Raw genomic sequence first — 47,491 nt, forward strand, 5'->3', positions numbered from 1 at the left:
TATTATACTAGAAAGTACCCAAAAGTACCATATATCAATATTGACAAATTTGACATCGGGCAACAAAAAAGCCCCGTTCATCGGGGCGATCAGAATCTGGATAACCTATTCATCTGTCAAAGACCCGGTACCGCGCGTATGCGTCTCTGATCTTCATGGGTAAAGTATAATCTCCCCAACTCCCCCGGCGTGTTTTGCGAAACGCACTTCGCAAAACACGCCAAGAGCAACGAAGAAAGCTGGACTCGCCGTGCCGACTGGCCCCTCCAACATATCGAGTGTCCCCAACGCAACCAGCGCGTCCGAACCCGCCGTGCTGCCAAGCCCGGGGGCCGCCATGGCATCTCACGAAACAGGCGCCACGTCACCTGCCGCGGCATCCCACGAATCGGACGTCGCATCGCTCACCGAGCCAGCCCATGAAGCAGGCGCCGCACCTTCCACCGCGGCATCCCACGAAACAGGCGCCGCGTCACCCGCCGAGACAGCCCACGCAGCCAGCGGCATGCGTCCGGGTGTGTCTGCGTTCACCCTCAAGGTAGCTGCCATCATCGGCATGACCTGCAACCACGTGGCAAACGTGTTCTCGGGCGCTTTCGCAGGATGTGATCCATGGGGCGCCCCCGCGCTCCTCGTCCTCTATGCGCTCGGCGGCATGACCTTCCCCGTCATGGCGTTCCTCGTGTCAGAAGGGTACGCGCACACCTCGAACGTACGACGCTATGCCAAGCGGCTCCTCGTGTTCGCCCTCGTATCGCAGGTCCCCTTCTCCCTGCTGTGGGGCCTTGTGGGAAACGTGATGTTCACGCTCCTCGCCGGCCTGGGCATCCTCTATGCACGCGACCACTGCAAAAGCACCGGCGCGTTCGCCACATGCTTCTGCCTCGCGCTCGGCATCAGCTCCTTCTGCGATTGGCCCGTGATCGGGCCTCTCATGATCTTCCTCTTCCACGAGCTCAGAGGCCAAGGGGCACGCGGCGTCATGCTGACCACGCTCGTCCCCCTCGCCTCGACGGGCGTCCCTGCCCTCGCGAACATCCTGACGGGCGGCTCGTTTCCCTCCTATTCGCTTGCAGGCACGACGGCCCTGTTCACCTCCTGGTGCGAGCTCGGCTACGCCTGCGTCGGGTTCCTCTTCGCCGCAGCCTTCATCACCCGCTACCGGGGCCGCCGCGGCCGACCCCTCAAGTGGTTCTTCTACGCCTACTACCCTGCGCACCTCTTGGTGATAGCCGCGGCAGCCTACCTGATCCTGTAGCCATCCCCAGCAAGGCGAACTCCCCGCTGCAACGACAGGGCGCCCCGTTTCGTGACCGAAGGCATTTGCGAACCTGCAGCGCGGACCTGGCGTACATCCACTTTGCTGGATCACCTCGCGGCGCGCAGGGCGCAACCCCATCCAGACCATCCAGACGGGCAGATAATTTCAAAAAAGTTAGAATTACTTCTTGCAGCGCACGCCAAGTCAGGTGTATGATATCCAAGCACTTTTTCAAGGGCCCGTAGCTCAGTTGGTTAGAGCGCACGCCTGATAAGCGTGAGGTCGCTGGTTCAAATCCATTCGGGCCCACCATTTTTGCGATAAACGCTCCACCGTGAGCCGAGTTAGCCGGTGGAGCGTTTATTAATGTCTGGGTGCTTTTCGCAGAATGTTTCACGTGAAACATCGGGAAGCGGCGCTTGGCGACACGGGGCATTAGCTCAGCTGGGAGAGCGCGGGCTTTGCAAGCCTGAGGTCAGGGGTTCGATCCCCCTATGCTCCACCAAGTCCAATACGGCCGTCGACGCAGGTTGGCGGCCGTTTTCGTTAACCTCGCAGGGATCGAACCCCGCGAGGGCAGAATGCGCCGGTGGCGCATTCTGGTCCGAGCACCGAAGGTGCGAGGAGGTTGCGGACTTGCGCAGCAAGTGCGCGTCGATCCCTCTATGCTCCACCATACAGAGTTCACCCGTACCCTTCGGGGTGCGGGTGTTTTCATTTTCGAACACAGCGCGCGCTTTCATCGGAACCTCAACCCCCACCGGGGGTGCTTCGAGCTGCGTCGGCAGAAGCGCAAGCAGAAGCACGGGAGCAGGCGATCGCGCCGCGCATACCAGAAGTCTCATCAGCACAGGCGGGCCGAAAGCCACGCCGCCCGTCAACCAGCTTTGGCGGACACGAGCTCGCCCTCGTGCGGAAGTAGCAGGTCGTAGAGGTTCACGTGCAGACCGCGGTAGTCGGGGCAAGCCCGCTCAAGCACGGCCACGCAGCTGCCCACGTCGAACCGCGCGATCCAGCGCGCCTCCGCGAGGAGCTGCGCCAGCCACGCCTCAAGGTAGTCGACGCCCATGAGGCCGGGATCGACCGGCTCGCTCAGCTGGTAATCGATGTCGCAGGGAACCTCATCCGCGGCGAAGTAGACGTCGTAGCGCTTCTTCACCTCGCCGAGGCTCGCCAGCGTGTCGCGAAGGGCCACGTTGCGAATGGGCGGCATGACCGCCACGACCTCGCGCCAGAGGGCGAGTACGTCGTCGATCCGCCTGTTGAGCGCGTCAATGCCGTCATGCCAGAGCGCGATCGGGTCGTCGACGTCGAGCACCCGTGCGGCCTCCTTGGGAGTCGCACGCGCGATGCCTAGCGAGTAGGCCACCGACGCCGCGAGCTCGTTCGCCTCGCAGGCGGACACGCTGGAGGAGCCGCCCGCGCAGTACAGTCTGGCGACGTGCGCCACCAGGCGAGCGAAGTTGTCCGAAGCCCGTGCGAAATCGGGGGTGTCGTCGCGCACGCTAATCGTCCCAGTCATCGGCCCACCCCTCGCCGTCCCAGCCGTCCGACTGCTCATCATAGTCCCACTCGGCGGGGTCGAAGACGTATGCGCGTCCCTCGTCGTCGATGATGCGGTATTCACCAAGGCTCTCCGCCTCGGCGGTGCGCACGTATTCCTCCGAGTAGCGCATGACTTCCTCTGCCGGAAGCGCGGCGACCTCGGCCGCGTCGCCCCACGCGTCCAGGCAGCCGCGTAGGGCCTCGGCTATCTCAGCGTCGGGAACGTCTGCCGGCAGCTCGTCCCGAATGGCGTAGAACGCGTCTTGGAGCTCTGCCAAATCGCGCGCGACACGCTCCTGCGAGAGACACGGCGACGTCGCCACGGCCTCCGCCACGGCTGCGATCGCAGGCGTCCCGAACTCCACCCGCCCGGCTTCCGCCAGCGCCTCTTCCCTGCGCTCTGCGAGCATCCGGACGTCCTCGCGGGAGACGGAGAGCCCTCCTGCGGCCAGCCGTTCGTTCACCTCTGCCAACGTCGAGCTCATCGAGTTTGCCCGCGCCCTTGAGAGCACTGAAAGCCATGGGTTTGCGTCCATGCGCCCCACCCCTTCCATAATCGCGGTCAATGCTTAATACCGCGAAGAGGCGCGAAGTTCAAGGCTGCAAATCTCGACGCGAACGTGGTAATGTGTCGGCTGGTGACCAACCTGCGGGCGGCCAATCTGCCGGCAGCTCGCCGGCAGCTCGCCTGCCGGCCAGCCCGACAGCCAGCCCGCCGACGCATCTCCCCTTCTAGAACTTCTCCGCAAGCGAGGCGGCCTGGCTGCAGCCGTCGGTCTTGTCGACGTCGCCCTCGTTCAGCACGCCCGGAACCAGCACCTTGCCGACCACGTTCCACTTCAGCAGAGCGGCGATGCGGTCGAAGGGCAGGCTCAGGCCGTCCATCACGGCCGGGTCCTCCTCTTCGCAACAGGCGATGAGCGCGACGTCCTTGCCGCCTATCGGCTTCTGGCCGATGGCGAAGGAGTAGAGCTTGTCGATCGCGTTCTTGATCTGCCCCGGGAAGGAGTACCAGTAGGTCGGGGAGGCGAACACGATGGCATCGGCCTCAAGCAGATCAGGGGCGATCGTGTTGAAGTCGTCATCGTAGGTGCAGGGCTTCCCGCTCTTGTAGCAGGTTTCGCAGGCATGGCATCCGCCTATGTTCGAAAGCGCGGCGTTGAACTCGACGACCGCGTTGCCCTTCGCTTCGCTCGCCTCCGCGAACGCCTTGATCATGCGCGCGGTGTTGCCGTTCTTGCGCGGGCTTCCGTTGATGACGACGATCTTCTTTCCCATGGTTTCTCCTTCACTGCGGGGAACGTTCGATGTATCGTATGAAACCACAATCTTTTCCCTCATCAAGTACGAACTTCAATGAAAGGTACTATCTTGGAAGAAAGCGAATTCGCCAAGGAAGAACTCCCCTGCATAGGAGAGGCGCGCTTCGAGGAGACGGGGTACAGCTACACGCTGTCGCTCATATCCGGCAAGCACAAGATGGTGATCCTCTACTGCCTCATGGAGTATCAGCCGGTGCGCTTCAACGAGATGAAGCGCTACCTCGGAAGAATCTCGGACAAGACGCTCTCGCAGAACCTCAAGGAGCTTGAAGCTGACGACCTCGTCCATCGCGAAGCCTACCCGCAGATACCGCCGAAAGTCGAGTACTCTTTGACCGAGCGCGGAGAGTCGCTGATGAAGGTGCTCGACCAGCTCTGCGTGTGGGGAGCCGAGAACCGCGTTTAGCGGCTGCAGAGTGCCTGGAGCTCGCCCGCGCGCAGCGCGGGATGTTTGGGCCGCGCAGGGCATAGGGGCCGGCCATCCCTCAGTCCGGCCGCCGTCTGGATTCGTCGAGCGCCGAGGTTGGCCGCCGTTTCCCCATCAGCTAAGCTTAGCGAAACACGCTCAGGTCAGCAGGAGGATTCCATGGTTCCACTTCACGTGCTCACGCTCATCGTCACGGGCCCCGCGCAGCCTTCGGTGCTCGTGCTCGAGCCCGTGGAGGACTCGCCTGCGGGGAAGTCGCGCATCGTGCCCATTTGGATCGGCGTGACCGAGGCGTCCCAGCTCGGCGTGGCCATCGAGCACGTGAGGCTCCCCCGGCCCATGACGCACGATCTCTTCCTCGACGCCATGACCAACCTCGACGCGCGCGTCGACCACGTGGTGATCAACCAGGTGAAGGGGCAGACCTTCTACGCGCAGCTCGTCCTGCGCCAAGGTGCGCGGCTGATCGAGCTCGACGCGCGTCCCACCGACGCGCTCGCGCTCGCGCTGCGCCAGGAGGCGCCGTTCTACATTGAGGAGGACGTGCTGGAGAAGGCGTCGTTCCCCTACCTCTTCAAGGACAACAAGGACGAGGAGAGCGAGCTGCAGGAGTTTCGCACCTTCTTGGAGGGAATCGCCCCGGACGATTTCGCAAGTTAGGATTCGCAAGACACGCCGAAAGGGACTGCGAAGAAAAGAAGCGGGGGGAATGTTTCACGTGAAACATTCCCCCCGCTCTACGTATGTACGCCGGTGACTCACGGCTCGCAGCGCCGCAGCCCGCCGCCGACCCGCCAGAGATCAGTCAGCGCCTGCTTTCGCAGCACACGCTGCCAATCTGCTAGCGCGGCTCACGCCACTAGCACGCTACCGACCGCCAGCGCCAGCGCTCGCCGCGCCGCCGCCCGCAGCCCGCAACGCCGCAGCTCTACTCGGCGTCGATGTCGTCTTCGCTGACTTCGCCGTGCTCGATCAGGCCCATCTGCGCGCCATCCTCGCCGGCGCCGTCCTTGGCAACCCTCTTCTTGCCGCCCGTCGAGGAGATGGCCACGGCCGTCACGCGGTCCTTGCCCTGGATCTTCATCACGCACACGCCCTGCGTCGAGCGTCCCAGCTCGGAGATGCCCTTGACCGGGGTGCGCACGACCACGCCCTCCTCGGAGATGATCATGATCTCGTCGTCGGGCCCGACGATCTTCATCACCGACAGCAGGCCCTTCTTCTGCGTCATGGTGATGGTGTACACGCCTTGCCCGCCGCGATGGTGCTCGGGGTACTCCTCGATCGGCGTGCGCTTGCCGAAGCCCTTCTCGGTGATGACGAACAGGTCCGTGCCGGGCTTGGCGATCTCCATGCCCAGGACATGCGCGTCAGCTGGCACGTTCATGCCGCGGACGCCCATGGTGTCGCGGCCCATGGCGCGCACCTCGTCCTCTTTCCACAGGATGGCCTTGCCGGCGCTCGACACCATGATGACCTTCTCGCCTTCCGCCACGCGGTGCACGGCGATCAGCTCGTCGTCGTCCTTCAGGTTGATGGCGATCAACCCGTCGCGGCGCGTGCGGTCGTACTGGTTCATGGAGGTCTTCTTCACCATGCCCTGCGCCGTGGCGAACATGAGGTACTCGTTCTCAGGGAAGTCCTTGGTGGCGATGACCGCCGAGATCGTCTCGCCCTTCGCCAGCGGCAGCAGGTTCACGATCGCCGTGCCGCGCGCGTGACGCGACGCCTCGGGAATGTCGTACACCTTGAGGCGGTACACCTTGCCCGCCGTGGAGAAGAACAGCATGTAGGAATGCGTCGACGCCACGAACAGGTGCTCCACGAAGTCGGAGTCCTTGAGGTTCACCGCCTGCATGCCCTTGCCGCCGCGCTTCTGCTGGCGGTACGTGCTCACCGGGAGGCGCTTGATGTAGCCTGCCTTCGTCATGGTGACGACCATGGACTCGTCGGCGATCAGGTCCTCCACCTCGATGTCCTTCGCCTCGCCCGTGATCTTGGTGCGACGCGGGGTGGCGTACTTGCGCTTGATCTCGAGCAGCTCGTCGCGGATGATCCCGCGCACGAGCGCCTCGTCCTGCAGCACGCGCTTGTAGTACGCGATCTTCTCGCGCAGATCGGCCAGCTCCTGCTCGATCTTGGTGCGCTCGAGGCCGGTGAGGCGGCGCAGGCGCATCTCGAGGATGGCGTCGGTCTGGCGCTTCGTGAGGCCGAAGCGCTCGGTCAGGCGCGCCGCGGCCTCCTTGTCGGTCTCGGACGAGCGGATGATGTGGATGACCTCGTCGATGTTGTCGAGCGCGATGATGTAGCCTTCGAGGATGTGGGCGCGCTCCTCGGCCTTCGCCAGCTCGTAGCGCGTGCGGCGCACGATGACGTCCTTCTGGTGCTCGATGTAGTAGAACAGGATCTCCTTGAGCGAGAGGACGCGCGGCGCGCCGTCGACGAGCGCCAGCATGTTGCAGCCGAAGCCCACCTGCAGCTGCGTGTGCTTGTACAGCTTGTTGAGCACCACCTGCGGAATGGCGTTGGCCTTCAGGTCGATGATGATGTCGATGCCGCGGCGGTCGGCGGCGTCGTGGATGTTCGAGATCTCGGGCAGCTTCTTGTCGCGCACGAGCTCGCCGAGCTTCTCAAGCAGGCGCTTGCGGTTGACCTGGTACGGGATCTCCTTCACCACGATGGACGAGCGCCCGTTCTTCTTCTCCTCGATGGTGCACTTCGCGCGCACCGTGAGGCCGCCGTGGCCCGTCTCGTACGCGTCGAGGATGCCCTTCTTGCCCATGATCAGGCCGCCCGTGGGGAAGTCGGGGCCGGGGAGCACCTGCATGAGCTCCTCGGTGGTCACGTCCGGGTTCTCCAGCATCAGGCACGTGGCGTCGATCGTCTCGCCGAGGTTGTGCGGCGGGATGTTGGTGGCCATGCCCACGGCGATGCCGTTCGAGCCGTTGACCAGCAGGTTCGGGAAGCGCGCGGGCAGCACCTTCGGCTCTTGGAGGCTCTCGTCGTAGTTCGGCATGAAGTCGACGGTCTCCTTGTCGAGGTCGCGCAGAAGCTCCATGGCGGGCTTGTCGAGGCGCGCCTCGGTGTAGCGCATGGCCGCCGCGGAGTCGCCGTCGATGGAGCCGAAGTTGCCGTGGCCGTCGATCAGGGGCAGGCGCATGGAGAACGGCTGGGCCAGGCGCACCATGGTGTCGTACACCGCCACGTCGCCGTGGGGGTGGTACTTGCCGATGACGTCGCCGACCGTGCGCGCCGACTTCATGTGCGGCTTGCTCGGCAGGTAGCCCGACTCGTTCATGGCGTACAGGATGCGGCGGTGGACCGGCTTGAGGCCGTCGCGCACGTCAGGCAGCGCGCGGGCCACGATGACGCTCATGGAGTACTCGAGGAAGGACGCCTGCATCTCCTTGCCCAGGTAGGCCGAGCGGACGATGGTTCCCTCGCCGCCGTTCGCGCCCTCGATGACGGCGCCGTGGGGGTTCGGCATGTCCACGAGCATCGACTTCGCGCGCTCCTCCTCGGAGACGAAGCCCTCAGCTGGCAGACTGTCGCGGGATGCGCCGTCGTTCGGCAGGCTGTCGCTTGACAGGGCGTCGCGGGACAGGGTGTCGCTTGACAGGTTATCACTTGACAGGGCGGCGTCCGGCTGATCTCCGCTTGACAGGTTGTCATTCGATAGACCGTCGCGAGACAGGCCCTCGTTTTCTTCAGTCATATGTCTCCTTTCGGACATATTTCACACTCAAATGCGTTTTGCAAAACGCGTTTCGCAAAATCGCCCGGATGGCGCCGCCTCGTCACCTGCGGCTCGCACGCGGCGGCCGCAGCACTTGCGGCGCCTACGGCATTCGCAGCGTTCGCGGTGATGCGGCGCTTTCGACACGGCGCGCGCTCGCAGTCGTTGCATGCCAGGCGCATCCGCTAGCAACGCCGCCAGGGCAGCCGTCATCGGCTCCCGCCGGCAGCTGCCAACCCGCGCGGCTCCTAGATGTCGAGGAACCGCACGTCGCGGGCGTGCTTCTGGATGAACTCCTTGCGCGGCTCGACCTGGTCGCCCATGAGCTCGCTCACCACGCGCTCAGCTTCGGCGGCGTCGTCGATGTTCACCTGCAGAAGCGTGCGGCTCTGCGGCTCCATGGTGGTCTCCCACAGCTGCTCGGGGTCCATCTCGCCGAGGCCCTTGTAGCGCTGCACGTCGTACTTCTCGGCGCCACCCATCTCGGCGAGCACCTCGGACAGCGCGCTCTCGTCGTAGATGTAGCGCTCGATCTTGGTAGTGCGCGAGTTCTTCTTCTTCACGCCGAAGATCGGGGGCTGGGCGATGTAGATGTAGCCGAGGTTGATGAGCTCGGGCATGTAGCGGTAGAAGAACGTGAGCAGCAGGATGCGGATGTGCGCGCCGTCGACGTCGGCATCAGTCATGATGATGATGCGGTGGTAGCGCGCCTTCTCGGCGTCGAAGTCGTCGCCGATGTTCGTGCCGATGGCCGTGATCAGCGACGAGATCGTGTCAGAGGAGAGCGAGCGGTGCAGGCCCGCGCGCTCCACGTTGAGGATCTTGCCGCGCAGGGGCAGGATGGCCTGCGTCTTGCGGTCGCGCGCCTGCTTCGCGGAGCCGCCTGCGGAGTCGCCCTCGACGATGAAGATCTCGGACTGGGAGGCGTCCTTCGAGGAGCAGTCGGCCAGCTTGCCGGGCAGCGCGAACGAGTCGAGCACGTTCTTGCGGCGCGTCATCTCACGCGCCTTGCGGGCGGCCTCGCGCGCCTTGAGCGCCTGGGTGGCCTTGCCCACGATGCGCTTCGCGGGCGTGGGGTTCTCCTCGAGGTACTCGGCCAGGCCGCGCGTCACGGCGTTTTGCACGAGCGGGCGGATCTCGGTGTTGCCGAGCTTCGTCTTAGTCTGGCCCTCGAACTGCGGGTCGTGCAGCTTCACTGAGATGATGGCCGCGAGGCCCTCGCGCGCGTCCTCGCCCGACAGGTTCGCGTCCTTCTCCTTGAGCAGGCCCTTGTTGCGCGCGTACTCGTTGATGGTGCGCGTGATGGCCTGCTTGAAGCCGTCGAGGTGCGTGCCGCCCTCGTGCGTGTTGATGTTGTTGGCGAACGCCATGACCGAGTTGCTCGAGTACGAGGTCGACCACTGGAGCGCCACCTCGACGGTGCCGTCCTCGTTCTCCGCCTCGAAGTAGACGGGCTTGTTGAGCGTCTCGCGGCCCTCGTTCAGGTACTTGACGAAGTCGACGATGCCGCCCTGCGCCTGGAAGACCTCAGTGCGGGGGTTGCCCTCGGCGTCGGTGACGCGCTCGTCGTGCAAGATGATCTTGAGGCCCTTGTTCAGGAAGGCCATCTCGCGGAAGCGGTTGGCCAGGGTGTCGTAGTCGTAGACGGTGGTCTCGGTGAAGATCTCGGGGTCGGGCCAGAAGGTGGTCTTGGTGCCCGTTCCCTTCGCGGGGCCGAGCTTCTTCAGCTTCTCGACCGTCTTGCCGTGGTCGAACGCGATCTTGTACTCGCTGCCGTCGCGCTTGACGAACACCTCCACGCGCGTGGACAGGGCGTTCACCACCGAGACGCCCACGCCGTGCAGGCCGCCCGACACCTTGTAGCCCTCGCCGCCGAACTTTCCGCCGGCGTGCAGGATGGTCAGGACCACCTCGACGGTGGGGATCTTCTCCTTCGGATGCTTGTCTACGGGAATGCCGCGGCCGTTGTCGGCGACGGTGATTGAGTTGTCAGCGTGGATCCACACTTCGATCTTGTCGCAGTAGCCCGCGAGCGCCTCGTCGACTGAGTTGTCCACGACCTCGTACACCAGATGATGCAGGCCGCGCGGGCCCGTCGAGCCGATGTACATGCCGGGGCGCTTGCGAACTGCCTCCAAGCCCTCGAGGACTTGGATGTCGGAACCGTCGTAATGATCTGGTTTTGCTGCCAATTGACACGCTCCTTTTGTCGCAAAACATGAAAGACGCGCCCATAGGAGGGCGCTCTGCCGTGCAATTTTACCATATCAGAATCAAAGAAGAGCGTGCCGCACTCTCAAACGACGTGATTTCAGGCGTTCTCAGGTGGTGTTTTTACTTTTTCTGAAAATTATGGCGTTTTCTTGCAAACCAGCCGTCAGCTTACACGCCACGTGCCTTCGCAGCCTTTTCGCCTTTCTCCTGGCAGAGCGACGCCTCCATGGCACACTCGAAGCGCTCGCGCAGACGCGGGTCCTCGATGCTCGCGGCGGCGCGGCTGACGCGGGCGCGCTCATGCTCCGTCAGCGGAAGGGGATGCGCCGCTGGCGCGGGCGCGGTGGCGGATGCGTCCTGCTCGCGCGGGACGTACGGGTGGCGGTTCCTCATGTTGAAGCGCGAGGGGAAGGTCTTGAACACCTCAATTTCCTCGCCATAGCGCTCCTTGAGCAGCAGCATGATGAGGTGCTGGCGGCTGTGCACGTCGCTGCGGAAGCTGCCGTCGTCCATGTAGATCAGAAGAGCCCGGACCGTCTTGCCCGCCTCCGGCACGCCAACCGGCTCCTTCTTGATGTACACCGCGTTCACATGCTCGAGCACGTAGCGCGCGTTCTCCTTGTAGATGTGCTCGATAGCCTCCTTGAACATCGCCTGCACTTGCGCCGCGCGGCGTGCGATGCGCGCGGCCTGGTCAGTTGAGGAGAGGGCGCCTGTCACCGCAGACAATTCGCTGCCGAGCCTTCTCATGCCGTCACGCCCTTCTCCTGCGCAGATGCCTCCCGTGCATCAGCTTGCTGCGCCAAGGAACCGAATGTTTCACGTGAAACATTCGAAGGCTCATGCGCCCCGAAGGGTTCGCGCGTTCCCCCTTCGTGTAGCTGCGAAGAGGACTGTTCCACCACATCAGTTTGACGTGCGAGAATACCAGCAACAGCGGATTGGGATCCTTCGCTCAGCATATCTTCCTCAGGCGTCGATGCGTCGAATGTTTCACGTGAAACATTCTCTTCCGGCTGCTTCCCTTCCTCGCGTGCCTGCGTGAAGCCTCTGCGCGCCTGCTTGAGCGGCAGCTCCACCACGTCAGCTGCGGCGAGCATGTCCGCGTCGAAGTACGCGAGGTTGGCGGTGGTGATGAAAGTCTGCACGTCACGTGAGATGTAGCCGACAAGCGCCTCGCGGCGGGCGCCGTCGAGCTCGCTCATCACGTCGTCGAGCAGCAGCACCGGCTTGACGCCGAGCACCTCCTCGATCACCGCCGCCTCGGCGAGCTTGTAGGCGAGCACCACCGTGCGCTGCTGGCCTTGGCTGCCGAAATGAGTGGCGTTGCTGCCGTCGATCATGAAGGTGATGGTGTCGGCATGCGGGCCCACGAGCGCGCGGCGGCGGCGCAGTTCCTCGTCGCGGCAGGCCGCCAGCGCATGCTCGAGGCGGGTGCGCGCATCGTCGCGCGTGAGATGGAGGGGCTCCTGGAGGGATTCCGGCTCATGAGCCACATCAGCGGACACGCCCAGCTCAGCAGCTGCGCCCAAGGCCGCGCCGTCCTCCTCCCAGTCATCCCACGACGGCACGTAGCACGCGCCAAAACGCTCCCGCCCGCCGGCGATCTGCTCGTAGCGCTCCCTCGTGTACGGGATCAGCCGCTCGAAGAGCGCCGCGCGGTAGCAGGTCAGCTGCGCGCCGCAGGTCACGAGCATCTCGTTGATGCTGTCGATGAGCGCTGGCGACGCCTCATCCTTCAGCAGGCGGTTCTTGTGGCGGATGACCTTCTCGTAGTCCTTCTGGATCAGGTAGTAGTTCGCGTTGAGCTGCGATCCCAGCGCGTCAAGCGCGGCGCGGCGCGCGCTCATCGACCCTTTGACGAGCCCCAGGTCGTCAGGCGTGAACGTCACCGAGGGCACGAGCCCCTTGAGGTCGGCAGGGCGCTTCGCCTTGCCGTTGAGCCGGTAGCGCTTCGCATGCCCCTCAGCTGCAAGCGCCACGTCGAGCAGGCGGTTCCCATCGGTCAGCGCAGCGCGGAGGTGCGCTGATTCTTCCCCACGCCGCACGAGCTGGTCGATGGTGGCATGGCGAAACGACGAGAGCGCCGTGAGCAGCTGCACCCCTTCGACGATGTTGGTCTTCCCCACCGCGTTCGGACCGACGAGCACGGTGAGCATGCCCAGCTCGCCGAGGTGCAGCTCCTCATACGACCTGAAATTCCGAAACGTTATGTCCGTGATGCGCAGCGTCACCGCGCGCCTCCCGCCATGCGGGCGCGTGAGCTCGGCATGTCCTTACGAGATGCGCACGGGCATGACCAGGTACAGGTAGTTCTCCGGCGGCAACGCGCGGAAGATGCCCGGCTTGACCGCCGACTGGGCCTCGAGGTACACCTCGTCACCTGACACGGCAGAAAGCCCCTCGAGCACATAGGAGTAGTTGAAGGCGATCTCCACGTCCTCACCCTCAATCTCGCACGGGAGAGTTTCCTGCGCGGAGCCCACGTCCTGCGAAGCCGCGGAGATCTGGGTGGTCTGCGAGGCGCCGTTGAGATCGAAGCGCACCGGCGAGGTGGACGACCCGAGCAGCGACGCGCGCTTGACGCCCGCGACGAGGCGGTCCACCTCAAGCGTGGCGCGGGTGGCGTAGGTGTCAGGGAGGAGCTGCTTGTAGTTGGGGAAGTTGCCTTCGATGCGGCGGTTGATGAAAACCGTGTCCTCGCAGGTCACGACGATCTGGTTGTCAGCAAGCGCGATGGAGACCGGTGAGGAGGTCTTGGGCAGCGACGCGATCTCGGAGAGGAAGCTGCCGGCGATCACCGCCTGGAACTCATCGGCCGTGGCGTCGGGCAGCGCGGCTTCGGTGACGGCGAGGCGGTACGAGTCGGTGGCCACCATGCGCAGCTGCCCAGCCTCGAGCGTGATCAGCACTCCTGTGAGGATGGCGCGGCTCTCATCCTTCGACACCACGCGCGACACCCGCTTGACCATGGAGGAGAACTGCGCGAAGGGCACCTCGATGCGCTGGTGTGTGTCGACGGAGGGGAATCCCGGGAAGTCCTCGTAGTTGAGCACCTTGATGGAGAACGACGAAGTGTCGCAGGTGATGTACGCCTGGTCGTCGCGCGCCTCCACGTGAACGGCGGCGTCGGCGAGGTTCTTCACGATCTCGGAGAAGAGCTTGCCCGGAACGACCGTCTTGCCCTCCTCCTCCACGAGCGCCGCGACGGAGTATTGGATGGAGAGCTCGAGGTCAGTCGCCTGCATCACGAGCTTGTCATCATGGGCGTCAAACAGGATGCCTGAGAGAACCGGCAGGGTCGAGCGCGTTGAGACGCCCTTCAGCACGATGGATATGGCGTTCTGCAGCTCAGACTTGTTTATGCTGAATTTCATGTGACGAACCTCTCAGTAAGAACCCGCCGACGGAGACGAGCAGCACAGGGCGGACGACAGGTGGATGTGTTCTCGGGATATTATAGCGTCACCAAGGCGCTCCTCGGGCTTCTTTCAGCCACACGGCGCTGAAAGCCGTCCTTGTTTTCCACAATTCTTTCCCTCCCCCTTGTGGAAAATGTGGATAACTTATCTCAAGCAACGTCAAACCAAGGGAATCAAGCAGAAAACCCCTCATCAGCAGCGACACGGGCTTAAAGAACGCGGTTGATTACTTTTTCGGCATTTAACGGGACTTTACGCTAAAAATAGCCTTTGATCAGGTATTTTACATTATTCTTTACAAAAGCGAACATAAGGACGCCTTAAAGGAGCGGCTTTTTCACCAGTAATCCCGAACATGACGAAAAAAAGTGAGTTCAAGCAGGCGAAACCTAAAGAGCCGAAAAGTCAAGGGAAATCTCAACACTTTTTAACATCAGATGCCGATTTTCCGCGCCGTAGTTTTCATGGCTTTCAGCGTTTTCCACTTTCTCTGAATTAAATGTCAATAACTTTGAAAACCCCTTGTCGAACAGCTTTCAGTATTCACATTTTGTTGAAAAATGTTGAAAACTTCTTTTTCGGCCTGATAAAACCGCAGGTAAGTAGATTTCAACGCCTGAAAAAAGCTACAATGTCGGTGAATAACCCTGAACTTCCATGAAAACGTACTAAAAATGGAGCAAGCCGTGGATCAGATCCCGCCGAAGAACGACATACCCGAGGTCCCCGACGAGCCGGCAGGCGCGACCTACGACTACGCCTACGTGTCGGCCACCGCGCGCATCGCGCTCTATGACGACCTGCGCAGCGCGCCGCGCGTCACCGAGATCCCCCCCGCCGAGACGGGCGCCTACATCGAGAACCTCGCGTCGAAGGTGTACGAGCAGGCGCGGGCGGCGGGAGGCGCCATCCCCTACACGGTGATTCGCGAGGTGTCGGAGAACTTCATCCACGCGCGCTTCAAGGAGATCATCGTGTCCATCCTCGACAGGGGAAGCACCATTCGCTTCGCTGACCAGGGGCCGGGCATCAACCATAAGGACAAGGCGCAGCTGCCGGGCTTCTCGTCGGCCGTCGAGCCCATGAAGAAGTACATTCGCGGCGTGGGCTCGGGCCTGCCGATCGTCAAGGAGTACCTCGAGTTCTCTCACGGCACCATCAGCATCGAGGACAACATGGGCGCGGGCTCCGTCGTGACCATCAGCATGAACCCCGCCGCGCAAGCGGGAACGCCCGAGGATGCGACGAAGCAGGCGCAGGCACCGGGAGCCGTTCGGAAGGCGGCGCTGGCAGGAGCCGGCGGCACGGCGGGGACGCCTTCACAAGCGCAGGCGATGCCCCAGGCTGCGGGACAGCCCCCGATGATCGCGCAGCCCGCGTACCAGCCGCAAGGCACGGGAATGCCCGGTGCGGGACTCCCGCTCGCGGGAATGCCAGCCGCAGGCATGGGAGCCCAGAACGCAGGGGCGCCCTACCCGTATGCCGACGCCGCCTACGCGGGCGCAACCGCAGGCGTCCCCGCGGCGCAGTTTCCCCAGCCGTTCGCGACGATGCCTCAAGCTGCCGGCATGCCGGGAGCGTACCAGCAGGTCAATCCCGCGTTTGCCTCGCAGATGGCAGCGCATGAGGCGACCCGCATCCAGATGGCCCTCGCTCCCCTCTCGCCGCGCGAGCGCGACTTCCTTCCCTTCTTCCTCTACGAGGGTCCGCTCGGCGTCACCGAGATCGCGCAGCTCACCGACACGCCCGTGTCGAGCACGCACGTCGCGCTGCGCAAGCTCGAGGAAGCCGGGCTCGTCGAGCGGACCGCCGCGAAGAAGCGCACCCTCACGCCGCTCGGCCGCGACGTCGCGCAGGCGCTCTAGTCGAATTCGCAAGCAAGGGATGGAGAACATGGACAGCAGCAGGATCAACGAAAACTGGAGCGAGGTCTGCACGCGCGTCAAGGGGTACGACGGCATCGACCCGTCCCAGATCAACGCCTTCTTCTCGCGCCTCGAGCCGCAGGCCATGAGCGAGGGGTTCCTCATGCTCACCGCCGACAACGACTTCATCAAGACCTGGATCGAGCGTCATTACGTCGAGGTCATCAAGCGCGCGCTCTCCGAGATGTACCAGGTTCCCTTCACCGTGGTCATCGAGGTGGACACTACCGCAGCCGCCAAACCCGCCGTGCAGGCGCCGGCGCAGGCTGCCACGACGCCGATGCCAGCGCAGCCCGCCGCAGCCGCCGGCGCCCAAGCCGCCTTCTCCCCCGCTCAGCCCTCACCGGCTGACGCGCTGACCCGGCCCGACGCGGGCTTCCAAACACCAGCCAGCGCCCCCTTCCCCCCTGCCGCAGCGGTCGCCACCCCCACGCGCACCGCTTCGACACACGCGGCAGAAGCGCGACAGACCGCACCTACTGCCTCGGTGCGCGCAGCAGCCGCGCAGGCGCCCTATCCCGACCACTACATCGACCAGCGAGCGGCACAGCAGAAAGCCGCCACGCGCCGCAACGGCTGCGAAGGGCCCACCTCCACGCTCACCTTCGAGAACTTCGTCATCGGGGACTCGAACCGCATGGCCTACTCGATGGCCGTCGGCGTCGCCGAGATGCCGGGCAAGACGCCCCTGAACCCCCTGTTCATCTACGGAAAGAGCGGGCTGGGGAAGACACATCTCATGCGCGCCATCCAGAACTACATCTGCGAGACGCAGCCCTACCTGCGCACCGTCTACGTCGACTCAGCCGAGCTTCTGTCCGACTACATGGAGGCCAGCGCCGCGCACGACAAGGAGAAGTCGAGCTACAAGAACTTCAAGACGCACTATGAGGAGGCTGACGTGCTCCTCATCGACGACATCCAGTACCTGCAGGGCAAGAAGCAGACGCTCGACATCGTCTTCCAGATATTCAACAAGCTCACCACGCAGGGACGTCAGATCGTGCTCTCCGCCGACCGCGCGCCCAAGAACATCGACATCGACGAGCGCTACCACTCGCGCTTCAACCAGGGCGGCACCATCGACATCCAGCCGCCTGAGATCGAGACGAAGCTCGGCATCGTCAAGAGCTTCATCAAGGAATACGCCGACAACGAGGGCCTCGACCACTTCACCATCCCCGAGGACATCCAGATGTACATCGCGGAGAACTCGAGCTCCAACATCCGCGAGCTCAAGAGCGCCGTGACCAAGGTCATCTACCAGATCACCTTCTTCAACCAGCCCGACCTCACCGTGGAGGGCGTGCGCGCGCTGCTCGAGAACCACTTCTCAGGCGGGACGTCGAAGAACCTCACCGTGGAGGACATCCAGCGGGAGGTCGAGGGCTTCTTCAAGGTCAAGCACAGCGACCTCATCGGGCCCAAGCGGGCGCGCAACATCGTTTACCCGCGCCAGATCGCCATCTACCTGTGCCGGCAGCTGCTCGACCTTCCCTTCAACGACATCGGGAAGAAGTTCAACCGCGACCATTCGACCGCCATGCACTCGGTCACCACCGTCGAGGAGCTGATGCGCGGCAGCCGGGAGGTGCAGGAGGAGATCGAGACGCTCAAGCAGATCATTCGCGAGCTCTAGGGCATGTGCTCTCCCCTGCGCCTGGGGGGGGAGCGCGGAAGGGATGGCGGCTGACGGAGCGAGGTGGATCAAAGCGGGAAAGCTGACTGAAAAGCGCCTCCTTATTCCACTGCGCCGGGGCAAAAGCAGCGGCGCTCAGAGTCACGGTTGATTCAGGGTACAGGCGATCAACCGTGATTCTTCGGAACTTACCTTGTCTGAGCAGGCCCTTCGCCCGTTTTCAACTTTTCCACCGTCCTTATTGTTACAACTGACCTTATATATCTTATAGATCTAAGAAAAGAAGAGGTGGGTCGGGTTGGAAGCCAACCTACACGAATGCTGCGAGAGCCGCAAGTTGGCGAACGAGCAAGGAATCAGATCTCTCAGCAGCTTCCGGAGTAGCTTTGGCGCGGCAGATTTGGTAGAATTGCTCGCACTGTATCGTTGACATGCTTCTTCGATGTTATATACTTTCAAAGTTACTCTTTGAACACGAAAGGGACCAGAAATGAAACGCACCTATCAACCGAACAACCGCAAGCGCGCCAAGTGCCACGGCTTCCGTGCTCGCATGTCCACCAAGGGCGGCCGCGCCGTTCTCTCCGCTCGTCGCGCCAAGGGACGCAAGCGCCTCTGCGTCTAGCGGGAGCACTCGTTGGATACGATAAAGTCCAGCGCTGAAATTTCCGGCCTCTTCGCTTCTGGGCGTCGCGTGAAGGGCTCCTACCTCACGCTCATCATCAGGAGCTGTGCTGTCGGAAACAAAACCGAGGGGGTTGAGCAACACGGCCGCAATGGTCGTGTTGCTTTTATTGCCGGCAAGAAGCTCGGGAACGCCGTCTGGAGGAACGCAGCCAAGCGCCGCATGCGCGCGATGTGTCGCGACCTCGGCGGCCCTTGGGTTGGATACGATGTAATATTTCTCGCGAAATCCTCCATTACGGGAGCTTCTTATAGTAAAGTGCTAAAGGCATGTGACAAGATGCTCGGGAACTCCCCTCTCGGGAATGGGAGCGCCTCTGATGGGTAAGGCGTGGGTTGCAGCGAAGCGGCTTCCGTCCATGATTGCCGTCTGGCTGATCATGTTCTACCGCGCCGCCATCTCTCCGCTGTTCCCCTCCTGCTGTCGTTTTGTTCCAACATGCTCTGAATACGGACTTGTTGCCTTCAGGCGCTATGGTTTCAGGAAGGGCTTCGTCCTGACGGCCAAGCGCTTGATTAAATGTCATCCTGGCGGGCCTCACGGCTACGACCCGGTGCCTTGACGCGCTGCGGACATGATCCGCCGGGATACAGAAGGGAAAGAATATGTGGGAAGTCTTTAAGAACTGGATCTTCGACGTCATCCAGTTCTTCTACAGCTTCTGCGGTGACTGGGGCCTCGCCATCATCATCGTCACCGTCATCTTCCGCGCTATCATGGCGCCGATCATGCACAAGCAGGCGAAGTCGAGCTACCAGATGCAGAAGATCCAGCCGAAGATCGCCAGCATCCAGGAGCGCTTCGCGGACGACCAGGTTCGTCAGAGCCAGGAGATGCAGAAGCTCTACGCGGAAGCCAAGTTCAACCCGCTCGCCGGCTGCATCCCCATGCTGCTCCAGATGCCCATCTTCATCGCGCTGTTCCAGGTGCTGCGTGAGATGGGCATGCGCGAGGAAGTCCACGACTATTCGTTCTACGCGCTGGTCCCCAACCTGATCACTACGCCTGAGCAGGCATTCTTCATGGGATTTGGAACATTTGTTCCTTATTTGATCCTCATGGTGATCTTCGCGGGCGCCACCTTCCTGCCGATGGTTCTCCAGCAGCTCAGGAATCAGAACGCTCAGCAGAAGAATCAGATGATCATCATGTCGGTCGTCATGTCGCTGTTCATGCTCTGGATTTCCTGGAGCTCACCAGCTGGCGTGCTTCTCTTCTGGGGCGTCTCCTCTCTCATTGGTGTTGCCCAGAATCAGTTCTCCATGCACCTCTGCCGCAAGAACGATGAACGCGTCGCTGCAGAGGAACCCATTGAGGTCAAACCTGTTGAGGTCACGGTGACGCGTAAGGCGAAGAAGCCGCGCCCGAAGAAGAAGCGCTAGACCTACCCGTTCTTTGACAGCAAGGGAGTGTTTCACGTGAAACACTCCCTTTGTTTTGCTAGTTTGAAATGTTTTACGTGAAACATTTCAAATGCCGTTCTACTGGGAAAAGGAGAAGGAAGATGACGGAGGAATTTCTTGAGGAAGGTGGCGTTGCTGACGCAGCCGTAGATGAGACTGCTGTTGCTGAGGATGCTGGCGCACGGGAAGCTGAGGCTTGTGGCGCTGCCGTGAGTGGAGAGGCTGGCGTCGGGTCTGATTCTGCGGTTGGATCTGCGGCGGAGAAGTCGATGTCACCTGATGAGCGGGAGATCACTGACGAGATGCTTGACGACATCGCTGACACGGCGATCGCTGCGCTTCAGGACATCCTGAAGTACTTCAACGTCGGTGACATCACCATTGATGAGTATGAGGGCGACGAAGGTGAGCTCATTCTTGACATCACAGGGGATGATCTTGCCGTCCTGATTGGTCGTCACGGCAAGACGCTCGACGCGTTGCAGTTCCTCGTCTCTGCGATCACGGTGCGCACCATTGGGTTCCGCTACCCGGTGGTGATCGACGTTGAGGGGTACAAGAGCCGTCAACGTCAGAAGCTCGAGTCTATTGCGCGCTCTTCTGCGAACCGTGCCGTAGCCCAGCGTCATGAGGTCAAGCTGCGCCCCATGACCCCGTATGAGCGCCGTATCGTTCACATCACGCTTCGCGATGATGATCGCGTTGTCACTGCCTCGGAAGGTGAGGGCGGTGCTCGTCGTGTGGTGATTACACCGCGCTAGGCATCTGTGCTCTCTGCAGCGAGTTCGGGAACGAAGGCGCGTCTCGGAAGAGGCGCGCCTTTTTTCTATTATCCTTCTTTTTTTTTCGCTAAGGTTCTTAACCTGGCTTATTTGGGGAACATGAGAGATGAAGAGCAAATCGCCGCGCGACAGGGAATGATCCTTTGGAGGGAATTTCTCTTTTTCGGTCAGCAGTAGAGAATGTTTCACGTGAAACATTCGAGTGATGCGTTCTCTGTAGCAGCTACGGTAGAATGTTTCACGTGAAACATTCTCTTTAAGGAAGGCTCTATGAACAACAAGACTGACCTCCTTGAAAAATACCTCCAGATGATCCTTGAGGCGAACAACCGCGTGAATCTTACCCGAATAGATTCTATCGAGCAGGCACGCATCCTCCATCTCGAGGATTCTCTTGTCACATTACCTGAGATGAAGTCAGCACCCGAGGGGTTGTATGGTGACTTGGGAACAGGAGGAGGGTTCCCTGGTGTCCCTCTTGCAATAACTACAGGTCGTGAAACTATTCTCGTTGATTCCGTCAAGAAGAAGATGGCGATAGTTGAGTCCATCTTGGATCAAATGAACCTCTCTTCCCAGATAAAGACTTATGCGGGGAGAATCGAGGAGTTGTCTCTTGAGAAAAAAGGGAATTTTTCCGTCCTCACGGCCCGTGCTCTCACCCAGCTCCCCTCCCTCATTGAGCTTGCTGCTCCGCTTTTGAAAAAAGGAGGGCAGCTTATCTGCTATAAGGCTAATGTTTCTGAGGAGGAAATGAAGGCTGCCTTAGACATAGACGAGCTCGTAGGGATGAAGCAGACGTCCCAGCGTGAACTTACCTTGAGCGACGGCGTTACGCACCGTGAGATAATTGTATTCACAAAGACGGGCAAACCTAAACTGAAGTTACCGCGTCGGATAGGTCTTGCGCAACACTCACCCCTGAAACCTCGAAGCTAATGTTTCACGTGAAACATTCGATATTCGCGCCAGCTTCGTGAGAGATTTTTACTCCAAATACAAGACATTTCGAAGATGTTCATAAGTGGAAGAAGATTCAAAGCAGCCAGATTCTTGCATCCATTACGCCAAGTTCTCCGCATTTACTCGCTTGATGATATTTCTATCATATGAAAAGGAATAAGAGAGAGGAGAGCTTATATATGGTGTATACGCACAGGCAAGTTCTCGCTCAGCGAGCGGGCAATATGAGAAGAAACATGACTCCTTATGAAAGGAAGCTCTGGGTCGAGTTCCTCAGAGAGTATGAGATACCTTTTGTTGCTCAGAAGGTTATAGGGAACTACATTGTTGACTTCTACAGTCGCCGCGTTAGACTCGCCATAGAGCTTGACGGCGGGCAGCACTTTGATCCCCGTCAAATGAGGTATGACGAAGTAAGGAGCATCTACCTCGAAACACTTGAGATAAAAGTGCTTAGATTCACAAACAATGAGATCAAAGAAGATTTCGATGGAGTTTGCGAAGTGATCCACGCCGAAGTTATCAAGAGGCGTCATGATTTGCATTGTGTCCCACTTGAGCTCCTTGCTTGCAAGTCGTGAGTGTTTCACGTGAAACACTCACGACTTTTTGCTCGTTATTATTACGCTTGTTTTTACGTTTGAAGAGGAATGTTTCACGTGAAACATTCCTCGCGCTCATCTTAGTTTGATATACTCTCTTGCTAGCTTTGAAAGGAGGCACCAGTGGGATTTCTGGATAGCTTTAAACGTGACAGAAACGACAAGCAGAACGCCCTGGTGAATAATGTCGAAGATTCTTCGAGGGGTGAATCCCTTGGATCCTCGGTTCCCGAACCGGTTTCTTCAACTTACCTTGACATAGAGGACATCGAGGTGGTTGTGAGGGATCTCGCTCCTTCAGTTGAAGATCAAGCAGAGAAGAGGGTCCTTAAGACCTATGAGGAAAAAGACCCGGTAAGGCGCGTGGTAGGACAGACGAAGATCATCGCCATAATCAACCAAAAGGGCGGCGTGGGGAAATCGACTACGGCGATTAACCTTGCAGCTGCTCTTGGTGAGATGGGCCGTCAGGTACTCCTCGTCGATCTTGATCCTCAAGGGAACTCCTCAAGTGGTCTCGGGATAGAAAAGTCGACAGTCGAACACTGCATCTATGATGTTCTCCTTGCTGATGTCCCCATTGAGAAGGTGATAATTCCTGATGTTTGTGAGGGGTTAGATGTTGCTCCGGCGACGATCAACCTTGCCGGTGCTGAGGTGGAGCTCGTCTCTGAGATGGCTCGTGAGAACAGGCTCAAAGATGCTGTGGGGACTATGCGCGGCCGATACGACTACATTTTCATTGACTGTCCGCCATCTTTAGGGCTTCTTACCGTGAATGCGCTTGTAGCCGCTGATAAGCTTCTCATTCCTATCCAGTGTGAGTTTTACGCACTGGAAGGTGTGACAAAACTTCTTGAGTCGATGAAACGTGTCAAAACAAGACTCAATCCCACTCTCGACATATATGGTGTTCTTCTCACTATGTATGACAACAGGACGACGCTTTCGAAACAGGTCGTTGACGAGGTCAGAGGCTATTTTGGGAAGATCGTTTTCAGCACGCTCATTCCTCGTACCGTTAAACTATCTGAAGCACCGAGCTTTGGTCAGCCCATTACGCAATATGATCCCCGAGGAAAGGGATCTATTGCCTACACCGAGCTTGCGAAAGAAGTGATTAATCGTGGCTAAGAATACGAAAGGCGGCCTTGGCCGCGGATTGAATTCCCTATTGGGGGGTACTTTCGAAACTGCAATGCCCGCGACGCCCTCTCCTTCTCGTGAGAGGGTTGTTGTAGGGGAAGGGGATATTCCCTCCTACAATTCCTTCGTGGAATCTAAGCCTATGTCTTCCTCTGTACCTGCTGAGCCGCCCCGCCCCGCTGCTCAACGTGAGCAGGTCAAACCTGTTGAGGAACCTCTCACCTTGAAGAAGGTGCTGGCGAAGAAACTTGACGAGGTTCCCCTTGAGAGTGTTGTCCCTAATCCTGATCAACCGCGGACCAACTTCAAGCAGGAGGAAATCGAGGAGCTTGCAAGCTCCATTGAGAAGGACGGCCTCCTTCAGCCTATTCTCGTAAGGACAATCGGGGAGGGGAAATACCAGATCATCGCAGGAGAAAGGCGTTGGCAAGCTTGCAAGTCCATTGGAATGAAAACGGTTCCGGTTCGCATCAAGGATGTTGACGAAGATCGTGCTCTTGAGTTGGCCCTCGTTGAGAATATACAGCGCTCTGATCTTAATCCCATTGAGGAAGCCTATGGATATAAGCGCCTGATGGAACGTAAGAACATGACCCAGGCTGACATCGCTCAAGCTATGTCGAAGGGAAGATCAACCGTTGCAAATGCTTTGCGCTTGCTTGATCTGCCAGAAGGTGCTCAGCAACTTCTCTTTGAAGACAAGATTACTGCCGGACACGCACGCGCTATCCTGTCGATCCCTTCTAAGGAAGGACGTCAGACTCTCACCAACAAGCTCATGGAGATGAAGATGAGCGTTCGTGAGGCTGAAAACCTGGCTCGCCTGCTTTCCGGAAAGCCTTCGGATGGCTCGACGACACCAAGGCAACCTCTTCCGAAGGCATATAAGTCGGTTGCGAAGGCACTTCGTGAGGTGCTTAATACCAACGTGAGGGTGAAATCCGTCAAAGGGAAGAATAAAATTGAGATTGAGTTTAAGGATGAAGAGGAACTTGAACGTCTCTTTGAGGAGCTGATTGCTTCAGTTTCCTGATTTCTTCATCGACGAATAGAATTAAGCTGCCCTGAATGTTTCACGTGAAACATTCAGGGCAGCTCTGTTTAAGGGAAGAGTGTTTCACGTGAAACACTCGGTGATGCTGTATATCAAAATTTCCCAATGAAGAAATGTTTCACGTGAAACATTTCCCGTATCGTCATTTTCCTTGTTCCATCTCATTCTTCAGCTGACCACACGCGCCGGATATATCTGCGCCTCTTGATTTCCTGAAAGTAGCTTCGATATGGCGCTTCTCAAATTCCTTGAGCCATATCTCGCTAACGTGCTTCTTGGAAGGTTTGAATTGCGAACCCTCCACGGTGTTCACGGGAAGAAGGTTCACGTGACAGAGAAGGCCTTCGCAGAACCTCAGGAGTGCCTTCAGGTCATCGGGGCCGTCGTTGACATCTCTGATGAGGAGGTATTCGAAAGTCACACGGCGGTTCGTCTTCCTGATGTAACTCTCCAATGCCGGTTTGAGTTGATCGAGCGGTTGGTTCGCTACTTTCGGCATCAAGTCGTCGCGCTTTGTTTGAATGGCGGAATGAAGAGAGACAGCTAGCGTAAATTGCTCAGGTTCCTTCGCAAATCGCTCAATGCCTTCGATGATTCCGCACGTAGATACGGTTATGTGGCGCGCTCCTATGTTCAACCCTTCCTTCTCGTTCATTATTCTGAGCGCTTTGAGGGTTTCATCATAATTGAGGAAAGGCTCGCCTTGACCCATTGCCACAGCGTTGGTCACTCGTTGAGAGAAGTCCTTCTCTACCGTCAAAATCTGATCGACTATCTCGCTTGCAGTGAGGTTGCGCTTGAATCCTTCTCTTCCCGTTGCGCAGAAAGCGCATCCCATGGGGCATCCGACTTGAGTAGAAAAGCATACGGTGAGACGCTGCTTCGATGCGTCATTGTTCTCAGAGGGGAGCCCTACTGTTTCCGCGCGCTGTCCGTCAGCGAATTCAACGATGTACTTTCGCGTTCCGTCTGATGAAATGCGCTTGTCCGCTATATGAGAGCTTGCGAGAGGACACTCTTCGGCAAGCTGCGCACGTAGGACAAGGGGAAGGTTGGTCATCTCGTCGTAAGAAGACGCATGTTTCACGTGAAACCACTCGTAGATCTGCTTGGCGCGGAACTTTGGTTGCCCAAGGTCCTTTACGAGGTATTCAAGCTGGTCGAGTCGGTAGGTTTTAATTTCATTCAGAGGTCTTGCCATAGTGGTTGTTCACCTTCGCTTAATTGATGTCACTGAAAGCGCCTTTGAGTCAGTCGATTAAAATCGCCAACCCAAGTGAGGGAGCGCATGCTGATATATGCTGTTGGGAATAGTTTAGATGATATGAGATCCCAGAAGGCGCTCAAGGATTATTTGGTGGGAGTAGGAATGAGAATGCAGGCAGAGAGTGCTCTGTTCAGGAGCTCATCAACATTTGGTATACTTTCGAACGATGTCTTTAATCGATAGGGAAAGAAGATGCTGATGTCTGAGTCCTTCGAACCAACTCAATGTCGTGTGGCGCTTCTCTCAGGGGGGACGAGTGGTGAGCGCGAGATCTCGCTCGCTTCGGGAAAAGGTGCTCTCAATGCTCTCATTGAGGCGGGGTTTCAAGTGACACCGCTTGATCCTGCGGTTAAAGATGATTTGAAGGCTCTTATTGATGGTGACTTCGACGTAGCATTTCTGTGTTTACATGGTCGAAAGGGCGAAGATGGCGCGATCCAGGGATTCCTCGAGATGATTGATCTGCCCTACATCGGTTCCAACGTATGGTCGAGCGCGCTGGCCATCGACAAGGTGAAAGCTAAGATGTTTTACGAGGTGGCGGGTATTCCTACACCTCAGTCGATAACTCTCAAAAAGGGAGAATCGTTTGACGTTGAAGAGATCATAGGGACAGTGGGGGATCGCTGCGTAATCAAACCCGCGACCGAGGGAAGCTCACTCGGCGTGTTTATTGTTGAAGGCCGCCAAGAGATAGAGTCTGCTTTGAAAGAGGTTTTTTCATACGACACGCTGGCCCTCGTTGAAACCTATGTGAAGGGAACAGAACTCACGGTGGTTGTCATCGGCAACGACAACCCTCGTGCGCTGCCCATCATTGAGATAGTTCCCAAGAGCGATTCGTATGACTTCGAGTCGAAATATGCTCCCGGTGGCTCAGAACATATCTGTCCTGCTCGTCTCTCCGATACGGTGACTGCTGAGATTCAGGAGCTGGCGGAGAGGGCCCATAAGGCGCTTGAGTGCTCAGGTGTGTCGCGATCTGATTTCATTCTCGATGAGGAAGGGACAAGCTGGATACTGGAGACGAACACCATTCCAGGCATGACGGGAACCTCGCTTCTTCCCGATGCCGCGCGTGCGGCGGGCATGTCCTTCCCTGAGCTTTGCACGTTTCTCATCCAGTGTGCGTTAGAGAAAGACTGAAACCGCATTCGACAGCTCTGTGAGCGAAAAGGGAGGGGTTTGAAATGTTTCACGTGAAACATTTCAAACCCCTCCCTTAGGCTTGCAGGTGTGGTGGAAACCTTGGAGATGAGTTAAAGGGGACTCATCACACCCTCCTTTTCAGCTTTGGCAGCTGGGTTGTTTATGAGGCGGTAGGGAGGAGAGGGAAATGTTTCACGTGAAACATTTCCCTCTCCCCTTCGTTCACTCTGCCTTATTCGGATCGTTTTAAAACACGCCGCAGGACTTCAGTCCGAGTAGAATAAGAACAACCAGCGCGATGAGGAATGCCCAGCTCGCTGCATAGCACCCTTTGTTTCCCTTGCGTCCTTGCTCGATAACCTTCTCGCTTACGGACAACCTGCTCTTCATGATGGCGTTGCCTTTTGAGAGCTTGGGCATGGGCACGTTCTGGTCGGGTAGCCATGTTCCCTTGCTCGACAGAACCTTCTTCACTTCGTTGTCTTTGAGGTTGACGTTCAGGCGCGTTCCTTCTCCCATCTTCTTTCGCACCCCTTCGACAAACGTTGAGAATGCTTCGTCGTTTGAGGGGTTGTAGCAGATGACGGCCATCTCGCCCCAGTAGCGCCCTGGATCGGGAGCGTCGGAGTAGGCGACGAACGAGAGAATTGCCGTCATCTTCATTCCGCGTGCCTTCCAAATGCTCAGCTCGCGTGAGAACTTGGCGTCAAAGAATCCGACGCGCTTGTCGAACCGATTGACGAGCCACGCCTTATGGGAATTGCTATCCATCTCGATGTCGATCCGGTAAAGATCACCGATGAGGTTGTCGGCGCCAATGAGCGCCGCGCCGTCGTTTTTCGAAACGGTGTTGAATGTTTGATATGTACCGAAATACTGATCCATGACTTACCTATCTCAGAGGTTGATACAATGTCTAGATACGTTTTTGCTGTCTCACATAATAGAATAATACGCTCAGCGTGTTTGCTCCGCTTCATGAAAGGCAGTGAGATCGGTGCCTGCGCGCGAGCGGCGGAACGTGAATATGAGCCAGAAAGTTGTAACATGCCTAGGAAAACTCTAACTGACGCGCCAGATGACAGAAGCGTCTCATCCTGTATCTCTTCCGGAAGTCCCACGACGCTGGTTTCGTCCGTCCCGTCTGCGGATTCCTCGACTGCTTGCGTGGGAGAGGCATCGACTCCAGCGGATTCGGTGGAGTCGATAGAGGCAGGCGATTCGTTCAAGTCATCATCCTCTGCTACGTCTAGCGAATACCTTTTCGATTCACACAGTGGTGAGTATTCCGAAGCCTCTGACTCGTCACCCGACGTCGTTGCTGCCCTTCTCAAGCGATTCGTCACAGAGGGAACGCCTGACGAGGTGTTTGAGCGCTATGCTTCGCTTCCTCAGCGTGCCGCCCAATCTGATTTCGGGGAGTTTGACCGCAACATCGTAGTGCTTGACACGGAGACCACGGGCTTCTCCCTCAATCATGACGAGCTCACCCAGATCGCCGCGGCGCGCTTGGAGAAAGGCGAGATAGTTGACTGGTTCATCACATTTGTTAACCCAGGGAAACCTATTCCGGACGACGTGGCTCATCTGACTGACATCCATGACGAGGACGTAGCTGATGCGCCGCTGCCCGCTGAAGCCCTCGCCCAGCTTGTCGCGTTCGTCGGCGACGCCAAGGTGGTCGCGCATAACGCGGAGTTCGACCGCAACTTCACCACGAAGCACCCTGCGGGCTACCCGCTCCTTGAGAACACGTGGCTTGACTCGCTTGACCTCGCGCGCATCGCTCTTCCGCGCATGAAGTCACATCGCCTCATCGACTTGGTGCGCGCCTTCGGGGCACCGCTCTCAACGCATCGCGCCGATGACGATGTGGCCGCCACCTGCGCGCTCTTCCGCATCTTGCTTGCGGCCGTCGACGCCATGCCCACGTCGCTCGTCGGCGAGATCGCGAGGATGGCCACGCCTGCTGAGTGGTCGACTTCGGTGGTGTTCGCCTATTTCGCGCGAGAAAAAGCGCGCAAGGCGGCGCCGGGGGCGAACGGGGTGAATATCGCAGCCGCCGCAGGTGCGACGGCTGCATGCGCAGGTACAACGGCAGCTGTAGAAAGAGCGACAGCAACCGTAGGTGCTGATACGACGTCGGCCGTAATAGATGATACGACGATAATCTCAACCGCTCCTGCAGCAGCCTCATCCACTGTCGCAGATGTCGCCGCAGCGGCTGCAACACCCCTCTCCGACGCCTCAGACCTCGCATATGAGCCGTTCTCGTTGCGCTCGATGCGCCGCGAGCGCGTGCGTCGTATCGAGCAACGCGCGAAGCGCGACGCCAAGGACGTTGCGGAAGAACCCCAGCCGGGCCTGGTGTTTCCCTCGGCGCGCGAGATTGACCAGGCGTTCAGCGAAGCAGGGCTGGTCGGGTCGCTCTATGAGGAGTACGAGCCGCGCGGAGAGCAGGTGGCGATGGCCCGCGCCGTCCGCGCCGTGTTCTCCACGTCCGACAACCTCATGGTGGAGGCTGGCACGGGCGTGGGCAAGTCGATGGCCTACCTGGTGCCCGCCGCGCTGACGGCCGTCGCCAACAACATAACGGTCGGGGTGGCCACGAAGACGAATGCCCTGCTCGACCAGCTTGTCTACCATGAGCTGCCCGCGCTGTCCCAAGCGCTCGAAGCGCAGGGGAAGCACCTCATGTTCGCCGCCCTCAAGGGATTCTCTCATTATCCTTGCTTGAGGAAGATAAATCGCCTTGTGGCTGAGGGACCGAAGATGCGCGAGGTGACGAACGGCGAATACTCGCAGGCGCCCGCGCTCGCCGCGCTGCTCTCCTACATCGAGCAGACGGAGTACGACGACATGGACGGCTTGAAGATCGACTATCGCCTCCTGCCGCGCCGTTCCATCACCACGACGAGCCATGACTGCCTGCGCCGCAAATGTCCCTTCTACGGGACGTCGTGCTTCGTGCACGGCTCGCGCCGACGCGCGGAGTCGGCGCACGTGGTGGTCACCAACCACAGCCTGCTGTTCTGCGACCTCGCCGCCGACGGCGGGCTTCTGCCGCCCATCCGCTTCTGGGTAGTCGACGAGGCCCACGGCGCCGAGAACGAAGCCCGTCGCGCGTTCTCGCTGGAGCTCTCCGTTGACGACTTGAACAACCTGGCGCAACGCGTTTCGGCAGGCGAGACCTCGCGGAACGTGTTCGTGCGCGCCGAGCGCAACGTGGTCGCACCTAACTCCGAAGGCTCAGGGACGCTCTTCTATGTGCTGACCAACAAGGCGAAGGAGGCGGGTCGCCTCTTCGCCGAGGCCGAGGGGGAGTTTGCCGCTCACGTGCGCGACCTGCTCTACTTCGACCCGTCGAAGCGAAACAAGGGGTACGAGTACGTCGATCTGTGGATCAACGACGAGATCCGCCGCTCCTCCGCCTTCCAAGCGCTCGCAGGTTTCGGGCAGGTTATGTCCGAGCGCGCGGAGAAGCTCGTAACCGCATGTCAGGAGCTTGTCGGCTACCTTGAGGACGTCGAGGGCGCCGCTGTGGTGCAACGTGAGATCGCCTCAGTTGCCATGGAGCTCAAGGACGTGCTGCGTGCTGCCGAGACCATCCTGTTCTCAGGCTCCGAGAGCTACGTGCATGCCGCGCACCTGTGCCATAAGGCAGGCCGTGGCGGTGAGAACCTTGAAGCGCTGCTCTACAACGTGGGCGCACGCCTGGGTGAGACGCTGTACTCCAACACGTACTCAGTCGTCTACGCGTCAGCGACGTTGACGGTGGATGAGTCGTTCTCAGCATTTGAGACAGCTCTAGGACTCAACGCTGATGAATCGTCGCACTGCACCATGCTTAAACTTGACTCAAGCTACGACTTTGACAACCACATGACCGTGTACGTGGTGAAGGACATGCCCGAGCCGAACGAGCCGCGCTACCTGCCCGAGCTTCAGAGGCTGCTCACCGGCGCGCATATTGCGCAGCGTGGCTCGATGCTCACGCTCTTCACGAACCGCCGCGAGATGGAGAAGTGCTTCGACGAAGTCCAGCCTGTCCTCAAGAACGAGGACCTGCGTTTGGTATGCCAGAAGTGGGGAGTGTCGGTGAAGGGCCTGCGCGATGACTTCCTCGCGGACGAGCACCTGTCGCTCTTCGCTTTGAAGAGCTTCTGGGAGGGGTTCGACGCACCCGGCGCCACGCTGAAAGGCGTCATCATCCCCAAGCTTCCCTTCGCGAAGCCCACCGATCCGCTGTCGTGCGAGCGTGCGGCGCGTGACGCGCAGGCGTGGCGGCGCTACGTGCTGCCTGCGGCGGTGCTCGAGACGAAGCAGGCGGCAGGTCGTCTGATTCGCAAGGCTGATGACGAGGGGGTGTTGATCTTGGCTGACAAGCGCCTCGTGACGAAAGGATACGGAAAGGCGTTTCTGAAGTCGCTTCCCAGCAAGAACATCCACGTCTGCACGATTGACGAAGTGGTTTCCGCGTTGGGGCGCGCGTGAAACAGAAAATGTTTCACGTGAAACATTTTCTGACGAGATAGGCTCATCGTGAGAGATAGAGCGGACAAGATAGCGGGTGCGGCGCACATCAAGCACCATACGAAGGGGACGTCGAACGAGATCTCCTTCAGCGTGCTTGATGCGGCGAAGGCTGCGAAAGAGGGGGAGGCGCGCGCTTCAGAGCCGAAGGCGCGCCTGCCGAGGCTGGGCAGCATACCCCTGTTTACGCTCGGGCGCGTGAAGAAGCCGGTTGCGACGCCGGTCAAGGAGCGCGGGCTGCATCTCTCGACCGGCGAGTTCGTCTCCGCTGAGGACGGGCAGGTGAAGGGCTCTTCGACTCCCCAGACGGTTCCCGGGATCGCCGTCGAGGGGTCGGCGGCTGCCAGTGGCGGGACAACAGCGGGCATCGGCGGGACGGCTGCTGCTGTCGGCGGCGTTTCGGCTGGTGCAGCCGGCGCGTCGCTTGCGGGCACCGCAGGTGCGGTGAGCGCGGGTGCCTCTGCCGGCGGCGGGATCGCGGGCGGGGCAGGAGGCGCTTCCGGGGCGCTTTCCGTTGCCTCATCGGCTGGCCTGGATGCGGCGGGCGGCCTTTCGCCAAGCACCTCGTCAGGCGTGTCGCAGAAAGGCGCGGGTTCTTCGCGACGATCTGCTGTGACAGCTCCCGCATGGGAGACCCCGTTTGAAGAAGTCGCGCGGCGCAAGGCCAACCGCAAGCGTCACCGTCGTCTGGCTCTCGCGGGCGTGTCTCTTGTCGTGATGCTGCTCCTAGCGGTGGGCGCGGCTGCGCTCTATGCGGGCCTTCAGATGCAGCAGGACAAGAAATCCCAGCTCATCGACTGTATTCGGCAGATAGAGGAGACTGACGACATCATCCTTCCCTTCGATGACCTGGTGATCCAGGCTTCGTCGAAGCCTCTTGAGCAGCTGGCAGATGAGGGGTTTGCCTTGAACGGGGAAGGACAGCAAGCGCCGCCGCCGGACGGTTCCCTCTCTTCATCAGCTGATGGAGCTTCTTCTGCTTCGGACGCATCGGATGCATCGAGCGGCACGTCGTTGGGTGCCTCTTCGGACGCATCGGGCGCCACATCGCAGTCTGATGCGGCCACTGCGTCAAGTGCCACGCCGCAGCCGAACGCCGCTGCTGCCCAGGCGCTGGGAGTGATGCAGCTTGAGGAGGCGGAGCGCACGCTTGCCGAGGTCAAGCAGTCAGTCGAGTCCTTGCAGGCAGGCGTTGTCGACAACGAAATCAAAGAGGCGGCGAACCAAGCCCTCATCAGCATCAATGCGAGGCTCAACATGATCCAGTCAGGCAGTGCGGCCCTCAAGGAGACCCTGAGGGTCCTCACCCCGTTCGACCACGCCCAAAAGGGATGGGATCTGATTCTCCAAGGAGACGCGGCGGCCCGTGCCGCAGCGGCGCTGGTGGCCGAGATCAGCGCTGACAACGTGAACGCATCTATGGAGAAGTCGAACGAGGCCATCGGGTTGTTCTCGCAGGCCCGTGAGCAGCTCGTGGAAGCACAGGCAGGCTATGAGGTGGAGCTCGATCCCTTCCTCTATTATATTGATTTGAGAATAGAGTCGCAGCGCCTGGCCCTCTCCTCTGACCAGGCTTACCTTGATCGTGACAAGGAGATGCTCGCCGAAGCGAACGAGGCTTACAACAAGGCCGACACCGAGGCGGTGGCGCTCATCAAGGAGCAGAAGGGCAATCCTCAGACGCTCGTGAGCGAGCGCTTCGAGCAGAACACGCAGGCTGACTTCGACTCCTACGCGGCTGATCGAGCCCGCGCCGCTGCCGCCGACGCGTTTCTGCGTGATTATTTGGGGAGCATGGGCAAATAGCGTATACTAGCTAATGATTATGCCCTAATCATGTGCCGATTGGGAAATGAAAGGCAAGACACATGTCCGAGATAAAAGAGTACGTCGCCCACCTGTCGCAGACTATCGGCCCGCGCCCCGCGGGAACCGAGGAGGAACAGCAGGCGGCGCTCTACCTCGCCGAAGCGCTTCAGAACGAAGCGACGCTCGCTGCCTCCGTCGAGGACTTCAACTGCAACCCTGACTTCGGCATGCCGCGCGCCATCTGCGCCGGCGTCACGGCCCTCATGGCGCTCCTCGCGACGCTCGTGCCCGTCATGGTCATCCCGTCCCTGATCGTCACGCTGCTCTCAGCGGCTCTCTTCGCCGCTGAGTCGCTGGGGAAGCCTGTCGTATCGCGCCTGCTCAACCGCGGAGTCAGCCAAAACGTCGTAGCGAAGTACGAGCCGGCTTCAAGCGCAGCCGCACGTCGCCGCCGCAAGATCATCCTGGTGGCCCATTACGACAGCGGAAGGGTGCAGAAGGGCCTGACGGCGCCGATCCTCTCGGCGTTGCCCTACGTTCGCTGGGCTGAGCTCGGCGCGATGGTCCTGATTCCCTTCCTGCTGCTCATTCGGCTTGTCACGTCAGCCGAGGGCGGCCTGTCGGTGTTCCTCAGCGTGCTCACGGTGATCGCGCTGGTCGTGGCGGTGCTGCCGCTGGTCGCCTTCGTGATGGACCGCACGGCGCCTTATAACGAGGGTGCGAACTGCAACGCCGCGGGCGTGTCGGTTCTCATGGAGGTCGCTGCGCGCATCGGCCGCGGGCGCGTCTCGGAAGAGGAGATCGCTCGCCAGGAGGCGGTCATGCATGGCGAAGATGCTGCGCTGGCCTCGGGTTTCGTTCCTGACGGCGCTGAGCTTGACTACGAGGAGCCCGCTTTCGAGCTTCCTCCTGACGAGTCCCCGGAGGCGCGCCTGCTCGCCGCCAAGGCGGCCGTCGCCGCCCTTTCCGGGCGCCCTGTGAGCGAGACGATCAACATAGACATAGCTGACAAGCTCGTCCAGGTGAAGGAGCCGCCCGTGGCGTCTGCCTCGGACGAGGACATGCGCGCGCGCCGCGAAGAGGCGATTGACGCGTTCGCGCCCGTTGATGTTTCTGATGATCAGACGATGAGTCGAGAAAAGGCCGCCGGGATAACCGAGGAAGCTGCCGCTGCGGCGTCTGCGGGCATGGCTGCTGCGAGCTCTGCGGCTGTCGCGGCTTCGCGTGCTGCTTACGACTCCTCAGACGTCCCCGCCTGGTTCAAGGCTGCCCAGGCGAAGGCGCGCAAGCCCGCTTCCGCCGCGCCCGTGCACCGCTCGCGTTATGCCGAGGCCCTCGATGCTGCCGAGCGCGAGCTTGCGCAGCGCACGCAGCACGTTGACGAGCCTGCTCCCACGGAAGCTGAGCGCCGCCTGCAAAGCATGCGTGACAGCATCCTCGAGACGCAGGCGTCCGACTTTGAGCAGGTTGCCTCGCTGTTTGAGCGTGGCCAGCAGGGGCAGCAAGATCGTCCTGCCGCGGTACAGCCCGTCACTCCCTACGAAGGCGCGCCCCATCCGGCTGCCGGCGTAGAGGGGTTCCTCTCGAGCGTGACCTCGTCGGCTGGATATGACCCCGCCGCCTCTGCCGCGGCTGGAGCAGCTCCCGCCTCCGCGCCGGCGCGGGCACCTGAAGCCGCGCCCGAGGTCGCGCCTGCCCCTGCGTCTGTGTCTGAGGTCGCGTCCGAGGCAGCGCCTGCGCCTCTGCCCGAGCCCCAGATCGGCGACGTCATGATTCGCGAGGCTTCCGTCGAGCCGCTGCGCACCACGTCGCCCGCGCCGCGCAGCCGCCTCGATGCGCAGGCGGTCCCTGCCGTTCGCGTGCTCGACGCCTCGGCGCTTGAGAGCCTGCCTTCGCCCGCTGACGCGCTCGCCGCTGACGGCGACGCTGTTTCCGCTGATGGTTCGCTCGCTTCCGCTGCTCCGTCGCCTAACAGGACCATCTCTTTCATCCCAGTTGCCGTTGACGGGGAAGCGCTCAAGCGCGAGTCGCGCGAACTTGCAGCGGGGCAGCAGGCCCTGCAGGCCCCTGGCGCGCTGGACAACCCTGCCGCTGACCAGGTGGAGGAGCCGAAGAGGGCCCGTCGCAAGCGCGCCATCACGCTTCCCAGCTTGACGGGATCGCTTGCGCCGATTGCCGAGCACAAGCAGAACGCGCCGCTCGCTGATCCCTCGTCGCGCGCCCAAGATCTGCGCACCGCCGTTCCCGCCGTCGCCGGGCTTGACAACGCAAGCTCCCCGGCTGCGGCGCGCCAGGCGCAGAAGGCGTCGCTGCGCGCGTCACTTCCGTCGCTTTCGGGTGTTATCGTAGCTCAAAACGATGCTTCTTCCCATGGTCAGGTCGCGCCCGAAGAAGAGGCCTCGTCCAACGTGAGCCAGGCAGGCTCGTTCGCCTCCATTGGCGCCACGGGTGCGTTCGCCCCGGTGGGGGACGAGCTGGTCGAAGACGTCGCGCCTGACGAGATGTACGTTGACGACGCCGACGACTCGGTCTACGAGGAGAGCTACACCGAGACGGGCGCTTTCGCTGGGCCGGGATACGTCGATATGCCGAAGTCACGCGCGTCGCGGCTTCTGGGCAAGCTGGGGTTCGGGCGCAAGAAGAAGCAGGAGGAGGTCACGCCGCAGGAGTGGCTCGACGTTGACGACTCCTTTGACGCGCGCGCCGTGGGCAAGGCGCGCGGCGGCTGGGAGAGCTTCCGCGAGGAGCAGGAGGCTCCTGACGCGTTCGACGCGGGTTCGCCGGCCCACGATGACTACGATGCCTACGATGGCTATGATGACTATGCAGACGACTACGCCGAGTACGACGAATACGAGGACTACGCCGCCGAAGGGGACGACGCTCCCCGTGCAACGCAGGAGACGATCCGCTGGAACGGCGGCGGGTTCTCCCGCGCGTCGCTGACGCATGCCCTCGATCGCGTGAAGAGCGTGAAGGACAAGATCCCCGTGGGCGGTGCTGCGTCCGACGAGCACGCTGCCGGCTACGCCGATGGCTTTGCCGAAGGCGAAGACGCCTTCCCTGCGTCCGTCGACGAAGGCGGGGCATCTGTCGCGTCTTCGGCTGACATTCCCGTTGACCTGGTCGAAGATGACCTCGCGGCCCTCGAGGAGGTCCGTGCGGAGAACGTCCAGCGCATCTACGGGTTCCGTCATCCCGACATCAACACCGAGGTGTGGTTCGTGGCCCTCGGCGCTGACTTGGCGGGCAACGCGGGCATGGACGCCTTCCTGACGGAGCACGCTGCCGAGCTCAAGGGCTCGGTGATCGTGAACCTCGACGGCCTGGGCGCGGGAGAGCTGACGCTCGTCGAGCAGGAGGGCACGTATCGCCCGGTCAAAGGCTCGTCGCGCATGAAGCGCTTCGTGCGCAAGGCCTCGGCGGCGCTCGGCATGAGCGTGGGCACGGGCTCGATGCTGTGGAAGGACAGCGCGACGGCGTGCGCCGCACGACGCGGGTACCAGACGATGCACCTCGCTGGCATGGAGGCTGGCAAGCCGGCGCTCTACGGCGAGGCGCATGACGTGGCTGACGCCGTCGACGAGGAGACGATGCTCAGAAACGCCGACTTCGTCATGGAGATCCTCAAGAGCATTTAGGTGACGAACTCTAGGTGACAAGCGCCCGCGGTCCGCCTAATCGTCTAGGTAACGCCTGCGGTCCGCCTAATCGCCCAGGTAGGCGTCGACCGTGGGGTTCCCCTTGATCACTTCGCGCAGGTTCGCGATGTAGCTCTCGAGAAGCGCGCTCGGCCGGCGCTCGCTGTGCATGATGTAGCCCACCTGCATGCGCGCGGGCGCGTCAAGCGGGATAGAGACGATGCCCGAGAGCATCTCTTCCGACAGAACGCCCGTTGAGAGGGTGTATCCGCTGTAATGCGTCAAGAGGTTCGTCAGCGTGCCGCGATCGGATATGCGGATGTTCTTCTTGTGCGGGAGGTGGCTGAAGGGCTCTTCGGCGTAGTAGAAGGAGTTCGTGGTGCCCTGCTCGAAGGCGTAGCGGGGGTAGGGCTCGAGGTCCTCAAGGCGAAGCAGCTCATGCTTCGCCAAAGGATGATTCTCTCCCACGAATACATGTACGCGTGCATTGAACAGGGGGCAGTACGTCACCCCCGCGTCTGAGAATGCCTTCTCCAGAACGCGCCGGTTGAATTCGTCCGTGTAGAGGATGCCCGCCTCGCTGCGGAAGGTGCGCACGTCGTCGATGATCTCGCCTGTCGCGCACTCGCGCAGGATGAAGTCGTATTCCTCGCCGTCGAACTGGTCGGCCGTGTTCATGAACGCCTGCACGCTGAAGTAGTAGTGCTGGGAGGATATGGCGAGCCGCGCATGGTTGGGGCCGCCCGCCGCATAGCGCTCCTCGAGCATGTCCGCCTGCTCGATGACCTGGCGGGCGTATCCGAGCAGCTCCGTCCCGTCGTTCGTCAGCGTGACGCCGCGGTTGCTGCGCGTGAAGATGGTGATGCCGAGCTCGCTCTCGAGCTCCTTGATCGCCGTGGAGAGGTTCGACTGGGATGCATAGAGGTTGTGGGCTGCGGCGTTGATCGAACCGTACTCGGCAATCGCGATGAGGTAGCGAAGTTGTTGCAGCGTCATGGCTTCCTCTCCCTGGTGCTTCTCGTTTTCGTTTCTCCCCAAGCGCACGTTCCGCACTGCATGATAAGCGGAGTTATCGGCGCGAGCTATTGTATTCGCAATCTCCATAAACCTAGTTATCTGAATTTGAGATATAAAAGCATCGGAACATCGAATGACGGGAAAGGTTGTTCGCTTCATGCTTTCGTGGTTTCATACAACATGCTGGAAAAACACTGCGAGAGCACGCCTTGGCAGGAGCGAGCCGCGCGGCCCTACGCGCGAAACAAGAAGGAGAGATCATGGCCAAAGACATTCCCTACGATCAGAAATACTACGATCCCGAGATCGAATGCATGCCGCGTCCCGAGCTTGAGGCCATGCAGCTCGAGCGTCTGCAGACAATGGTGAAGTACGCCTACGAGAACACCGTGTACTACAAGCGCTCCTTCGACGAGGCGGGCGTGAAGCCGGAGGACATCAAGACCCTCAAGGACATCGAGAAGTTCCCCTTCATCGACAAGAAGACGGAGCGCGAGACGCAGCACGTCGGCAGCTTCTTCGGCGAGATGTGCTCGGTTCCCGAAGAGGAGGTCATCTTCATGGCGACCTCGTCGGGCTCGACGGGCGTCCCCACGGTGAGTCCCTTCACGCAGGAGGACTTCGACCTGTGGCAGGACACCGAAGCGCGCCTGTTCTGGCAGGCGGGCATGCGCCCGAACGACCGCTACGTCCACGGCCTGAACTTCGCGCTCTACGTCGGCGGCCCTGACGTCATCGGCGCCCAGCGCCTCGGCGCGCTCGCCATCTGGGTGGGCGCGGTTCCGTCGGATCGCCTGCTGTTCGTGCTGAAGCAGTATCAGCCCACCGTCATCTGGACGAGCCCCAGCTACGCGTGGACCTTGGGCGAGAAGGCGAAGGAGAAGGGCTACGACCCCAAGACCGACTTCAGCATCCACACCATCATCGTGGCGGGCGAGCCGGGCGGCTCCATCAAGTCCACGCGCGAGGCCATCGAGAACCTGTGGGGCGCGAAGGTGGTCGACTTCTTCGGCCTGTCCGACATCTACGGCGCCTGCGCGGCCATGTGCGAGGCGAAGGACGGCCTGCACATCGTGGAGGACCAGATCCTCGTCGAGACGGTTGACCCGGCCACGGGCGAGGTGCTCGAGCCCGGCCAGATGGGCGAGCTCGTGTACACCACGCTCATGAAGAAGGCCCGCCCGATGATCCGCTTCCGCACGGGCGACATCGGCTACGTGTCCACCGAGAAGTGCGAGTGCGGCCGCACGCTCGCGCGCATCCACGTCACCGGCCGCAAGGACGAGATGTTCATCGTCGGCGCCGTGAACGTGTTCCCCACGGACATCGAGTACGTGGTGCGCGCCGAGGAGGGCCTCACGGGCGAGTACTCCATCCGCGTGTACGACAAGAACTTCACGACGAAGTACGAGGTCTCGGTCGAGCGCGCGCAGGGCAGCGTCGAGCCTTACGACGTGGTGGCGAAGCGCGTGGAGAACGCCCTCAAGACGCATACGGGCGTGCGCCCCGCCAAGGTTATCGTGTATGATGCGGGTAAGCTGGGGACCTCGTCCGAGCACAAGGCTTCGCGTTTCATCGACGAAAGGCAGGCGAAGTAGCCATGAGCAAGAGCTTTTCCGTTTCAGGACAGCACTATCTGTTTGACGTGCAGACGTTTGCGCAGGTCGTTCTTGCGGCGGGTGGCGAAGAGTACCACTACGCGCTGTACGACCGCACCACGCAGGGCGTGATCGACGACGTGGTCGCCGGCACGAGCGACCTCGGCGTGATCTTCCAGACGTCCGAGACGGCCGACGCGCTGAACGCCGCGCTCGCGGAGGCGGGATGCGAGTTCCACGAGCTCATCCGCAGCGCGCCGCGCGTGGCGCTGCCGGCGAGCCACCCCATGGTGAACGCCGCGAAGCTGACGCTCGACGACATGGCCGACTATCCGTACCTCTACTTCGACCAGGGCCCCGACGCCCCGGCGGCCTTCTTCGAGGAGGCGCTTGCCGGCGTCCCGCGCGCGAAGTCCATCGCGTGCACCGACCGCGCGTCGCTCTCGGAGCTGATCGTCGCCCTGAACGGCTACACCGTGACGAGCGGCATCCTGGTGGGCATCTCCGACGGCGCGTCGCTCAAGACCGTGCCGCTCGACACCGACGTCGACCTGCGTCTGGGGTACGTGACGAAGAAGGGCGCCGTGCTGTCCGACCTCGAGCAGCGCTTCGTCGAGAAGCTTGAGAAGAACCTGGAGAAGTACGCGCGCTTCTAGACCCTGAGGCTGGTTTGAAGTGGCGAAGTGCTTTAAGCAGGGGGACCTATGATCGAAGTTCTATGGCATGGCCGCGGCGGGCAGGGCGCGTTCACGGCGGCGCGGCTGCTCGGCGCGGCGGCGTCGATAGCTGACGGATCGTATGCGCTGGCGTTTCCGTCGTTCGGCCCTGAGCGCCGCGGCGCGCCGATGCGTGCGTTCACCAAGGTCAGCGACGCCCCTATCGGCGATCGCAGCGCCATCGACTGCGCTGACTACGTGATCTACCTCGACGACACGCTCTTAGACGCGGCGGGCGAAGCGTGGGCGCGCGAGCTCAAGCCGGGCGGGCGCGTTCTCGTGAACAGCGTCAAGGCGTACGCCGACGAGCGCATCGTCGCCATTGACGCCAACGGGCTGTCGACGGAGGTCCTGGGCCGGGCCATTCCCAACACCGTGTTCCTCGGAGCGCTTTCCGTGCTGTGCGCGAGCGTGAGCGAGGAGCACGTAGTCGAGGCCATTCGCCAGTACATGCCGGCGAAGCTGCATGCGAAGAACGAGCGCATCGTCGCCGAGGCGCGCCAGCGCGTTCTCGCCCGCGCCGCGCAGGGCGGGGGAGAGGCTGCCGTGGCAGAAGCAAAGGAAGGGGCGGCCTCCGCGCGAGGATCCGAAGGGCCTGAAGGTTCCGAAGAGCCCGAAGCGTTCGGCACCCCTGGCACCCCTGGCATTCCCGACGCCCCCGCGAATGTTTCACGTGAAACATCGCGCGCCGCAGGCGAAGGCGGGCAGGCGGGCGTTTCCGTCCCCGAAGATCATGACGTCGTGCGCGCTTGCGAGCACATCCCCGTGCTGCGCTCCCACTTCGCCGTCCCGCCGAGCCTCGATCCAGCCGAATACGCGAGCACGACGTGCTATCCCGCAGGGCATCTGGTGGCGAAGAACGCGGGCTGGCGCAACGAGCGCCCCGTCATCAACGCCGAGGCGTGCACGGGCTGTCTGCAGTGCTACCTCTACTGCCCTGACGGCACGATCTACAAGGCGGCCTCCGCGGCGGCGCGGGATGAGGACAGCCGCAACGCGCAAGGAGCCTTCGCTCCCGTCGCCGTTGACTACGACTTCTGCAAAGGATGCGGCGTGTGCGCGAAGGCATGCAAGTTCGGCGCCATCCGCATGATCCCCGAAAGCGAGGCGGACGTCCGATGAAGCGCTTCCTCTCCGGCGACGAGGCCCTGGCCGAAGGCGTGCGCCTCGCGCGTCCTCAGGTCATCTCGGCCTACCCCATCACGCCGCAGACCGTCGTGGTCGAGCGGCTTTCCGAGATGGTCGAGTCTGGCCAGCTCGAAGCCGAGTACATCCACGTCGAGTCCGAGCACTCGGCGCTCTCCGCCGCCATGGGAGCCTCCGCTACCGGCGCGCGCACGTTCACGGCGACGTCGAGCCAGGGCCTGCTCTACATGGCCGAGGTCCTCACCTACGCCGCGGGCGGACGCTTCCCCATCGTCATGATGAACGCCAACCGCGCCACGGCGCTGCCGTGGAACATCTACGGCGATCAGCGCGACTCGCTGGCGCTGCTCGACCACGGCTGGATCCAGGTGTACGCGCAAGACAACCAGGAGGCGCTCGACCTGGCCCTCATGGCCTACGCCATCGCGGAGGACCCGCGCGTGAGCACGCCCTTCATGGTCAATCTCGACGGCTTCGCGCTCACGCACACCTACGAGAACGTTGACGTGCCCGAGCCTGATCAGGCCGACGCGTTCCTCCCGCCCTATCAGACGAGCAACCGCTTCGACTTCGAGCATCCGGTGAACATGGGCTACTCAGCGGGACCTGAGTTCAACCGCTACTTCAAGTACGAGGCGCATCGGGCGATGCTCGGCGCCGTCGAGGTGATCGCGGAGGTCGAGCAGCGCTTCGCCGACGTGTTCGGCCGCCGCTACCCCGGCCTCATCGAAGCCTATCGCACCGAAGACGCCGACGTGGTGCTCGTCACGCTCGGCTCCATAGCCGGCCTCGCCCGCGCGTGCGTTGACGAGCGCCGCGCCGCAGGTCAGCGCGTCGGCCTCGTGCGCATCCGCTACATGCGCCCGTTCCCGGCGCGTGAGCTCGCCCGTGCGCTCGCGGGTGCGAAGGCGGTCGGCGTGTTGGAGAAGGACATCTCGTTCGGCGCCGAGGGCACGGTATTCACCAACGTGAACTCCGCGTTGCAGCAGGCGGCCCTGTCGGTTCCCACGCTCAACTTCATCGGCGGCCTCGGCGGCGACGACATCTCGCTCGATCAGATGGAGCGGGTCTTTGCTACGCTCGAAAATGTTTCACGTGAAACATCGCGTGTGGTGTTCCTCGGCGTCAACGACGCAGGCCTCGGCGAGACGGCGCCGCGCAGCGCTCAACCCGCCGCGTCGCCGCGCGCCGCCCAATCCGCCGCGTCGCCGCGCGCCGCGCAGCCCGTCTCAGCGAACCCCGCGCCAGCAGAAGCCAACGACGCGGAAGGGAGGCGGTAGCCATGGCGGCCAAGGTCAACGCACGCACCATCACCGACGACGAGCTCTTCTTCGGCCACAAGGCCTGCGCCGGCTGCGGCGGCTCGCTCGCCGTCCGCGCCGCCCTCAAGGTGCTCGGCCCCCACGCGATCTGCGCGCTGCCCGCCGGGTGCATGAGCGCCGTGGGATTCAACTTCCCGCAGCTCTGCTTCGCGAACAACGCCATCATCACGCCCTTCGCGGCCACGGCGGCGGTCCTCTCCGGCATCGAGGCCGGCCTGCGCGTGCAGGGCGAGAAGCCCGAGGATTGCACGGTGGTCGGATTCGCGGGAGACGGCGGCACAGCCGACATCGGCCTCCAGGCGCTCTCGGGCGCCATCGACCGCAACGACGACATCCTCTACATCTGCTATGACAACGAAGCCTACATGAACACGGGCATCCAGAAGTCGTCGCTCACGCCGTTCGGCGCCAAGACCACCACCACGCCTGCGGGGAAGAACGCGCACGGCTGCCTCACGCAGAAGAAGAGCCTGTTCGAGATCGTGGCCGCCCACGGCATTCCCTATGCCGCCACGGCGTCCATCGGGTATCTGTCCGACTTCATGGGCAAGGTGCAGAAGGCGGCGTCCATCCGCGGCGCCAAGTACCTCCACGTGATCGCGCCGTGCCCCACCGGCTGGGGCTGCGGCGTCGACGAGACCGTCGAGATCGCGAAGGAAGTGGTGGACTGCGGCCTGTGGTACCTCGCGGAGTACGAGGGCCCGCAGGTGAGCGGCGTGCCCGGCGGCAAGTTCACGCTCAACCGCGACCCGAAGGAGTTCACGAGCGTCGAGGCGTACCTGCGCCGCCAAGGCCGCTTCCGCGCCCTTTCCGACGAGGAGGTTGCCAGCGTGGAACAGGGGCGTGACGAAAAGTGGCGCTACCTGCGCTCGCTCTGACTTCCCAGCCCACGCTGCGCGACGCGATGGTAGAATCAGCGGGCGAGCGAGCCTGCGCGCCAAGGGGATGCGCGCAGGCGCTTCGCCCGCAGCTTTGTCGCGCTTAGAAGGAGGGCTTATGGACTTCGACGCCATGAACGCGATGCTCGTCAACGTCACCGGTGAGATTGACGGCTTCATGTACACCTACATCCTGGTGATCCTGCTGGTGGCCGTGGGAGTTTGGTTCAGCTTCAAGACCAAGTTCGTGCAGATCCGCTACATCAAGGACATGTTCACGCAGCTGCTCGAGAAGAAGCACGTGGAAGGCGGGAAGTCGATCTCGTCGTTCCAGGCGCTCATGGTGTCGACGGCCAGCCGCGTGGGCACGGGCAACATCGCGGGCATCGCCACCGCCATCGCCACGGGCGGCCCGGGCGCGGTGTTCTGGATGTGGCTCATGTCCATCATCGGCGCGGCCTCCGCGTTCGTCGAGTCCACGCTGGCGCAGATCTGGAAGGTGCGCGCGGGCGACGGCGAGTTCCGCGGCGGCCCGGCCTACTACATCCAGCAGGCGCTCGGCAAGCGCTGGCTCGGCATCGTGTTCGCCATCGCGCTCATCCTGTGCTTCGCGTTCGGCTTCAACGGGCTGCAGTCGTTCAACATGGCCTCGGCGCTCGAGTACTACGTGCCCGACTACGCCACCAACGGCACGGCCATCGCGCTCGGCATCGTGCTCGCGGTGATGACGGCGTTCGTCATCTTCGGCGGCGCGAAGCGCATCAGCATCATCACGTCGATCATCGTGCCGATCATGGCGTTCGCCTACATCGCGCTGGCCGTGTGGACCACGTTCTCCAACATTGGCGAGATTCCCGCGGTGTTCGCGCTCATCTTCGCCTCGGCGTTCGACTTCCAGTCGATCTTCGGCGGGTTCGCGGGCAGCGTGGTCATGCTCGGCATCAAGCGCGGCCTGTTCTCGAACGAGGCCGGCATGGGCTCGGCGCCGAACGCCGCCGCCACGGCAAGCGTGTCCCACCCGGTGAAGCAGGGCCTCGTGCAGAGCCTGTCGGTCTACATCGACACGCTGCTCATCTGCACGTGCTCGGCCATGATGGTGCTCATCTTCTACGTGCAGAACCCCGAGGCGGCAACCTCGCTCAACGGCATGCCGCTCGTGCAGATGGCCGTCGACAACGCGGTGGGCGTGGGCGGCATACACTTCGTCACGTTCGCCATCTTCGCGTTCGCGTTCTCGAGCCTCATCGGCAACTACTTCTACGCCGAGAGCAACCTGCGCTTCATCTTCGGCGGCAACAAGGCCGTGCTGACCGTGTTTCGCGTGCTGTGCCTCGTGGTCATCTTCTACGGCTGCCTGAACAGCTTCGACCTGGCGTGGAACCTGGCTGACATATTCATGGGCTTCATGGCCATCATCAACCTGGTCACCATCTTGTTTTTGGGCAAGTGGGCCCTGCGCGCTCTCGACGACTACACCGCGCAGCGCAACGCGGGCAAGGACCCGGTGTTCGTCGCCGACTCCGTGGAGGGCATGCCCGCCACGGAGTGCTGGCATGTCTCCGAGCTCGAGGACGTGGGCCCGAACCCGTTTACCGAGTACCTCGGCGAGTCCCTCGACGCCGACTCAACCGGCTTGAAGTAGCCGAAGGGAGGGTCTCGCGGGCGCCGCGCGCGAATGCGCCGGGGTGGCCGGCAGCGAAGGGAAGGCGCGCGGGCGCGAGGTAGCTGAAGGCGGCGAAAGGGAGGGGCGCCCAAACTCTTTCAGATCATCGTGCGCGCGAGCTCGAGCAGGGGCTCGCGCGCATTCTCGACCTGCTCGTCCACTACGGCCTCCAGCAGCGCGGCGAGGATCCTGCCCACGTCAGGCCCTTGCTCCACGCCGAGCTCCATGACGTCGCGCCCGCTCAACGCGAGGTTTCGCGTCGAGGGCACCCCCTCGGCCTCCAGCAGCGCGTCGAGCATGCGCCGCAGCTCCTCGATCTCGCCGGCGCGCCCTCTGCCGAACGCCGGCGCCTGCGCGAGCGCGTCGGCGCGCTTGAGGTCGCACAGCGTGCGGAACAGCGCGGGGTCGCCGTCGAGGCGCATGAGCATGCGACGAATGGCGCGGTTGTCGAGCCTGATCTCGTCATCGTGGTGGCGCACGAGCATCATGACCTGGTGTTTGAAGGCGCCGCCCATGAGCATGCGGTCCATGAGCGCGCCCGCGAGCGCTTCGCTCACCTTCGCGTGCCCGTAGAAATGCTCCACGCCGCTCTCGTCGAAGAACGCCGCCGCGGGCTTTCCCATGTCATGGCAGAGCGCCGCCCAGCGGCCGAGGCGGGTGGGCGGCATGTTCTGGACGGCGTAGGCCGTGTGCTCGAGGACATCGTAGACGTGGTACTTCGTCATCTGCGCACAGCCCTTCATGGCGGCGAGCTCGGGCAACGCGAACGAGAGCACGTCGACGGTGCCCATGAGCGCGTCGTGGACGTGCGCGCCGAGCAGCAGCGCGTCGAGCTCGTGGGTGATCCGCTCGGTTGACACCTTCGCCAGCAGGCTCTTGTGCGAGAGCATGGCCCGGTAGGTGCCCTCGTCGATGCGAAAGCCCAGCTGGGAGCAGAACCGGCAGGCGCGCAGCGTGCGCAGGGCGTCTTCTGCGAAGCGCTTCTCAGCTTCGCCGACCACACGGATGATCCCCGCCCGCAAGTCATCGATGCCGCCGAAGGGGTCGACGAGCCCGCGCTGGGGATGATAGGCGAGCGCGTTCATGGTGAAGTCGCGGCGTGCGAGGTCCTCCTCGATGGTCGAGACGAACCGCACCTGCTGCGGGTGCCGCGCGTCGAGGTAGGAGCCGTCGCAGCGGAAGGTGGTGACCTCGACGGCATGCCCTGCCTCGCGGCATGTGTCGGGCGGATTGCGGGGCTCGCCCGCGACGGACGCGTTGCGCGCGGCGCCCTCGTCGGGCGAGCTGTGGCCGTCAGCGCTGATCAGGCCACGGGCGTTACCTGCGCGGCCTTCGCTTGCGCCCGTGGCGGAGGGGACCACCACCGTCACGGTGCCGTGCTTCGTGCCCGTTTCGTAGACGCGCAGGCCCCGCGCAGCGCAGATGCGCCTCACCTCGGGCCAAAGCGCGTCGGTGGCGATGTCGACGTCGTTGCAAGGGCGCCCGAGCAGCGCGTCGCGCACGTACCCGCCCACGCACCACGCCTCATGCCCCTCTGCCTCAAGCGCGTCGACAAGCGTCATGGCGAAGTCGGGCAGGCGGATGGCGGGTGTGGGGGATGCGTTCATGGGTACCTCTTCGACGGACGTCCTCAATGCGTTTACGACAGGCGCTACCTTATATAGAGCAGTTTGCGAACAGACAGCGTTGCTGCATGTTGCCGCATGTTGCCACGCGTTGCTGCAAGGATCAGCGCTCGATTCGAGTATATACGCTCAAGTTCGCAGCGCATCCTGTGCTGTTTGCGAATTCCTATCGCGCAAAACAGATTTCGCCCCTGATCTCGCCTACCTGACTCCAGCCTTCGCCTGCCTGCCCTTTTCGCATCTGCCCCGTGTCGCTCCGAGCGGACCTCTCGTCCTGCCTCTTCGACGCCATCCCGGGCACAGCCCGCACGCCCAGGACGGTGCGGGCGCCCTTCGGCCTCAGATCCGTCGTCGCTCCCCGCGCACGTCCGTCCTCCCTCCCTTCCCTCCCTTCCTTCCCTCCCTTCCCTCCTGGAGTTGTGTCCAAGCTGTGGAGACGCGCCGGATCGCTTGCAATCGGCGGCGGGGGAGGTAGTATAGACGAGCTGCCTTTCGGAGAGGCAGGGCGCGCCGCCCGGCGCGGGGGAGGATTCGGAAGATTCTCGAAGAAAACCCTTGACATCGGGTCGGCGGGCTGGTAGAGTATCTCCTTGCGCGTCTCGCGAGAGGCGCGGGCGGGGAGGCCGCGGGGCGGCCTGCCGCGGGACCTTGAGAACCGGATACTGAGGACATGGAACTCGAATTCAGAGTGTGATATGTCAGACGGACATTCTTTACCTCGTCAATCCACGTGATTGGCAACTTTAAAGCTTTTAAGCGATCAAACGCGGGGCGCGTGAGCGCCCCGCCTCCGAACGGAGAGTTTGATCCTGGCTCAGGATGAACGCTGGCGGCGTGCCTAACACATGCAAGTCGAACGGTTAAGCCAACTTCGGTTGGGCATACAGTGGCGAACGGGTGAGTAACACGTGACCAACCTGCCCCCCGCGCCGGGACAACCGCCGGAAACGGCGGCTAATACCGGATGAAGCGGAGAGCCCGCATGGGCCCTCCGCCAAAGC

Annotated in this window: 36 protein-coding genes, 2 tRNA genes and 1 rRNA gene; 27 read left to right on the forward strand and 12 right to left on the reverse strand. The window is 61.6% G+C overall.

Going from position 1 to position 47,491, the window contains the following annotated elements:
• The first annotated feature begins 517 nt into the window (after positions 1 to 517).
• The 3 genes from G7Y49_RS06265 (at position 518) to G7Y49_RS06275 (ending at position 1,766) form a co-directional block, all read left to right on the forward strand.
• A complete protein-coding gene (locus G7Y49_RS06265; protein ID WP_241157296.1) occupies positions 518 to 1,258 on the forward strand; it encodes a TraX family protein in 741 nt (246 codons plus the stop codon).
• A 238-nt stretch (positions 1,259 to 1,496) separates the two neighbouring features.
• Positions 1,497 to 1,573, forward strand: a tRNA-Ile gene (locus G7Y49_RS06270).
• Between the two features lie 117 nt (positions 1,574 to 1,690).
• Positions 1,691 to 1,766, forward strand: a tRNA-Ala gene (locus G7Y49_RS06275).
• A gap of 372 nt (positions 1,767 to 2,138) precedes the next feature.
• Here the strand turns inward: G7Y49_RS06275 and G7Y49_RS06280 are convergent.
• The 3 genes from G7Y49_RS06280 to G7Y49_RS06290 all read right to left on the reverse strand — a co-directional run bounded on the left by G7Y49_RS06280 (position 2,139) and on the right by G7Y49_RS06290 (position 4,084).
• Positions 2,139 to 2,783: a DUF6179 domain-containing protein gene (locus tag G7Y49_RS06280; protein ID WP_165172132.1), complete on the reverse strand. Its 645-nt coding sequence runs from the start codon at positions 2,781 to 2,783 to the stop codon at positions 2,139 to 2,141.
• Positions 2,767 to 3,342 (reverse strand): DUF6323 family protein, encoded by a 576-nt coding sequence (locus G7Y49_RS06285; RefSeq protein ID WP_206214580.1) that lies wholly within the window; start codon positions 3,340 to 3,342, stop codon positions 2,767 to 2,769. The genes G7Y49_RS06280 and G7Y49_RS06285 overlap by 17 nt, the downstream gene beginning before the upstream one ends.
• 196 nt (positions 3,343 to 3,538) lie before the next feature.
• Positions 3,539 to 4,084, reverse strand: a complete 546-nt coding sequence (locus G7Y49_RS06290) for a flavodoxin family protein (RefSeq protein ID WP_165172136.1) — start codon at positions 4,082 to 4,084, stop codon at positions 3,539 to 3,541.
• Between the two features lie 93 nt (positions 4,085 to 4,177).
• Between G7Y49_RS06290 and G7Y49_RS06295 the strand changes: the two genes are divergently transcribed.
• Both G7Y49_RS06295 and G7Y49_RS06300 read left to right on the forward strand, forming a co-directional pair.
• Positions 4,178 to 4,534, forward strand: coding sequence for a winged helix-turn-helix transcriptional regulator (locus tag G7Y49_RS06295; protein ID WP_370519613.1), 357 nt, complete (start codon positions 4,178 to 4,180; stop codon positions 4,532 to 4,534).
• Positions 4,535 to 4,714: 180 nt separating this feature from the next.
• Positions 4,715 to 5,215 carry a bifunctional nuclease family protein gene (locus G7Y49_RS06300; protein WP_165172138.1) on the forward strand — a complete coding sequence of 167 codons (501 nt, stop codon included), beginning with the start codon at positions 4,715 to 4,717 and terminating at the stop codon, positions 5,213 to 5,215.
• A gap of 268 nt (positions 5,216 to 5,483) precedes the next feature.
• Here the strand turns inward: G7Y49_RS06300 and gyrA are convergent, their stop codons facing one another.
• The 5 genes from gyrA to dnaN all read right to left on the reverse strand — a co-directional run bounded on the left by gyrA (position 5,484) and on the right by dnaN (position 13,882).
• Positions 5,484 to 8,042 (reverse strand): DNA gyrase subunit A, encoded by a 2,559-nt coding sequence (gene gyrA, locus G7Y49_RS06305; protein ID WP_255465923.1) that lies wholly within the window; start codon positions 8,040 to 8,042, stop codon positions 5,484 to 5,486.
• Positions 8,043 to 8,539: 497 nt separating this feature from the next.
• The gene (gyrB, locus tag G7Y49_RS06310; protein ID WP_165172139.1) at positions 8,540 to 10,483 is read right to left on the reverse strand and encodes a DNA topoisomerase (ATP-hydrolyzing) subunit B; all 1,944 of its coding nucleotides are present in this window, start codon (positions 10,481 to 10,483) and stop codon (positions 8,540 to 8,542) included.
• A 190-nt stretch (positions 10,484 to 10,673) separates the two neighbouring features.
• Positions 10,674 to 11,255 (reverse strand): hypothetical protein, encoded by a 582-nt coding sequence (locus tag G7Y49_RS06315; RefSeq protein ID WP_165172140.1) that lies wholly within the window; start codon positions 11,253 to 11,255, stop codon positions 10,674 to 10,676.
• Positions 11,252 to 12,739, reverse strand: a complete 1,488-nt coding sequence (locus tag G7Y49_RS06320; protein ID WP_241157297.1) for a DNA replication and repair protein RecF — start codon at positions 12,737 to 12,739, stop codon at positions 11,252 to 11,254. Before G7Y49_RS06320 ends, G7Y49_RS06315 begins: the two co-directional genes overlap by 4 nt.
• Positions 12,740 to 12,781: 42 nt before the next feature.
• Entirely contained in the window at positions 12,782 to 13,882 is a 1,101-nt protein-coding gene (gene dnaN / locus G7Y49_RS06325; RefSeq protein WP_165172141.1) for a DNA polymerase III subunit beta, read from the reverse strand.
• Positions 13,883 to 14,613: 731 nt separating this feature from the next.
• Between dnaN and G7Y49_RS06330 the strand changes: the two genes are divergently transcribed.
• The 11 genes from G7Y49_RS06330 to G7Y49_RS06380 all read left to right on the forward strand — a co-directional run bounded on the left by G7Y49_RS06330 (position 14,614) and on the right by G7Y49_RS06380 (position 24,105).
• Positions 14,614 to 15,792, forward strand: a complete 1,179-nt coding sequence (locus tag G7Y49_RS06330) for an ATP-binding protein (RefSeq protein WP_241157298.1) — start codon at positions 14,614 to 14,616, stop codon at positions 15,790 to 15,792.
• Positions 15,793 to 15,820: 28 nt separating this feature from the next.
• Positions 15,821 to 17,491, forward strand: coding sequence for a chromosomal replication initiator protein DnaA (dnaA, locus tag G7Y49_RS06335; RefSeq protein WP_165172143.1), 1,671 nt, complete (start codon positions 15,821 to 15,823; stop codon positions 17,489 to 17,491).
• Between the two features lie 490 nt (positions 17,492 to 17,981).
• Positions 17,982 to 18,116: a 50S ribosomal protein L34 gene (gene rpmH, locus G7Y49_RS06340; protein ID WP_165172144.1), complete on the forward strand. Its 135-nt coding sequence runs from the start codon at positions 17,982 to 17,984 to the stop codon at positions 18,114 to 18,116.
• Positions 18,117 to 18,128: 12 nt separating this feature from the next.
• Complete coding sequence (gene rnpA / locus G7Y49_RS06345; protein WP_165172145.1) at positions 18,129 to 18,503, forward strand: ribonuclease P protein component; 375 nt, start codon at positions 18,129 to 18,131, stop codon at positions 18,501 to 18,503.
• Positions 18,496 to 18,738, forward strand: coding sequence for a membrane protein insertion efficiency factor YidD (gene yidD, locus G7Y49_RS06350; protein WP_165172147.1), 243 nt, complete (start codon positions 18,496 to 18,498; stop codon positions 18,736 to 18,738). The genes rnpA and yidD overlap by 8 nt, the downstream gene beginning before the upstream one ends.
• A gap of 43 nt (positions 18,739 to 18,781) precedes the next feature.
• Positions 18,782 to 19,558 carry a YidC/Oxa1 family membrane protein insertase gene (locus G7Y49_RS06355; protein ID WP_165172149.1) on the forward strand — a complete coding sequence of 259 codons (777 nt, stop codon included), beginning with the start codon at positions 18,782 to 18,784 and terminating at the stop codon, positions 19,556 to 19,558.
• 290 nt (positions 19,559 to 19,848) lie between these two features.
• Positions 19,849 to 20,340 (forward strand): R3H domain-containing nucleic acid-binding protein, encoded by a 492-nt coding sequence (locus G7Y49_RS06360; RefSeq protein WP_165172185.1) that lies wholly within the window; start codon positions 19,849 to 19,851, stop codon positions 20,338 to 20,340.
• Positions 20,341 to 20,631: 291 nt separating this feature from the next.
• The gene (gene rsmG / locus G7Y49_RS06365; protein ID WP_165172151.1) at positions 20,632 to 21,300 is read left to right on the forward strand and encodes a 16S rRNA (guanine(527)-N(7))-methyltransferase RsmG; all 669 of its coding nucleotides are present in this window, start codon (positions 20,632 to 20,634) and stop codon (positions 21,298 to 21,300) included.
• 203 nt (positions 21,301 to 21,503) lie between these two features.
• A complete protein-coding gene (locus G7Y49_RS06370) occupies positions 21,504 to 21,905 on the forward strand; it encodes an endonuclease domain-containing protein (RefSeq protein ID WP_165172153.1) in 402 nt (133 codons plus the stop codon).
• A 288-nt stretch (positions 21,906 to 22,193) separates the two neighbouring features.
• On the forward strand, positions 22,194 to 23,060 hold the full coding sequence (locus G7Y49_RS06375; protein ID WP_370519614.1) for a ParA family protein: 867 nt from the start codon (positions 22,194 to 22,196) through the stop codon (positions 23,058 to 23,060).
• Positions 23,053 to 24,105, forward strand: coding sequence for a ParB/RepB/Spo0J family partition protein (locus tag G7Y49_RS06380; RefSeq protein WP_241157301.1), 1,053 nt, complete (start codon positions 23,053 to 23,055; stop codon positions 24,103 to 24,105). Before G7Y49_RS06375 ends, G7Y49_RS06380 begins: the two co-directional genes overlap by 8 nt.
• A gap of 163 nt (positions 24,106 to 24,268) precedes the next feature.
• On the opposite strand, the gene rlmN is transcribed toward G7Y49_RS06380, so the two are convergent.
• The gene (rlmN, locus tag G7Y49_RS06385; protein WP_165172155.1) at positions 24,269 to 25,327 is read right to left on the reverse strand and encodes a 23S rRNA (adenine(2503)-C(2))-methyltransferase RlmN; all 1,059 of its coding nucleotides are present in this window, start codon (positions 25,325 to 25,327) and stop codon (positions 24,269 to 24,271) included.
• A 264-nt stretch (positions 25,328 to 25,591) separates the two neighbouring features.
• Between rlmN and G7Y49_RS06390 the strand changes: the two genes are divergently transcribed.
• A complete protein-coding gene (locus G7Y49_RS06390; protein WP_165172157.1) occupies positions 25,592 to 26,539 on the forward strand; it encodes a D-alanine--D-alanine ligase in 948 nt (315 codons plus the stop codon).
• Positions 26,540 to 26,788: 249 nt separating this feature from the next.
• On the opposite strand, the gene G7Y49_RS06395 is transcribed toward G7Y49_RS06390, so the two are convergent.
• Positions 26,789 to 27,427: a hypothetical protein gene (locus tag G7Y49_RS06395; protein ID WP_165172159.1), complete on the reverse strand. Its 639-nt coding sequence runs from the start codon at positions 27,425 to 27,427 to the stop codon at positions 26,789 to 26,791.
• Positions 27,428 to 27,907: 480 nt separating this feature from the next.
• Here G7Y49_RS06395 and G7Y49_RS06400 point away from each other — a divergent pair, with 480 nt between their 5' ends.
• The 3 genes from G7Y49_RS06400 (at position 27,908) to G7Y49_RS06415 (ending at position 36,525) form a co-directional block, all read left to right on the forward strand.
• Positions 27,908 to 31,036, forward strand: a complete 3,129-nt coding sequence (locus G7Y49_RS06400) for a helicase C-terminal domain-containing protein (RefSeq protein ID WP_241157302.1) — start codon at positions 27,908 to 27,910, stop codon at positions 31,034 to 31,036.
• 48 nt (positions 31,037 to 31,084) lie between these two features.
• Complete coding sequence (locus tag G7Y49_RS12090) at positions 31,085 to 32,881, forward strand: hypothetical protein (protein WP_206214581.1); 1,797 nt, start codon at positions 31,085 to 31,087, stop codon at positions 32,879 to 32,881.
• A gap of 62 nt (positions 32,882 to 32,943) precedes the next feature.
• A complete protein-coding gene (locus G7Y49_RS06415) occupies positions 32,944 to 36,525 on the forward strand; it encodes an aminopeptidase (protein ID WP_165172165.1) in 3,582 nt (1,193 codons plus the stop codon).
• 66 nt (positions 36,526 to 36,591) lie between these two features.
• Here the strand turns inward: G7Y49_RS06415 and G7Y49_RS06420 are convergent, their stop codons facing one another.
• The gene (locus G7Y49_RS06420; protein WP_165172167.1) at positions 36,592 to 37,521 is read right to left on the reverse strand and encodes a LysR family transcriptional regulator; all 930 of its coding nucleotides are present in this window, start codon (positions 37,519 to 37,521) and stop codon (positions 36,592 to 36,594) included.
• A 281-nt stretch (positions 37,522 to 37,802) separates the two neighbouring features.
• Between G7Y49_RS06420 and G7Y49_RS06425 the strand changes: the two genes are divergently transcribed.
• The 6 genes from G7Y49_RS06425 to G7Y49_RS06450 all read left to right on the forward strand — a co-directional run bounded on the left by G7Y49_RS06425 (position 37,803) and on the right by G7Y49_RS06450 (position 44,844).
• Positions 37,803 to 39,140, forward strand: coding sequence for a phenylacetate--CoA ligase family protein (locus tag G7Y49_RS06425; protein WP_165172169.1), 1,338 nt, complete (start codon positions 37,803 to 37,805; stop codon positions 39,138 to 39,140).
• A 2-nt stretch (positions 39,141 to 39,142) separates the two neighbouring features.
• A complete protein-coding gene (locus tag G7Y49_RS06430) occupies positions 39,143 to 39,796 on the forward strand; it encodes a LysR family transcriptional regulator substrate-binding protein (RefSeq protein ID WP_165172171.1) in 654 nt (217 codons plus the stop codon).
• A 48-nt stretch (positions 39,797 to 39,844) separates the two neighbouring features.
• Positions 39,845 to 40,978, forward strand: a complete 1,134-nt coding sequence (locus tag G7Y49_RS06435) for a 2-oxoacid:acceptor oxidoreductase family protein (RefSeq protein WP_165172173.1) — start codon at positions 39,845 to 39,847, stop codon at positions 40,976 to 40,978.
• Positions 40,975 to 42,282 carry a pyruvate ferredoxin oxidoreductase gene (porA, locus tag G7Y49_RS06440; protein WP_165172175.1) on the forward strand — a complete coding sequence of 436 codons (1,308 nt, stop codon included), beginning with the start codon at positions 40,975 to 40,977 and terminating at the stop codon, positions 42,280 to 42,282. The genes G7Y49_RS06435 and porA overlap by 4 nt, the downstream gene beginning before the upstream one ends.
• Positions 42,283 to 42,284: 2 nt before the next feature.
• Positions 42,285 to 43,202 carry a thiamine pyrophosphate-dependent enzyme gene (locus G7Y49_RS06445; RefSeq protein ID WP_165172177.1) on the forward strand — a complete coding sequence of 306 codons (918 nt, stop codon included), beginning with the start codon at positions 42,285 to 42,287 and terminating at the stop codon, positions 43,200 to 43,202.
• A gap of 118 nt (positions 43,203 to 43,320) precedes the next feature.
• The gene (locus G7Y49_RS06450) at positions 43,321 to 44,844 is read left to right on the forward strand and encodes a sodium:alanine symporter family protein (RefSeq protein ID WP_165172179.1); all 1,524 of its coding nucleotides are present in this window, start codon (positions 43,321 to 43,323) and stop codon (positions 44,842 to 44,844) included.
• 119 nt (positions 44,845 to 44,963) lie between these two features.
• On the opposite strand, the gene G7Y49_RS06455 is transcribed toward G7Y49_RS06450, so the two are convergent.
• A complete protein-coding gene (locus tag G7Y49_RS06455) occupies positions 44,964 to 46,472 on the reverse strand; it encodes a CCA tRNA nucleotidyltransferase (RefSeq protein ID WP_165172181.1) in 1,509 nt (502 codons plus the stop codon).
• An 809-nt stretch (positions 46,473 to 47,281) separates the two neighbouring features.
• Here G7Y49_RS06455 and G7Y49_RS06460 point away from each other — a divergent pair.
• Positions 47,282 to 47,491 (forward strand): 16S ribosomal RNA (locus G7Y49_RS06460); the annotation flags it as partial.

The organism is Adlercreutzia sp. ZJ242, assembly GCF_011038995.1.
In the GTDB taxonomy this organism is placed as follows: domain Bacteria; phylum Actinomycetota; class Coriobacteriia; order Coriobacteriales; family Eggerthellaceae; genus CAAEEV01.

Bases quoted from the DNA above. Each gene is read 5' to 3' on its own strand.
- G7Y49_RS06280 (WP_165172132.1), bottom strand. From the start codon at position 2,783: ATGACTGGGACGATTAGCGTGCGCGACGACACCCCCGATTTCGCACGG.
- G7Y49_RS06285 (WP_206214580.1), bottom strand. From the start codon at position 3,342: ATGGACGCAAACCCATGGCTTTCAGTGCTCTCAAGGGCGCGGGCAAAC.
- G7Y49_RS06290 (WP_165172136.1), bottom strand. From the start codon at position 4,084: ATGGGAAAGAAGATCGTCGTCATCAACGGAAGCCCGCGCAAGAACGGC.
- G7Y49_RS06300 (WP_165172138.1), top strand. From the start codon at position 4,715: ATGGTTCCACTTCACGTGCTCACGCTCATCGTCACGGGCCCCGCGCAG.
- gyrA (WP_255465923.1), bottom strand. From the start codon at position 8,042: ATGCCGAACCCCCACGGCGCCGTCATCGAGGGCGCGAACGGCGGCGAG.
- G7Y49_RS06315 (WP_165172140.1), bottom strand. From the start codon at position 11,255: ATGAGAAGGCTCGGCAGCGAATTGTCTGCGGTGACAGGCGCCCTCTCC.
- dnaN (WP_165172141.1), bottom strand. From the start codon at position 13,882: ATGAAATTCAGCATAAACAAGTCTGAGCTGCAGAACGCCATATCCATC.
- dnaA (WP_165172143.1), top strand. From the start codon at position 15,821: ATGGACAGCAGCAGGATCAACGAAAACTGGAGCGAGGTCTGCACGCGC.
- rpmH (WP_165172144.1), top strand. From the start codon at position 17,982: ATGAAACGCACCTATCAACCGAACAACCGCAAGCGCGCCAAGTGCCAC.
- yidD (WP_165172147.1), top strand. From the start codon at position 18,496: ATGGGTAAGGCGTGGGTTGCAGCGAAGCGGCTTCCGTCCATGATTGCC.
- G7Y49_RS06355 (WP_165172149.1), top strand. From the start codon at position 18,782: ATGTGGGAAGTCTTTAAGAACTGGATCTTCGACGTCATCCAGTTCTTC.
- G7Y49_RS06360 (WP_165172185.1), top strand. From the start codon at position 19,849: ATGTCACCTGATGAGCGGGAGATCACTGACGAGATGCTTGACGACATC.
- rsmG (WP_165172151.1), top strand. From the start codon at position 20,632: ATGAACAACAAGACTGACCTCCTTGAAAAATACCTCCAGATGATCCTT.
- G7Y49_RS06370 (WP_165172153.1), top strand. From the start codon at position 21,504: ATGGTGTATACGCACAGGCAAGTTCTCGCTCAGCGAGCGGGCAATATG.
- rlmN (WP_165172155.1), bottom strand. From the start codon at position 25,327: ATGGCAAGACCTCTGAATGAAATTAAAACCTACCGACTCGACCAGCTT.
- G7Y49_RS06390 (WP_165172157.1), top strand. From the start codon at position 25,592: ATGTCTGAGTCCTTCGAACCAACTCAATGTCGTGTGGCGCTTCTCTCA.
- G7Y49_RS06395 (WP_165172159.1), bottom strand. From the start codon at position 27,427: ATGGATCAGTATTTCGGTACATATCAAACATTCAACACCGTTTCGAAA.
- G7Y49_RS06415 (WP_165172165.1), top strand. From the start codon at position 32,944: ATGTCCGAGATAAAAGAGTACGTCGCCCACCTGTCGCAGACTATCGGC.
- G7Y49_RS06420 (WP_165172167.1), bottom strand. From the start codon at position 37,521: ATGACGCTGCAACAACTTCGCTACCTCATCGCGATTGCCGAGTACGGT.
- G7Y49_RS06425 (WP_165172169.1), top strand. From the start codon at position 37,803: ATGGCCAAAGACATTCCCTACGATCAGAAATACTACGATCCCGAGATC.
- G7Y49_RS06430 (WP_165172171.1), top strand. From the start codon at position 39,143: ATGAGCAAGAGCTTTTCCGTTTCAGGACAGCACTATCTGTTTGACGTG.
- G7Y49_RS06435 (WP_165172173.1), top strand. From the start codon at position 39,845: ATGATCGAAGTTCTATGGCATGGCCGCGGCGGGCAGGGCGCGTTCACG.
- porA (WP_165172175.1), top strand. From the start codon at position 40,975: ATGAAGCGCTTCCTCTCCGGCGACGAGGCCCTGGCCGAAGGCGTGCGC.
- G7Y49_RS06445 (WP_165172177.1), top strand. From the start codon at position 42,285: ATGGCGGCCAAGGTCAACGCACGCACCATCACCGACGACGAGCTCTTC.
- G7Y49_RS06450 (WP_165172179.1), top strand. From the start codon at position 43,321: ATGGACTTCGACGCCATGAACGCGATGCTCGTCAACGTCACCGGTGAG.
- G7Y49_RS06455 (WP_165172181.1), bottom strand. From the start codon at position 46,472: ATGAACGCATCCCCCACACCCGCCATCCGCCTGCCCGACTTCGCCATG.